Here is a 55,733-nt window from a genome sequence, read left to right on the forward strand (position 1 = left end):
ACATCCGTGACGTAATTGCATTCCCGAAAACTACGGCAGCGGCGTGTCTGCTGACTGACGCACCAAGTGCAGCGAACCCGGCGGCTCTCGAAGAGCTGGCGATCGCAGTGACGGCAGCGAAAGAAAAAGCGGAATAAGCAATAAATAAATCAGGGTGGCTAAGCCGCCCTTTTTTTTTGTCTGGTGCCTTGGTATGTTTGCCAGGGCACGTTTGTGTAGTGCTTTGCGTGCCCCGAGCTCCGCATTGAGGGGCGGGTAGATGCAGAGCACCTGTTTCTGGCTTTACACAGCCAATTTTTGCACAGGAATCAGCTCTCTTGGCTCAGATGTATTTTTATTACTCGGCAATGAACGCGGGTAAATCAACCACACTGCTTCAATCTTCGTTTAACTATCAGGAACGCGGCATGACTCCGGTGATTTTCACCGCGGCTATCGATGATCGTTTTGGGGTCGGTAAAGTCAGTTCACGCATTGGTCTAGAAGCCGATGCACACCTGTTTACCGCAGAAACCAATCTGTTTGATGCCATCAAGCAGCTGCACCAGAATGAAAAGCGTCACTGTGTCCTGGTTGATGAGTGTCAGTTCCTGACTAAAGAGCAGGTATATCATCTGACCGAAGTGGTGGATAAACTGGATATCCCGGTATTGTGCTACGGCCTGCGTACCGACTTCCTGGGAGAGTTGTTTGAGGGCAGCAAATACCTGCTGTCCTGGGCGGATAAACTGATTGAGCTGAAAACCATCTGTCATTGCGGCCGTAAGGCCAACATGGTGATTCGTACTGATGAACATGGCAACGCCATCTCAGAGGGGGATCAGGTTGCGATTGGCGGCAATGATAAATATGTATCAGTGTGTCGTCAGCACTATAAAGAAGCGTTGGGTCGCTGATTAAAAGTGCGTTGAGAAAAGAAAAGGATGGGCTAGCCCATCCTTTTCTATTGGTTACCTAGCGCTTCTTATCGGTTACCTAACGGCAAACACGTGCCTATTATGCGGCCAAAGGTTTGAGGGCAAGATAAGCCTGCTCCACATCGGCCGGGATCACCTGTTCAATCTGAAAACCTTTCTGAGGGTAGTGCTGAATACGCTCAAAGTCACCGATGACGGCTTGCATAACGAAGTCCAGGGTCAATTCTTCGGTCAGGTAGTCGAAAATACCACAGCCGGTTGAGGTCACTTGTAGCGATTCGATTTCACCCGGCCACTGTTTGATGAAAGTCGCATAGGCACGACGCTCCATATACGGTTTTTGTACCAGCAGAATACGCTTGGCTTCAATCCCTTTCGCTTGCAACATGTCATAAGTAAAGCGCACATTTTCGCCGCTGTTGCTCGAGCGTGGTTCTAGTAACAGGGCTTCTGCGGGCACGCCGCAATCTTTGGCGACGGTGGCAAAAGTAACCGCTTCACTGTGCTCAAAAATACCATCGGTAAAACGCCCGTGACCACCAGAAAAAACAATCAGCGGGGCGAGTCCTTTGTGATACAGCGACGCCGCATATTCCGCGACACGAGTATCATTGCTGCCAGGGACAAAAATCACATCGGCCGGCGTCAAATCATGACCCAGCTGCATGTATTGCCACAGTGTTTCCAGATGTTGATAAAGGTGTTTATCCATCGGCATTTAAAGCCTCCAATGTATTCAAATAATGGAACTGATAACCGGCGCAAACCAGTTTATCAGCCACAATGAGTTTGTCGGCGACATCCACCACCGCTGGCAGCGGGTCGGTTGATGCAACCGCATCCAGTGCCGCCTGATAGAATTCCGCTTTGCTGACCGTGTTCGGCGTGGTGGCATTGACCACGTCACTCTGCAGGTGCTCGACGGCAAATGTTACTGCGCCGATGGCATCATCAAGATGCAGCATGTTGGCCGGTGCCAGCGTACTGACTTGTTTCAGCCTGGCCGCAAAGCGCGACGGGTGGCGGTCAGGGCCAATCAGGCCGCTGCAGCGTACAACGGCGTAATCCAGTCCTGAGTCTAAAACGCTCTGTTCCGCTTGCAACATCACTTTTGCATTGGCTGAGAAATCGGCATCAGATTGAGCCAGCGCCAATGAGGCTTGTTGCTCGGTCATGGCTTCAGCGCGGCTCGGATAGACGGTCGTCGAGCTGATCATGATGATTTTTTTACACTGCGCGCGTTGTGCTGCTGAAACTAAATCCTGCCATTGCTGGGCATATTCGTCGCCCTGACCACGGCGGAACCCGGGCGGAAAACTACCGACTACCGTATCGCAGCCTAATGACGCTAATGTGTCAGCCAGATGAAGGGGATTGTTCAGGTCGCAGACAAACCCCGGAATCTCCTGTGCTGCCAGTTGCTCGATACCGGCCTGGCTGGTGCGGCTTGCGCTGACCTGGTAGCCAAGTGTCTGTAAATGTTTTGCCAGTGGTAAACCTAACCAGCCGGCTCCGATAATAGCAATGTGCTTCATGAGGCAGATCCTGTAAACAGTTGTCGCAAAAGTTGGCGAGTGCGTTGATGAAGTGTGTCGGACGAGGTGTGGTGATGTTGAATCACATCCACATTGGTGTACCAGGCCAGTTGCTCAAAAGCAACCGGGACACGAACCAGTTCACCGTTATCCACATGGGGCCTGGCAAGGTGAGCAGGTAAAAAGCACCAGCCACAGCCGTGCAGCGCCATATCCAACAACAAATAATAATGATCAGCGTACCATACATCCGGGCTGTGCGGTTGATGAAAGCTGCTGGATGAGTGGTTTCTGGAACGTATTACCAGTTGGCGGTGCAGACGTAGGGTATCGACATGTGGTGCCACCGATTGTGCCAGGGTATGTTGCGCCGCGACGTAGACGTCAAACTTAATTGAGCCGATCGATTCGAAGTCCAGACTGTGCGGCAGGATCTGTTCACCGAATATCAGGCCGCAGCTTGCGCGCCCGGTTTCGACCATCTCGATGATATCTGTACTTGATGCGCTCAAGCATTCTAGCTCAAGGCGGGGAAATTCGTGTTCCAGGCGGGTGATAAGCGGGGCAAGACCCGACAGCAGAATACCCTCATCCATCGCTAGAGTCAGAAGCTGGTTTTGTGGTGCATGCAGACTCTCTGCCAGAGACTGAAAACGTTGATGTTGCTGTAAAGCCGCTTTGGCGTAGGGCAAGAGTTTATGTCCGGCAGCTGTTAATACCGGGTAGCGGCCACTGCGTTCAAATAAGCGCATATCGCAGTCGATTTCCAGGTTAATAACATGCTGGCTGATGGCTGACTGTACTTTACCCAGTTTACGCGCTGCGGCTGAAAACGAACCTTGTTCGGCGGTCGCTATAAATGCAGCCAGTTGTTCAATGCTGTACATGTATCGTTATTAGTGATGGCATCTAATTATTTAATATCTAACTATTAGATGATAATCGCCGTGTGTTCAACGTTAAAATGAAGATCTGCTATGCAAAAACATATGATGTCCGGTTGGGAGCGAGTATTCCATGCCGTCAGTTTCGAACTGCTGGCATTAATGTGCCTGGTGCCAGTCGGCGCTCTGTTTTCCGGCCAGCAAGCGACGCATCTGGCGTTGGTTGGTCTGGGACTGAGCTTGTTTACCGTGGTATGGAACTTCTTATATAACCTGATGTTTGATCGCATCATGCAGGATGTTCGCAGTCTGCGGACTCTACGCCTGAGAGTTGTGCATGCGTTGGGCTTTGAAGGTAGCCTGGTGTTTGTCACTGTGCCTGTTTTGGCCTGGGTATTGAGAATTTCTCTGCTTGAGGCGCTGGTGGTTGAAGCGGGCTTTTTACTGTTTTTCTTTGTTTACACCATTGTGTTTAACTGGCTGTATGACAAGTACCAGCCTTACCAGCGCTGGTTTGTGACCGGATAACGGATTTATTCGGCCGAAAAGATATGTGACGGAATAACGAATGGGTTAGCACACAGAGCAACCTGATGCCCTGAACAAAAAAGAGCGTCGAAGGACGCTCTTTTGGTGTGTCTGGATTATTCGCTCAGAACGCGCAGTAGGCGATCCGCCTGCTCGGCCATTTCAATGCCTTCGTTAGTCAGATAGCCACCATCAGGCAAAGTGCATAAGCCTTTGTCATGCAGTCGCTGTACGGCACTTATCAGTGAATCGGATGCATCTTGGTGGACTTTAATCCCGGTCGCCGCACTGCCGATATCAAACTGAAGCAGAACGTTCAGTTCGTCGATATGCTGTTGAGAAAACTTCATCTTAAGTCCTTCTTGCAGGTTGAATAAGTTTTACAATAGGCGGGCATTGCTGTGGATGCAATCTTGCTCTGACAGATTTGTTAGGTCGAACAGCTCTGTTACTTTTTTGCGCAGTTATTAGTTCCGAAGGGAATAAAAGCAGCTAAAAATCGGCATAGGATTTATAAAGCTAACGGGTGGGGCAGCATATGGTAAATTATCATTTTAATTGATTAATATCAGTGTAATAAATATGTATTCATGATAATAACTAATACTAGTTATGGTTTATCGCTTTATTCCCAGTAATGACGTCTCGTACCATAGAATTTATCTATTACCTAATAAATTGCACTTGAATAAATATGGAAATAGAGCGATTATCCGCCACCTCTCTATGTTGTATCAAAATGTAACCGTATTATGGATCTTAATCAATTCGACTCATTACTGCCTCCTCAAATGGCAGAACGCGCCGCAGATGTTGGCGTAAATAAAGCGACCAAACCTGCCTCTAAATCTTTTCTTCTTGCTATCTCTGCTGGTATTCACATTGGTATTGCTTTCGTATTTTACACTGTAGTCACGACCGGCGCGCAAGATATGCCTTATGGCGTGACTAAACTGCTGGGTGGCCTGGCATTCAGCCTGGGTCTTATCCTGGTTGTGATTACCGGTGGTGAACTGTTTACCAGTTCAGTTCTGACTTTAGTGGCCAAAGCGAGCGGAAAAATCAGCTGGCTGCAATTAGTCAAAAACTGGGTAGTGGTATACTTCGGTAACATGGTCGGTTCGATTCTTCTGGTCGGAATCATGTTTGCGACCAAGCAGTTTATGGACAATGGCGGTAATTTGGGCCTAAACGCATTAGCGATTTCTCAGCATAAGTTACACCACAGTTTCTTCCAGGCATTTTCCCTGGGTCTGATGTGTAACATTCTGGTTTGTCTGGCGGTTTGGATGACGTTCAGTGCCCGTTCTCTGACCGACAAAGTCATGGTGATGGTATTACCTGTGGCGATGTTCGTTGCGTCTGGTTTTGAACACTGTATCGCAAACATGTTCCAGGTTCCGATGGCGATTGCGATCAAGAACTTTGCTCCGGATACGTTCTGGCAGATGACGGGGGCGGATATTGCCCAATACGCTGACCTGACGTTAAGTAATTTTTTCTACAGCAACCTGTTACCGGTGACTCTGGGTAACATCGTTGGTGGTGGCGTGTTTGTCGGTATCTGGTACTGGATGGTTTACCTGAAAGACTGATGCAGTTTATGCCAGTTCAACTTGATTGCCATAAAAAACGCCACGAAGTGGCGTTTTTTATGGGCGTGAGAAACCCCATCACCTCGAACGGAGGAAATTGCTTATCATGGTTATCCACATTTTCTGTGGATAAGTTGTTTCAAAGTGAGTGAGTAACCTTAAATCGATGATTTATGGTGCAAAAAGTGCACAATTGTCGTGCGGGGCGCAGACACTTCTTCCTTCATTCTATCCCCAAACGACTTGAAGCCGCAGCGGGGTTCGCGGCAACGCCAAGTCGTTTGGATAAAACGTGGGAGAATTGAGCATTTAATGCACATTTTCGTCGGTAAACCGGACGTTAACTTTGCCTTCTTTACTTAAAGCCGCCCGCAGCGAGAGGTGGACCGATAAAGTTAACGAGATATTCATCATCACGAAAATAGCGATCATGATCAGCAGTTGATATTTGATGGCAATGAGCGGGGATGTGCCACCTAAAATTTGACCTGTCATCATGCCTGGCAGGGTAACCAGACCCGTTGCAGCCATGGATGCCAACAAAGGAGCACTGGCCTTACGCAGCGCGTTTTGTACAAAACTGCGTGAGGCATAAAATGGCGAAGCACCCAGCGACAGGGCGGCTTCGTATTCGCTGCGTCTCTCTTTGTAGGCCGTGAACAAGTTCTGTAACGCGACAATATTACCACTCAGACTGTTACCCAGTAACATCCCTGATAACGGAATCATATATTGGGCACTAAACCAGGGGCTGGGCTGGATGATGACCAGACATAACACAAAAATCAGCGGAAATAAGCCAGCGACTAATCCTATCATTACCGGGCCGATTAAGATTTTAACCGGTAGTTTGGCTTTCGATACGATTGAACTGGCGCCGACACTTATCATGATCAACAGCCATAATAAGTTGACCCATAAGCTGTTCAGCGAAAACAGATATTCCAGATAGATACCCACCAGTAAAAGCTGTATCGCCATTCGGGCGATAGAGATGATAATTTCTTTCCCAATCTGCAACTGATGATAATGGTTGACGGCTAGCGGGATCACCAGCAGGCAACTGAACAACCCAAGTTGCCACCAAGTGATATCCAGGACACTGCTCATGATAACTCCTTCATTTTTTTCTTTATTATAGCGAATATCCGGAGCCACTCAGAGCGATTTAAAGCAGGATTTTTGAGGCGGAGCGGACTCGCTCCTTGCTGTCAGGGGGTAGAATATGATTCGTATTTAGTCATGATGGCCGCGTATTCTCCGTTGTCCCGAATTGCCTCCATGCCTTTTTCAAAGACATCCAGATACAACCCAGCCTTGGGATTATTCTTACCGACCATGATATGGACCGGTGTTCGCGAAAGCTCGGGTTCGAGCGGGATCAGGCTACCAGGTTCGATGTGGTTGGCGTGCATTGTCCATAAAGCAACTCGTCGTTCACCGGCCAGTAAATCAATCCGGCCGTTTTGCAATTTACGCAGGTTAATGAGGAGCGTCTCAGCCGGCAGCAGGGTTAATTCCGGATGAGTCATCAGGCTTGAGTCATAGGCATAATTCTGCACTAGGCCTATTCGTTGACCTTTAAAGTCGTTCAGGCTGGTGTAGTGCGCCGGGTAACCACGGCGGGCGAACAGATGAATATCACTAAACAGGTAAGGCTTTGAAAAAGCAAGGTTCTGGGTGCGCTGTTCGGAATACCAGGCGGCGAGTACAATTTGATCACGTCCGTACTGCGCTTCTTTTAATGCCCGGTTCCAGGGTTTTATTGTAAGTTGCAGAGTGTAGCCTTGCGTGGCAAAAGCACGGCTGACCAATTCGACGGCCAGTCCGGGCATTTGCGGATTATCAATAACGTAAGGGGGCCATTCAGCCTGAATGGCATGAATGATGTTGTCGCCACGCGCCGCAAAACAAAACGCTGCTAAACTGAGAAGAGCAAATGAGTAGTGATGGCGCACTGACTTTCCTTGTGAATCGTACACTGGATAAAGTGTAGTGTATGAGGTGTATTTGTGGTGTCGTATAGCGCCAAATTTTATTGGTTAACTATGATAAACAGGCATTTGCGTTAGGTTGCGTGATTCTGGTTAGGTACCGATTAACATAATAACAATATACTTAATAGATATTGAGACTGAGTGAGCGAGGATGTTATGACTCTGCTAACGCTCGATAATTTGCGCGAAGTCGAGATTTTGCAACCTCGGGATACCGAAGTATCGCGTCATTACAATGAACTGAGTTTTTCTTACCAGGGGCCGTTAACCCGGGTTATGGCAGAGGTTTTTCCACTGTGCCGGACTGTGCTTGATATCGAGCCGGGCGCCCGGATCTATGGTGATGGCTTTCAGATGCTGTCGCAGACCGCAGGGACCATAAGCGCTGTCGAAGAAGTCGGCCGATGCCCTGACAACGGGCAACTCTATCATCTTTATGCCGAGCGGTTACCAAAGCGCTTTTATAATTATTTGGTGATTGAAAGTGCCAACGGTTATCTGCTGTTTGGCTTTTCATCCTGTCGCCGTTTTGCCGGTTATTTCGAATTAAGTATGTTGAACGGCCACTATTGTGTAACTGCCTATCTGGACGGCGAAATGAGCCCGCCGCGCTATTGGGCTTTCAACGCACTGGAATCCGTGGTGATGCTGGAAGCGGAATCACTCGCCGGATTATTTAATGATTATGCACGTTATCTGCGTCTTCATCATGGTTGCCGGCCACATTGTGACGCCAACGCTCCACAAGGCTGGTGTTCCTGGCCCGCTTATGCCACCGATGCCAGCGAGCCACGTATTATTGCTAATGCAGACAGGATGACCGCCGGGTTAGACAGTCTGGAATGGGTGGTCATTGATGACGGCTATCAGAAATATATGGGGGACTGGCTTTCTCCCTCCACTCGTTACCCTGGCGGGATCCGGGCATTAACCGAAAAACTGCGCCGGCGCGGTAAACGGGTTGGTATTTGGCTGGCACCGTTTATTGCCGAGGCAGACTCCTGTCTGTTCCGCGCTCATCCTGAATGGTTTGTCCGTCATTATGACGGCACGCTGCTCAAAGCAGAGGATGTGACCTATGGCGGATGGCGGCGTACCCCCTGGTACATTCTCGACTGTTCCAATCCTTATGTCCGGCAATACCTGACCCGGGTCGTGCGCACTATGCGTGAAGAGTGGGGCATCGGGTTGTTTAAACTCGATGCCGGTTACTGGGGAGCGCTGAAGGGCAAGCGTTTCCGACCGGGTATTACAGGGGTAGAAGCCTACCGGCTCGGATTGAGGGCGATAGCTCAGGGCGCGGGTGACGCCTGGTTACTGGGATGTAACGCACCGATGTGGCCGTCACTGGGGCTGGTGGATGCGATGCGTATTGCTGATGATGTGGATCGGAATATTGACCGTTTCAGTCAGTTAGCGCGGCAAATTTTTTATCGCAGCTGGCAGCATCGCGTGCTATGGCAAATTGATCCGGACTGCCTGACGCTGACCTCGTTACCCGGGCAAGAGGTTTCAAAAGCCGCTTACCACTTTCATCGTGATGTTCTGTTGGCAAGTGGCGGATTATTGCTGTCCGGTGACCGTTTACCTGAAGCTGAGGAGTTCACGCGCCATAGTCTGGAAAAGCTGATCGCACGCCAGAGGATGTGTCAGCGCAGTGCTGCGATGAGTTGTCTGAGCCTTAACCACGCATTTTTACATCTTACCGAGGTTAGTGACCTGCACTGCCTGTTCAATTATGGCGCTGAAGCGCGCGATTTTACCCTGGTGGCTGACAGTCCGGTGTATTGGTACGATTTTTGGAGTGGAGAACGTTTGTGCAAGGAAGCACGCAAAGTCCTGCCGATCACGCTACCAGCAGGAATAGCCAGCCGGGCGATAGTGACCGCTTGCTAGACGATCGCAGCGTCGCTGCCGCTAGATTTCAAACAGCCAAAAGTAGCCGTAACCAACGACAATGGCCGGGATTGATGTATATATCGTGGCAAACAGAGCGGCTTTGGGGGCCAGTGCGATGGCAGGAAACAGCGCGTCACCATCGTTTGAAATCGCGTTCGCTAACTGGGTGGAAAGCGGCACACTACCCGCCAGATAAAAGCTGGTGATCAAAATCTGTGGGCCGCAACCGGGCAGCATACCGACAATAATGCCGACCGCCGGCATCCAGACTCCCCACTGCTGCCAGTCATTGCTCATCTCCCAGCCAGTGAAATGGCGCATTAATTCGAAGATCAGAAAAGCGATAATTACCCAGGCACTGACGAAGTTGGTGTCTTGCGCGGCTTTTTGCAGTGGATGAGCCTGCCGGACTTTCTCATTTTCACTCACCGCAGACTGATAGCTGTCTATCTCACGGGTCAGCGCCCACAATACCATCGCGGTAACGGCCAGGCTGGCACCAAGCCATTCGATACTGTGCGCAGGTAATCCCAGACGGGTATTAACATCAATCTGGAACGACTGGGCAAAAGCGACCAGTGAGGCCGGGATGATTGCCCATTGCCAGAATATGCCCTGTAAGTTAATTGCACGGTGATTCAGTGCTGTGTGGGTGTTTGCTGGTGGCTGCTGCGCGGCTTGCGTGTTTTTCGGGCGCATAAAATCATCGCCGTGCAGCGTGCTCACCACCAGCCCTGTGATACAGCCAGTCACAATACCAATCGCGATCACGCCCAGTCCGGTTAACGGACGGCTGGCCAGCAACAGGAAGGCAGCATCGCCCATGGTCGCTGTCAGTACCGCAACCAGAGAGCCGAAACCGAGTCTACCATTGACAAACTGGGTGGTGACCACAATAGCGCCGCCACAGCCCGGCAGCGCGCCGAGTAAAGAGGCGATGATGACTTGCAGGTGACGTGAGCGCTGAAAAGCCACCACGAAACGATGAGTGCTGTTAATCCAGCGTGATAAATAATGATAAATGGCCAGAGTGAGAGCCACATAAGTTGAAACGGCCCAGAAGGAGTCAGACAACGTGGTTATTGCCAGCTCACGTGTGTTCGGGCTGAGTACTAACATGGTCAGGGCGATGGGCAGCAGCAGTCGTTTGTAGCCGAGTGGGGCTGCACCGGAGCGTAACGAATCTGTCAACGCAGATGGCCATCGAATCGAAAACATAGTTACCACCGTTGAGAATGCGAATAATTATCACTATACGATAATGAGAATGATTATCAAGTGAATTATGACGATTTATTGAGTACGATAATTTTTATAAATGCGAATCTCGCGTCGGCTGTCCGCTGGCTCGTGGCAGGTCAGAAAAAGGACAGGCGCTCAGTGCTGGCGAAGTGGGTCGGCATGGTGAATTGGCGTCAGCGTATCAATCGGGTATCATTCCTGTCTAAGCAAAGCTTTAAGGGTTTACAGCCTGATTCTGTAAGCCCTTTTATTGGGAGGCCGACATGGCGACAACACTGAGTGCGGAACAAATCGCGACCATTAATCAATATGATCAGGAGCAGCGTTTTAATTACTGCATTAAAGAGATCGTAGCAAACCAGCAAGTGTGGATTCTGAAAGACGAACACGGTTGTGTGATGCTCAATACCGAAGAGGACGATTGTGTGCCGGTGTGGCCTAACCGTGAGTTTGCCGAAGCGTGGGCAACGGGGGAGTGGGCCGATTGTGAAGCGGAAGCGATTTCGTTTAACAAATGGCGCAGCCGCTGGACTCAGGGGCTGGAGCAGGATGACTTGTCTGTTGTGGTGTTTCCGAACGACAACGAAGAAGGCGTGGTACTGTTCCCAGATGAGTTTGATTTCGAACTCAACAAACAAAACGCGCGTCGCTAATCGTGACTCGGCTCGTAAAATTAAGGCCTGTTATACAGGCCTTAATTATTGTGAGTGCTTGGTTTTTTTCACGAATCACCGCGGCCTAACTATTTAAAGCTCGGCGCCTTGTTAAAGTGACTTTCCACCATGCGCTGGGTAATCGGGTGCTGAGGCTCGGCCAGCACCGTACTGGTATCGCCAAACTCGACCACTTCCCCTTCATGCATCACCATCACTTTGTCGGTGATATGCTTTATCACGCCAAGATGCTGCGAAACATAAATAAACGAAACGCCCATCTCTTCCTGTAGTTCCAGAAACAGGTTGAGGATCTGCGAACGCATTGCCATATCCAGACCATTTAACGCTTCGTCGGCAATGATGATTGAGGGTTGCAGGATCAGCGCCCGCGCCAGACAAACCCGCTGCTTCTGACCTGTCGCCAGCATTTGCGGATAAAAGTACGCGTGCTCCGGTAGCAGACCGACTCTTAACAGGGTGTCTTTAACCCGCTTCATCCGCGCTTCCGGCTCCATGCTGGTGTTTCGTTTCAGCGGGCCTTCCAGAATTCTGCCGATCTGAATTCGCGGATTTAACGAGGTGTTCGGATCCTGAAAAATCATCCGGATGAGCTTGCAGCGCGTGGCGTAATCTTTGTGTTCGAGCAGTTCGCCATTGACCCGGATTTCTCCGCCGCTTGGTTCGACCATGCCGGCCAGCATGCGCGCCAGCGTCGATTTACCTGAACCATTCTGGCCGATAAAACCTATGGTTTGTCCCGCTTCCAGCGAGAAGCTGACCGGTTTAACGGCGCTCTGGACTTTTTTTCTGAACAGGCCTGAGCGTGTTACAAAATCTTTCGATAAGTTACTGACCTGCAGTAAGGCATCGCTCATGGTTACTGCTCCATATTCAGCGGGAAGTGACAGGCGTATTTATGGGTTTTGACCCAACGGGTTTGTGGCATTTCGACACATTGGCGCTGCGCATACGGGCAGCGTGGTCCGAGGCGACAACCGATTGGCAAATGCTGCAATGGAGGGATAGACCCCGGCAGCGACTGCAATTTTTCCTTATGAGGGATCCAATCACTGAAATCCGGCATTGCTCTGAGCAGAGCGACCGTGTACGGGTGCTTGGGCTGACTCATCAGGCTTGCAGTCTTGGCAGATTCCACCGACTGGCCGCAATACATCACCGTGATGCGGTTAGCCCATTGAGTTATGGTGGTCAGGTCATGGCCGATCAACAAGATCGAAGTGTTGTTGAGTTGGTTCATCCGACTTAGCAGACGCAGGATCTGCGACTGAGTGACCGGATCCAAATCGTTGGTCGGCTCGTCGGCAATCAGCAGCTTAGGCTTGGCGGCGATAGCCATGGCGATCATGATTTTCTGACACTCACCATCGGTGAGTTCATAAGGGTAGCTTTTCATCACCCGGCGGTGATCTTTAATGCCGACCTTGTGTAACAGAGCAATCGCTTGTTTTTTACGCCACGCAAAGCGCTGCCACCAGCGCCCATCAAAGGTACGCGAGGGGATAGATTCAATTAACTGTTTGCCCACCTCGTCTGACGGATCGAGACAGGTCGACGGTTCCTGAAAAATCATCGCCACATCACGAGCGATAACTCGGCGGCGTTCACGCGGAGTTAATTGCAGCAAATCAATATTGCCGAGCCGCATCCGGTCAGCGGTGATGCGCCAGTTCTCTTTACCCACGCCCACAATGGCTTTGGCCACCAGGCTTTTACCTGAGCCTGATTCACCCACCAGGCCACGAATTTCACCTTCATTCATGGTCATGCTCATGCGGTCAACCGCTTTCACCAGACCTTGAGGGGTATCAATCTCAATTGTCAGGTGACGAATATCAAGTAACGGCATTATTCGACTCCTGCATTCAGTGCCTGACGGATGCCTTCACCCACCAGGTTAATCATAATTACAGTATACATGATAGCGATACCCGGTAACGTGACTGTCCAGGGAGCCAGATAAAGCAGCTCGACCGAATCACCCAGAATCGCGCCCCATTCCGTGCTCGGCGCCTGAGCTCCAAGGCCTAGAAAACCAAGCGCAGTAATGTCGAGAATGGCAATCGACAGCGCCATGGTGACTTCTGCGGCGATCACCGGCAGGATGTTGGGGAAAATTGAGTGCCACAGCAGATAACTGTCATTGGCGCCATCCAGGCGTGCTGCCATCACGTAATCTTTCTCGACTTCGTTATGCACCGCGATGTAGAGCGAACGAATAAAGCGCGGAATCAGGGCCAGACACAGCGCCAGCAGAATATTAAATTCACCGAACCCGAGAAAGGCGACAAAGATAATGGCCAGCAGCAGAGTCGGGATCGACATGACCGTATCAAGCAGATGGTTGAGTACGCTCGACAGCAACCCTTTAGTCATACCGGCCATAATGCCGATACCGCATCCGATCACGGTTGCGAGCAGGGTAATCAGCACTGATGCGCCAAATGTCAGGCGCGAACCGTCAATCAGGCGTGACAGAATGTCACGGCCTAAATCATCGGTACCGAGGAAGTACTCAACACTGCCGGACGGATCCCATGACGGCGGCACCAGAAGCTCGCCGGACTGCATATTCGGGTCGTGTGGGGTGAGCCAGTAAGAAGTCAGAGTAATCAGAATGATCAGGATCAGGCACCACAAGCCGAACATCGCCAGATTGTTGGCTTTGTAACTGCGCCAGAAGCGTTCAAACTGCGTCGGGATATGCTCTTCCTGATAAACGCTATTTGTTAGCATACCATTCCTTCCTTACCAGAGGGTTGATCATTGCACCGATCAAATCGGAGAGAATGTTGGCAGTTAGCACCAGGGCACCAACGGCAATCACACCAGCCTGGATAGACACGTAGTCCTGATTAGACAACGCATCGAGCAGCCAGCGGCCGATGCCCGGCCAGTTGAAAATCGATTCGGTGATGATAGCCAGTGTCAGCATACTCGACAGCTGGACCCCGAATTTAGGAATAATCGGCGGAATCGCGTTACGCAGTACGTGCTGGATAACGATTTCGTAGTACGACAAACCCTTGATACGCGCCGCGCGGATGTAGTTCTGCGTCATGACTTCAGCCACCGATGCCCGCATCAGGCGTACAACCTGTGTGGTCGGCGCCAGAGCGAGTACCAGACACGGCAGAATCATGTGTTCAATCACACTCTGCAGCGCAAAGTTGCGGTAAGGGCCTTCGGCCAGAAACGCATCTATGATGGCAAAACCGGTCACGTGTTTAATCTGATACAGCAAATCGTAGCGGCCGGACACCGGCAGTAGCTCGTAATTGAGCGAGAACACCATGATCAGGATCAGTGCCACCCAGAATAGAGGCGCTGAGTAGCCCGACATTGAGGTGAACGAGATAACGGTATCAATCCATTTACCTTGTCGCATTCCCGCTATGGTGCCGACCGGAATACCAACCAACAGCGAAAGGGTAAATGCAATCAGGCACAGTTCCAGCGTGGCCGGAAACACCGAGGCCAGTTCGGTCACGATTGGTGTGCCGTTTTTGGTCACACCGAAATTGAGTTTGAGTAACTCACTGAGATATTGTGACCAGCCGGCCCAGAAATCGAGTTTGCCCCAGGCTGAGTCCGGCTCCAGACGCAGCAGGCTGTAGCCGACCATGGTCAGGATCAGCAGGGTAATAACAAACAGGTTGAAACGACGCAGCGTGTAGTTAAGCATTATTCAGACACCCTCTCGACGGTATTAAACGGCTCGACACTGAAGGGGCTGAGACGAAAGCCGGTCAGGGTTTTGTTGTATGCTTTAAACTGCATGCCATGCGCGATCGGGATCACCGGAAACTCCTGGTTCAAGATATTTTGTGCCTGGCGGTATAAATTCAAACGATAGCGCGGCCGCTCCACTTCCAGAGCCAGATCGAGCAAAAAGTCAAAATCGGCATTACACCACATCGCCACATTCAGCCCGGCACGGTTTGAATCACATGAGAGCAGCGGACGCAGGAAGTTATCCGGATCACCGGTATCACCGCTCCAGCCGGTCAGGAACAGATCGATATGAGAGCGCTCCGCCAGTTCGGTGCGGTCAAGGCGATCTTCCGGGACCAGATGCAGGGTGACGCCGATATCAGCCAGGTTGGACTGAATCAGCTCCGCGGTTTTTCGCGGGCTCGGGTTGTAGGCTCTTGGCTCTATCGGCACTGACATACTCAGCTCCAGTCCCGACTCAAAGCCGGCTTCACGCAGCAGTGCCAGAGCGTAGTTACGATCGTAACGCACCTGGACGTTATCTCGGTTGTAAGCCCACGATGTCGGCGGCAGGATGTTGTAAGCGATACTCCCGGTGCCGTAGTAAACAGAATCAAGAATATTCTGGCGGTTGATAGCAAAGTTAAGCGCTTTACGGACCCGAACATCACGCAGACCCGGATGAGAAGTATTTACGGCAATAAACGCCACGTTCATCGCTGGTTTGGCATCCAGAACGATGTTGGCCTGCTTTTCGATGATCGGGATCTGGCTCGAAATCGGCGAGCTCAGCACATCACACTCATCGCGCAGTAATTTGGCCAGAGTGCCGGTGCCGCGCTGGGAAATATCAAACACCACCTGCTCCATATTCGCCGGACCATTCCAGTAACCGCCATGGCGACGCAGACGGACTAAATCATGCATCTGGAATTCGTCGAGATAGAACGGCCCAGTACCGACCGGATGACTGTCGAGCATCGGTTTTTCGTCCTTCAGCTCCAGCTGATGGGCGTATTCCTCAGACAGAATCACGGCGTGCGTGGTGGCAATGTTGGACAAAAAGCTGTTATCAGCGCGGCTTAAGGTAAATTTGACCGTATGATCGTCCAGCGCCTGGACATCAACCAGCAGGTTGGAAAAATCGATACCGGCAAACCAGGGATAACCACCGCTGTGAACGTTATGGTAAGGATTGGTGGTGTCGATAATGCGGCGGAAGCTGAATACTACATCCTCGGCCGTCAGCGTACGGGTCGGGGAAAACCAGCGGGTCGTCTGGAATTGGACCCCGTCACGCAGTTTGAAGATGTACTCGGTACCACTGCTGTTGACATCCCATTCGGTGGCAATGTTAGGGACAGGCAGGTGAGTTTCAGGATCGAGTTTAATCAGCGTATCGTAGATCTGAGGGCTGAGGGCTTCAGATGTAATGCCGCTGTCGACCAGTTGCGGGTTAAATGTGCTCGGGCTGCCCTGACCACAGTAAACAAATCCGCTCTCGCGGATTTTACTATGATCGATTTCCTCGCCACATCCTGCCAGCAGGCTGATGCCGCATAATCCCAGAGTAAGTCGTAATAAAGTTTTCATAATGAAACTGAGTTGAGAACCGAGGCGGATTCTTGCGCATGAACGCCTCAAAATCCCGCTAATTTACCATTGTTTGTAGGCTGAAACCATGCCTAGTGTTGATGAAAAGCGTGCCCTGTCAGTGAAAACTCAGCTTTAGCCGAGTTAAGCCGCGCAAAGATTGATCGGACGGGCCAGTTGGTCGGCAAGCGCCTGTTTATTCAGGGTTGTCTTGCAGTAATTGATATTTACGCACCATGCCCCTAAATTGATGATAGCTCAAGCCAAGCAGCTCCGCGGCCTGACGCTGGTTAAACTTAGCCGCCTGCAGAGCCTGGTTGAGAATCGCTTTGTCCTGATCCTGCTGCCACTGCTTATAATCCATCGGAAAGCTCGCCACAGTGTTGGAGGCCGAAGGTGCTGCGGCCGGAGATGCTAAGGCTGAAGAGGCCTTGTGCGGCGGCGGATTATCCCAGGGCTGGCTGAACGGGTCGAAAACCAGATTGTCGATCGGCGCTTCGTGCTGACCATGTTGATAGACGGCACGCTCAATGACATTTTTGAGTTCACGCACGTTGCCGGGCCAGGCGTAATCGAGCAGAGCCTGAAGGGCGCGGTCTGTAAAACCGACAAACAGTGGCAGAGCCAGTTCGCGGCACATGCGGATAGCAAAGTGCTGCGCTAACAACTGAATGTCTTCACGCCGCTCGCGCAGCGGAGGCAGGGCAATGACGTCGAAGGCTAGCCGGTCGAGCAGGTCAGCGCGAAAAGAACCTTGCTGTGCCAATTGTGGCAGGTCGGCGTTGGTGGCGCAGATCAGACGTACGTTAGCGGTCAGAGCCTGGTGGCCGCCAACCCGTTCGTACTGGCCATATTCGATAACCCGCAGCAGCTTTTCCTGCACTGACAAGGGGGCCGTCGCCAGTTCATCGAGAAACAGGGTGCCGCCTTCAGCTCGTTCAAAGCGTCCCTGATGACGGCCTTTCGACCCGGTAAATGAGCCGGATTCATGGCCGAATAGCTCTGAATCAATCAAGCCTTCACTCAGAGTTGAGCAGTTGAGCGCGACCAGAGGTTGATCCCAGCGGCGTGATAAGTAGTGCACGCGCTGGGCGATCAACTCTTTGCCGGTACCGCGTTCTCCGGTGATCAGCACTGGGCGCTCAATCGGCGCAAGGCGAGAAACCTTATCGAGTACGGCCAGAAACGATGGCGATTCACCGATCAAATTATGGGGCATATCCTTTCCTCAACAATCCTGTGCTCAACACGGCTTGGTGAATTTAACCAACTGTTAGCGAATTCTTTCACAGCATAGTGAAGAACGTGTCAATATTCAAACTAAGCGACTGAAAAATAAAGGTCTGATTATTGGCACGCTTTTTGGAACTCTGAGATTGAGGCGGTCATGAGGTCATGACCGGCACCACATGCAGAGTTCATCATAAGGAGTGACATTATGGGCATCTTTTCGCGTTTCGCAGACATTGTGAATTCCAATATCAGCGCACTATTAGATAAAGCTGAAGATCCGGAAAAAATGATTCGTCTCATTATTCAGGAAATGGAAGATACTCTGGTTGAGGTCCGCACCAACTCGGCCAAAGCCATAGCAGATAAAAAAGAGCTGGCGCGCAAAGTCGAGGCGCTGGAGCAGCAGATTGAAGACTGGCAAGCAAAAGCAACCCTGGCACTCAATAAACAGCGTGAGGATCTGGCACGTGGCGCACTGATTGAGAAACAGAAATTGCACAATGTATTGAAAGGATTGCATACTGAGCAGACGCTGGTGGAAGAGACGATTGATAAGCTGACCGGTGAAATCACCAAGCTGGAAAGTAAGATCACCGAAACCCGGGCTAAACAGCAGGCGTTAGCGATTCGCAGCCAGGCCGCCGGCAACCGCCGTGACGTGCAGCGTCATCTGCATACCAGCCGCACCGATGAGGCGATGGCTAAATTCGCACAGTACTCGCGTAAAGTCGATGAACTGGAAGCCGAAGCGGACCTTTATGCTCAGTCAGGAAAGTCGCTTGATCAGGAATTTGCCGAGCTGCAGGCTCAGGATGAAATTGAACAAGAGCTGGCAAAGCTCAAACAAGATATGAATAAACACCAATAATCTCAGTGGATTAATCAGGAGCGAACTATGGCCACATTTTTTTTAGCAGGACCGCTGGTCGTCTTTTTGATTTTTGTGGCACCGTTGTGGCTGCTGCTGCATTACCGCAGCAAGCGTAAAGCGGCCAACGGTTTGTCGCAGGAAGATTATGAAGCACTGCAGGGGTTGTCCGATAAGGCAAAAGGGCTGCAAGATCGCATCAATACACTGGAGCGAATTCTGGATGCCGAATCGCCAAACTGGAGAGGTCAGTATGACAGGTCGTGAACTGTATCGTGATCCGGTCAACGGTAAGATATCCGGTGTGTGTGCCGGCCTGGCTGACTATTTTGGCCTTGAAGTCTGGGTGGTCAGGATTTTAGTGATCACGGTATCCTTGCTGGGCGCGTTTGCATTAGTGCTGATTGCCTATATCGCGCTGACTCTGATGCTGGAGAAACAGCCGCAGCAGTACCGGGATACTTTGCGCAGCCAACAGTCACATACACTGAAAAGCTCACCCTGGGAGCAGGGCAAAACAGCGCAGGAGCTGCTGCAGACACTGCAAGATGATCTCAGTGACGCAGAATTGCGGGTACGCAGGTTGGAAGCCTACGTCACTTCTGATGCCTTTAAAGTGAACCGCGAATTCCGGAATTTATAAGCCACTTACATTTAGCCAATGAACAAGGCAGGAAGCATGACCTTAGCTGAACATATCCTTCAAAGCGACACCACCTGTGCCTGGGCGATGAAACATCCGCTTGAGCGAGAATATCATGATGCTGAATGGGGCAAACCGGTGCATGATGATAAGACGCTGTTTGAATTTCTTACCCTGGAAGGGGCGCAGGCCGGACTCAGCTGGATCACCATCCTGCGCAAACGCGAAGGCTACCGGCAGGCATTTGAAGATTACGATATTAAGCGGCTGGCGCAGTACGATGAAGCTCGGGTCGAGCCGATCATCAGCCAGTTTGATGTGGTAAAACATCGTGGCAAAATTGCATCGGTGTTTTCCAACGCGCGCGCTGCATTAGCTTTGCAGCAAGAATTTGGTTCGCTGGATAAAGCGTTGTGGCAATTTGTTGACCATCAGCCGCTGATGAATCACTGGACTACGATGGATGACGTGCCGGTTTCCACCGATCAGTCGCGCGCCATGAGTCACTTTCTGAAAAAGCGCGGTTTTAAATTCGTCGGTGAAACGATCTGTTACTCGTTTATGCAGGCAATGGGCATGGTTAATGATCACCTGCAAGGATGTCCGTGCAAGTAGTTGCCTGAATGGCGTTTAAATGACTCATTGTTTGTGCTAGCAAAAAGCCCTGCGGTCGCAGGGCTTTGCTGTCTGTCTCTGGCACTTATCACGTACCAACGCTCAAGCCATCAGGTTTAACTCTGTTCAGGCAGTGGCTTCCTGCTCCAGAATAACCGCGTTGTAACGAGCCAGGCCTTGCTCCAGATCGGCAATCAAGTCGTCGACGTCTTCCAGACCGATATGAATACGAATCAGCGTGCCGCTGAAGTTAGGATTTGCCACCGTACGCAGGCTGTTAAAGCTCTTTGGCTCATTGGCCAGGATCAGGCTTTCGAAACCGCCCCAGGAATAACCCATGCTGAAGTGCTGCATACTGTCCAGCAGGGCAGTCGTTGCACGCGGGTTACTGGTTTTCAGCACAAACGAAAACAGGCCGTTACCGCCGGTAAAGTCGCGTTTGAAGAATTCATGCCCCGGGCAGCTTTCCAGTGCCGGGTGACGGACGTGGTCCACTTCCGGACGCTGCTCCAACCATTTCGCTACTTTCAGGCTGCTTTCCGCGTGCTGACGCAGACGCACATCCAAAGTACGAATGCCACGCAGGCCTAAGTAAGCGTCATCCGGCGAGACACACTGACCCATCAGATAGCTCTGCTCGCGCAGTTGATCCCAGTATTTTTCACTGGCAACCGCAGTGCCCAGCATCACATCTGAGTGACCGACGATATACTTGGTTGCCGCCTGAATCGAAATGTCGACGCCGTGCTCAAATGGCGAGAAGTTAACGCCGGCACCCCAGGTGTTGTCGAGCATGACAATGATATCCTGCTCGTGGGCGATACGAGCCAGAGTCGGGACGTCCTGCACTTCCATGGTGATCGAACCTGGTGATTCGGTAAACAGAATCTTGGTGTTTGGTTGAATCAGGTCACGGATGCCTTCACCAATCGTTGGTTCGTAGTAGGTGGTTTCTACGCCGAATTTCTTCAGGATCTTGTCACAAAAATCACGTGTCGGCTCGTAACAGGTATCCACCATCAACAGATGATCGCCAGATTCTACGAACGAAAGAATCGTGTTACTGATGGCGGCGGTCCCGCACGGGTATAGCGCACAACCGGCGCCGCCTTCCACTTCCACCATGGCTTCCTGAAACGCAAAGTGGGTGGTGGTCCCGCGACGTCCGTAAAACAGCGTTTTATTGGCGCGGTTGATCGTGGCGTGATTTTTTTCAGCTACCGTATCGAATACGACTGTCGAAGCACGTTGTACGGGTGGGTTGACCACACCTTGGGTCCATTTTTTATTGCGGCCGGCGGTGATGAGTTTGGTCTTGTTGCCTTCTGACATTTACGATCCTTGTCTGGAAATTTGAATGCTCTATTTAAAACATGGAGCTGTAGGTCAATGCAAGCCAAAGTACAATAAAAAACTCATCCCGGCCCGGGCAGGGCGCTGAGGTCTTTTCCCGGCCCTGTCGCTTATAACAGCGGGTTGAATAGATAGAAAAGACGTTCTAAAAAGCGATGGCCGAGTGAGCGCTGTTCCCATACCTCATAATCCACTTGGGTGGATTGTTCAATGTAACTCTGCTGTTGCCAGTAAAGCTGTTGGGTGAATTCCTCATCATCCACGGCCAGGGTTACTTCAAAATTGAGCCATAAGCTGCGCATGTCGAGGTTAACCGTTCCGACCAGGCAAAACTGGCGATCAATGACGACCGATTTGGTGTGCAGCAGGCCACCGGAAAACTCGTGAATAACCACACCGGCCTCAAGTAACTCGCCGTAAAACGCGCGCGAGGCCCACTTGACCATCACAGAGTCATTCTTGTGCGGGATAACCAGATCCACCTTAATGCCACGTTGAGCTGTCATCTTCAGCATCGCGAGCAGATCGGCACTCGGGACAAAATAGGGCGTGGTAATACACACAGATTCGTTGGCCTGGTTAATCGCCAATGTCAGCACCTGGGAAATCAAATGCTCTGGCATGCCGGGGCCGGACGGCACGACCTGAATCGGGTGATGCGGTGAGCTGCTGTCAATTCCGCATTCCGGCACATGAGGCAGGTTACGTTCACCGGTCTCGACTTCCCAGTCCCAGCAGTGGATAGCCGACAGCACGTTAACCGCAGGGCCGGTCACGCGCACCATGATATCAATCCACTGGCCGACGCCGGAATTTTGTTTGAAGTAAGCCGGATCGACCATATTCATTGAGCCGGTATAGGCGACTGCATCATCGATCACGATGATCTTGCGATGCTGGCGCAGATCGAGACGGCGCAGAAAAATACGCCACGGGCTCACTTCCAGCGCCTGGACGACGTGAATACCGGCATCCTCCATCATGGTCAGCCAGTGGCTGCGGAAAAAACGCGGGCTGCCAGCTGAATCGAGCAGTAACTTGACGTCGACACCACGTTTGGCCGCCTGAATCAGTGCCGACGCGACTGAATCGGCCAGCCCGCCTGGATGCCAGATATAAAACACCATGCGAATACTGTGCTGCGCTTGCTTGATATCATCAATGATGGAGTGAAGAATCTCGTTGGGTGAATTCTGCAGCGACAAGGTGTTACCACTCAAGGCCGGTATGCCCATACGGTGATTACATAACTCGTCAATTTTATAGATGTGCGCACCCATGCCGTCCGGCCGATGCGCCTGGCAATCATTCAGTGAGCGGAACCAACTGCCAAACGGCTTAAACATCTCTTTGGCGCGCTCAGCACGTTTGCGGCCCAGGTTCAGTTCACCGAACAGGAAATAGCACAGCACTCCGACGATCGGGAGAATGTAGATCACCATCAGCCAGGAAAGAGAGACACTGACGGCGCGTCTTTTTAAAACCACTCTGAGTGAGACACCCGCGACCAGAAACCAGTACAGCGCGATGCTTGCCAGAGTTAAGAAGTGATAAACCTTATCCATGCACTAAGTATACTCAAATTCAGTTGTTCGAATAGTAAATTGAAAGCATAAGCGTGAAAAGAAAACCAGCAAAAACAATATGAAACCAAGATAACAGAAAAGTTTGTTAATTGAGTGTAATTCTAGTGTTATATAAGGAAGGGTAGGTTAAAAACGCATCAGATAGTCTGACAAATGCGGGTGGAGTCCGAAAAATATACTGTTCGGGCTTCCAATTTTATTCCTAAACTGTTCTACTTGCCACAACCTTGGTGTCACTCTATTTTTAAATGTGTGTAAATAAATTTATACACCTACTTTTGGACACCGCACTGACAAACACAACATATTGGTACAGAAACAATGGCGAGTAGTTCTCGAGGTCAATTTACATCGCGGTTCGGCTTTATTATGGCCGCCGCGGGCTCGGCCGTGGGCCTGGGTAACGTTTGGGGTTTCCCGACCCAGGCAGCGAGTAATGGTGGCGCGGTCTTTTTGATCGTATACCTGTTGATGGTCTTTTTGCTGGCATTCCCGATGCTGGTGGCGGAACTGACCATTGGTCGTTATGGCCAGTCCAACCCGATTCGCTCGTTTCGTGCTGCGTGGCCGAAAGGCAAACTGGGTGCCATTTTACTAGGTATCGGCGGGATGATCGTCGTCTCCCTGATCCTGAGCTTCTACGCGATCGTGGCTGGCTGGCTGGTCGGCTCTTTCTTCAGCAGTGGCCTGGATTTTATCGGCATGCAGAGTGCTGGTCACTGGCTGACCACTTTCGGCACGGAGCGCAATCTGGTACTGATGGTGCTGTTTATGGCGCTGACCATGTTTGTGGTACGCAACGGTGTGGCGGACGGGATTGAAAAATGGTCAACTCGCCTGATGCCACTGTTGTTCGTTCTGTTTGGTCTGCTGACTATCTACATCTTCACTCAGGATGGTGCGGTTGAAGGTCTGAAAATGTACCTGGTACCGGACTTCTCTCACCTGACACCGCAACTGGTTGTGAGCGCAATGGGGCAGGCGTTCTTCTCACTGTCGCTAGGGGTGTGTGTAATGACGACGTACGGCTCTTACCTGAAAAAAGACACGAACCTGCCGAAAACCGCAGCGCAGGTCGCCCTGATTGATACCGGTGTTGCCTTTATTGCCGGCCTGATGATTCTGCCAGCGATGTTTGTTGCCAAACACAACGGGGTTGAAATTTTCTCTGAGTCGGGTGAACTGCTCAACTCAGATACACTGGTCTTTACTGTACTGCCGGCGATGTTTGATACCATGGGTTCCGTTGGTGCCCTGATTGGCTTGGTCTTTTTCCTGCTGATGATCATCGCGGCCCTGACGTCTTCAATTTCCATGCTGGAAGTACCGGTTGCCTGTGCGACCGAAGAGCTGAAGCAGAGCCGCCGCACTGCGGTATTGTGGATTGGCGGTCTGGTCACGGTGATTTCTGCGGTGATTGTGATGAACTTCTCCAGCCTGTTTGGCCTGGTGATTCAGTTCACCACAGTGTACTCGCAGCCTATCATTGCCCTATTGATCACCCTGATTGTTGGCTGGATCTGGAACCGTAACCAGATTCTGACTGAGCTGAAGCAGGGTTGCCCGGAGATTGAAAACAGCTGGTTCTGGAAAATCTGGCCACTGTACGTGCGCCTGGTTTGCCCGGTACTGATGCTGCTGGTCTTTTTTGCCTGATCCGCGCCGAGCCAAGCTCAGTTATCGGCGACGGCTTAGATAACTCTTTAATAAAAAAGCCACCTGCGTCAGCCGGTGGCTTTTTTGTATCTGCTATTCTCAAGGCGTAGGTTGGCACTGACCTGCCAGCAGTAAACAGAATAAGGAGCCTGAAATGGATACTACGTATCGGATTGAACAAGACAGTATGGGCGAAATTAAGGTACCCCAAGACGCCTTATACCAGGCTCAGACTCAGCGAGCAGTGAACAACTTTGCTATCAGTCGTCATCAGATGCCGAAAGCGTTTATTCAGGCGCTGGCGCGGATAAAGCAGGCGGCAGCGATGACCAACGCCCAACTCGATTTACTTGATCAGGATATAGCGGATGCGGTGCAGCAGGCCACCAAGCAAATCATTGAAGGACACTACCTTGACCAGTTTCCGATTGATGTGTTCCAGACCGGTTCCGGCACCAGTTCGAACATGAACATGAACGAAGTGCTGGCTACACTGGCGTCCAGAATCACCAACAAGACAGTCAGCCCTAATGACCATGTCAATATGGGACAGAGCAGTAATGATGTGGTCCCGACCGCGATTCAGCTCAGCTGTGCGATTCAGATTGAGCATCATTTGTTGCCGTCACTGTCCCATCTTAGCTCGGTGCTGGCCAATAAGAAGCAGCAACTGGCGCATGTGGTCAAAACCGGGCGTACTCACCTGATGGATGCGATGCCGATAACCTTCGAGCAGGAACTGGGCGGCTGGCAGGCACAGATAGAACACGCCAGTCATGCGATTGAGCAGACCCTGCCTGCGTTGACGGCTCTGGCTCAGGGCGGCACAGCGGTGGGCACCGGGATTAATGCCGACCCGCAGTTCGCTGAGGCGTTTGCGGAAAATCTGTCGCGTATGACCCGGATTGATTTTGTGCCCAGTGACAACTTCTTCTTTAATCTCAGCAGTCAGGATGCAACCGTGGCTTTGTCCGGCCAGTTAAAAACCACGGCCGTCGCTTTAATGAAAATGGCCAATGACCTTCGCTGGATGAACTCCGGCCCGCTGGCCGGACTGGGTGAGATTGAGCTGCCGGCGTTGCAGCCCGGCTCTTCCATCATGCCGGGCAAAGTCAACCCGGTGATCCCGGAGGCGGTGGCAATGGCCTGCGCTCAGGTCATCGGCAACGACACCACCATTACCGTGGCGGGGCAGGCGGGTAACTTTCAGCTCAATGTGATGCTACCGGTGATTGCGCACAATATTCTGGAGAGCATTGAATTACTGGCTAATTCGGCCATCGCGCTGGCGGATAAAGCGCTAGTGGGCTTTACGGTGCGGGAAGACCATCTGGAAGCGGCACTAGCTAAAAATCCGATTCTGGTCACCGCGCTCAATCCTGTGATTGGTTATCTCAAAGCGGCCGAGATCGCGAAACAGGCCTACCGCCAGGGCAGGCCGGTGATTGATGTGGCTGAAGAGCTGACAGAGATAAGCCGTGACGAACTGGAACACTTGCTTGAACCGGCACTGCTGGTGAAGGGAGGGATCGTCGAATAGGGCTCTGACTGCCTGGATCGCTGGCAATGGACAAATATCGGTCAGCCAACATCGCGTAAGCGAGAGTTTGCTGACCTTTGGCGTCACTTGAGTATAATGGCGGTCCATTTTAGTGAGGCCGTATGTTCGATATTCTCTATAGTCATGCTGATTTTCTGATCATCAACAAGCATCCCAATGTGTCTGTACACAAGGATGACGGCGACACCATGTTGCTGCAGGACGTGGGTCAACAGAGCGGCGACAGCCAGCTTTATCTGGTGCATCGTCTCGACAAAATGACTTCGGGTATTTTGCTGTTGGCTCGCAATGCCAGTGCTGCGTCTGAGTTGTCCAAAGCGTTTGCCGACCGGGCAGTCGCAAAATTTTATCTGGCGCTGGGCAGCAAAAAGCCGAAGAAGAAACAGGGCCTGGTGAGCGGTGATATGGAACGCTCACGTCGCTCGGCGTGGAAACTGATGCCGAGCCAGCATAACCCGGCCGTGACCCAGTTTTTTTCCGCCGCTGCAGAGCCGGGTGAGCGCTTGTTTTTATGTAAACCGCATACCGGTAAAACCCACCAGATTCGGGTGGCGCTAAAATCGGTCGGCTCGGCGATTGTCGGTGACCCGATTTACAACCCGGGCAGCAGTGCCGATCGTGGTTACCTGCATGCCTTTGCGCTGCGCTTTCCATATCAGGGGAAAATCTACAGCTGGGTGTGCGATCCGCGTCAATATAACGCGCTGGGCGAGAAATGGCACAGCGTTATCGTCAGCCAGGGCATTGATGCCTGGCTTGAACCCTGGTCACTAAGCTGGCCAAGCGTGAAAAAGTAATTATATATATGCAAACAACTGCTTTATCTCAATTTTTTTCAGAAATCACGGCTCAACTGGCCGACGTTCCCAATGAAGTCCGCCGCCTGTTTCATGGCCGTGGTCAGCGCTTCGCCGGATTAGAGCAACTGACCGGTGACTGGCTGCAGGGACAGTTGATCATCAGCCTGTTCAAACCGGTTGAAGATGAGTTTCTTGATGCACTGGTAAAGGGCCTAACTGAACTGGCTGCTTCGCCACTGTGGGCGCACAAGGGCGGGCGTTGTATTGTATTGCAACACCGCTATGCCGATGGCGCGCCATCGCAGGTGCTGGTGGGGGAACTCGATGACCGTCCGGTGGTGGAAGAAAACGGCCTTAAGTTTCAGCTTGATATCGGCCGCAATCAGAATTCCGGCCTGTTTCTCGATATGCGTTTAGGCCGTGACTGGGTGCGTGAGCACGCCAAACACAAAAACGTGCTCAACTTGTTTGCCTACACCTGCGGTTTTTCTGTCGCGGCGATTGCCGGTGGTGCAGATAATGTAGTAAACGTGGATATGGCCAAGGGCTCGCTGTCGAAAGGGCGCGAAAATCACAAGCTCAATGATCATAACCTGAATCAGGTCAGTTTCCTGGGTCATGATATTTTCAGAAGCTGGGGCAAGATTAAGAAATACGGCCCGTACGATCTGGTGATTATCGATCCGCCGTCGTTCCAGAAGGGCAGTTTCGCCCTGACCAAGGATTACGCCAAAATCCTGCGCCGCCTGCCTGATTTGCTCAACCCGAATGGCGAAGTACTGGCCTGCGTTAACTCGCCGATGGTGAGCAGTGAGTTCCTGATTGAAAGCATGCAGGCAGAAGCGCCGCAACTGACCTTCCAGTACCGCCTGGATAACCCGCCGGAGTTTGCTGATATTGATGATGAGTCAGCGTTGAAGGCGTTGGTATTCAGTTAAGTTCGGAAGATAGCACAGCTCAGGCTGTGCTTTTTTTCGCATTTGTCTGCCGGGCCGCGTGGCGATTCTTTCCGGTCTCGGCTCGTGCTAAAATCTAGCTTATCACCACTGTTAAGGATTACGACATGGCCTCAGATTATTACGGCACCAGTGCCGGTTACGCGCGCAAAGAAGCCGGCTACCGGGAAAAAGCACTCAAACTGTATCCTTGGGTATGCGGTCGTTGTGCACGCGAATTTGTCTACTCTAATCTGCGTGAATTAACCGTTCACCACAAAGATCACGACCACACCAACAACCCGGAAGACGGCAGTAACTGGGAATTGCTGTGCCTTTATTGCCACGACCACGAGCACAGCAAATATCTGGATCATGAGCGTTACGGCAGCGAAATCAAACCCGGTGATGATGAGCATCAGGGTGCCACGTACAATCCGTTTGCGGATTTAGCCAAGATGATGAAGAAGTAGGGATTAGGGCGCAGCGGATAAGATTGCTGTCAGAGGCTTAATGCTGCACCGAGCGGGTGGAAGTAGGCCTGCAGCGCAGCGTGAATAACATCTCTGTGCCCAATATCCGGATAAACCGCGATGCTGTCAGGTTTCGTGGTGCCTGAGACTAAATACGGATTTTCAATTCCGGAACATGACTCTACCACCGCCTCAAAAGCGCGCGCCATCATCTCAGTTGGCTGAGAAAAGTAATTTGACCCCATCGCTTTATCCGCTTTGACGCTGCGCAGGACATAATCGTGCATGTCCTGGCCGTTATTAATCAGAAGTGTTGCATCGAAAATACGGAGTAAACGCTGATTCAGCGGATGCGGATAATGGTCGAGATTTTTTAACCAGCAATCACTGGCGAACAGGATACTTCTTTGCGGCCCGGAGCGGTCGCCGATGGCAAACGCCTTCTCTGCAATATAGTGATCAAACGCGTGCCAGAACTCATGTGCCAGCGCACCGGCACCGGCATTTTTCGCCAATGCCAGTTCACGTTGATTGGGAGCATAATGGGCCTGAACACCTTGGCGGCCACCAGTGCCGAATGCCAGATTCAGATTACCGCGCAGGCCAATTGCCTCCGGCGGCAGAGCCAGGATATAGGCCAGATCGGCCAGTGAATCAAAAATCAGATTAGCCGCGAGATCCTTTTCTTCCGCGTTCACCCATTTACCGACACGAATACTGCCGATGCCAAACGTCTCTTTGATATCAAGAAATGACATCTGCTCGCCGTGGCGATAGTCGGGGCCTTTACGCGTCTTGTATTTAAAGCTGGTTAACTGCAAGCGATTCCTCGGAGATGGTATGCCACGGGCCGTCATTCGACACGGCCTTAACTTCGCAGGCCAATTGTACATGAATCCGTGACTCAGGGAGAGGGCGACTTCAGCTATCTGCGTTGAAAATGCGTTGAGCTAATAAGGCAGCACAGAGCCAGTAAGTTAGAGTAAAGATAGCAATTTAGCATAAAAAGCGCATAATCTGCTTTTACGACACTGACAAAAGACATTCCCTATGGCTGACTTTCAATATTACTTTGAGCAACTTCCTTGTTTTAACTGTAAAAAGACCACGGTAAGCACCGATCTTGGCTGGTTAACGGCTGCCATGAAAGCAGATGTACAGGCGCAAGTGGCTGAGATTACCGCGCAAGATGGCCTTGACGCCGATATCGCGGTCAACGTGACCTGCACCAAAGACGAAGCGCGCGATTATTTGCTGCTGAACTTCTACGGTTACTTTGACGAAGAACTTGCGGATCAGGTGGAAGCTGACGACGAAAAAGAAGTCGCAGATGAAATCGCAGAGCTACTAGAAGCAGGCAGCAGCACCATCGTGTTTGAACACGAAATCGCGCTGCAAAGCTGCACCGCGTGCGATGTTGATGCTGAGTAACAGCAACCGTCAACACCACCGCTAAACCGGTATGAATATGGAAGGCGTGAGCGGAACAAATCTGCTCACGCTTTTTTGTTTTGTGCTGCTGGTTTGGAGCCAGCGGCACGAATTTGATGCGCATTTTATGGATGGTCTGGACTGATTGCAGGCGGGCCGCAATCTAACCTCATTAAGCTTCCGCCACGGCTAGTTATTCCATGTGGCTTTGTCACCGCACACCGACAGCGGCTGTAACGGCTGGTCGGGTTTGGCGTACTGCAAACGATACAGCCTCTGCGTTACGTGGTAACTATCCAATCCACTGATCGTCACCCAATCGAGTGATTCAATATCAAGATAGCCGTCCGGTTTGATGATTTCATCCGGCAGGTGGATTTGTTCTATTTGACCAATCACCATCTCCGTATTGTTGGCCTTGATGGTGTGGTGTTCTACCAGACGCAAGGCGACTTTTACCCGGCTTTCTTGTACAAACGGCGCGGCAAAGCCATGTTCAAATTGCGCGGTTAAGCCAACCGCTTCGAATTCACTTTGTTGCTTTGGATAGCGTGCCGAAGTCTGATGGGCGAGGCTTGTGAAAGCGGCTTCAACCGAATTGAGACTGAATACGCCGGTCTGGAGAATATTTTCTAAGGTGTGGCGCTGCACCGAGTTCGGACGGCTGATAAAACTCAGCAAAGGCGGATTGGAGCCAAGATGAGTGACTGAGCTGACAATCGCCAGGTTTGGTTGCCCTTTGGCATCAATAGTGCCCACCAAATTGGCACTTTTGAAACCGCTTAAACTGCTGACCAGGCGCGCGCGATAGCGGCTTTCCATCTCAGCGATTTGTTTACTATTCAATGTACGTTGCAGCATGTCGGGTCCTATTGGGTTCAAGGTAAGGGCGGTGGTTAGTGTGCCTCAATGACGCGGATTTGTTGTTAAGTGGTTGTTTTGTGTTGTGGGGATGGTACGAGAATGGGGGAAGGTTAGATCATTGTGTGGCTTATCCCGTTTGGTCTGGCCCGGCGCCACAAATTTTCAAATCGTATCGTGTCAGAGCGGGTATATAACGGTTTCGTTGCTTTGTACTTCAAGCTTTGCTTACGCCAAAGAGTAACCAGCAAGGCGTTTTGTTGTTTTATGTGGAAAAGGCCGGTTTTAGGCGTACCCGACGCCGAAAACCTAAAAACCGGCCTGATAGATTACCTTCGTGTCGTGATTTCTGGGAAAACGCTCAAACGGTTTTAGCCCAAAATCATTTAGTATCAACTTCCTGACCACTTTCTTATGTCAGTTCTTGACCTAAATACTCTAATTGAAGATTATGAGCCTAGTTGAGCACTTGCGTTTATACAGACATGTTCTGCAATTTGTGAGTGGAAGGAAGTATAAGACCCATAGAACAGCATGTTACTGCTATGGCGTCTGTAGTTCCTGAAAATATTATAGAGACAATGTCTGCTGAAAAAGCACTGTTATAACGCAGTAGAGTTCATCACACATATTAAGGATTGTATGGAAGAATATTGGAATCCAATGGTGCCAGAGTTATCGGTATCAGACTTCTCAAAATCACTGAATTTTTACTGTGAAATCTTAGGGTTCAAGGTTAGAAGTCAAAGAACAAAACCAGATTTTGCTTACATCGAACTTGAACAAGTACAAATCATGTTGGAGCAAATTCATGATAGCGGCTGGGTGACAGGAAGCTTAGAAGCGCCGTTCGGGCGTGGTGTAAATTTTCAAATTGAACTATCGAATATCGAGCCTGTTTATGAACGTCTCAAGTTAGCTGGAATATCATTGTTCAAAGAACAGAAAGATACATGGTATGACGTTGGTCATTGCCTTTCTGGGCAGCGCGAGTTTTTAGTGCAAGACCCAGATGGTTACCTTTTGAGGTTTTCGCAATATCTTGGTGAACAGTCTAAGTCATGAAAACAGCGTTATAACAAATACTTTAAGACGGATTTGTAACGCTTGGCAATTTTAGTTTGATTTGGCTTTTGTGTTTACGGTGCAATAATTGAGTATCGTGGTAGCGTTGCTCACCACTTAAGCGGGCGCTATGTGCTTGGAGATATATGGAAAAATTAGCGCACGAAATATGGATATTTGACGGGAACTCTGTGCAGTTCTTGGGACTCCCTTTTTCTACACGGATGACGGTTGTCCGACTATCAAATGGAGATCTTTGGGTTCATAGTCCGATCAAATTGTCAGAAAAAATCATAGAACAAATCGGATATTTAGGTCGGGTTAAGTATTTGATAGCACCGAATCATCTTCATCACCTTTTCTTGCCTGAGTGGATTTCTGCTTACCCCAGTGCTGAAATATATGGTACCGACGAAGTTATCAAAAAACGAAATGACCTAGCTTTTAATGGCTCTTTGAATAACCATCAAAGCTGGGCTTGGAGTTCAGACATTGATCAAGAATTGTTTTCAGGCTCTCCATTAATGGAAGAATGTGTGTTTTATCATAAAGGCTCTAGCACACTCATTGTTACCGACTTGGTCGAAAATTTCCCTGGTCAAGACTTTAACTATTGGCAAAGGGTTATTGCGAAAGGCGCAGGTATTCTAGCTCCCAACGGGAAAATGCCTTTGGATTGGCGTTTAAGCTTCATGTTTGGCAAAACAGATGCACGTACACACATCAATCGTCTATTAACGTGGGATCCTAAAATTCTGGTCATGTCTCATGGCGAAATAGTCAAAGAAAATGCAAATAAGTTTTTAGCTCGCTCATTCGAATGGCTTATATGATCAAGTAGCGAGAAAATCCCATACAAACGGCTCAACGGGACAAAAACACGTGCCACTTTTGGTTCGGTTTGCTTTTGGGGTTCCGGCTGGTTAAATTGAATGCATATGATATTGGTTTTTTCCCATTAGCCGGGCGTTAAGTTTCTATAGAAGTGATCGGGGAGAAAGGAGACGTAATGAAAAAGATGTTTTTAACTTCATCTTTCGTGGATGTGGCTGATTTATTCGTGGAGTTCGCCGAGGAAAAATGTACAGGTAAAACTGTTACATTCATACCCACGGCGAGTCTTGTCGAAGATATTACATTTTATGTGGATGCTGGCAAAAAGGCCCTTGAAGAACGCGGGCTAATTGTTGACGAACTTGAAATTTCAACGGCAACCAAAGAAACAATAGATAGTACGCTCCAAAAGAATGATTATATCTATGTTACTGGTGGTAATACCTTCTATCTGCTTCAAGAGCTGAAAAGAACAGGCGCGGATAAAATCATATCTGAACAAGTAAGTTCAGGGAAGATGTATATTGGTGAGTCTGCCGGTTCCATTGTGCTTTCACACAATATTGAGTATGTAAAAGACATGGATGATTTCACTGCCGCGCCGAACATTGGCACGTTTTCATCATTAGGCATGATTGATTTTTATCCGGTTCCTCACCACACAAACTTTCCATTCAAAGAGTCAGTCGAGAAAATCATCTCTAGTTATGAAGAGGAAATAGAGCTTTGTCCCATTAGCAACACACAAGCGATTGTCATACATGACAATCAATTTGAAGTCTGGGGACTGTCCTGATTTCAGTGTTTATTCGTTTGACTCAAACCTGTACTCAATACGGCTTCTGACATCGCAGTATTCATCATGCAGCGTTTCGGTTTAACCGCCACACTCACTTTCGTTGGTATGGCGCAAAGCATAGTTATCCGATGTGTAAGTTGGGTAATCGATGTAACCTACGTCAGTACCACCGTACATAGTGGTAGGATCGACAGGGTTGAGTGGCCAATCGTTACGAATACGTTCTGGTAGATCCGGGTTGGCGATAAACGGACGACCAAACGCGAACAAATCACCATACTCTTTATCCAAGATGCGCTGCGCTTTTTCTACGGTATAACGGCCTGCATAAATGATGCGGCCGCTGAACGTGGCGCGAGCAGCCTGATAGAACGCATCAGGCAGATCGGGGGCGTTATCCCAATCCGCTTCAGCAATAGAGAGATAGGCAATGCCCGCGTTTTCTAGCACTTTGATTGCTTCTACATAGGTTTCCAGCGGATTGCTTTCCACCAAACCAAGGTAAACACGATCTTCATCGGTGCTTTCAAACAGAGGGGCAAAACGCACGCCCAGTTTTTCCGGGCCGACCACGGCAGAAACGGCTTCAACCACTTCCTTCAAAAAGCGCAGACGATTTTCTAAGCTGCCACCGTATTGGTCGTTGCGCTGGTTACTGTGCTCAGAAATAAATTGGTTCACCAAGTAGCCATTCGCACAGTGTAATTCCACTCCATCGAAGCCTGCTTCCAGAGCGTTGCGTGCCGCTTGTGCATACAGTTCGACAATTTCTTGTACTTCGTCGGTTTCCAGTGCGCGAGGCATACTCGGGTCGGTCAAAATACCTTCGCCAGGACCTGTTTCAATAAACACTTTGACCGAATCGGTCGCGATGGCAGACGGTGCCACAGGCGCGTCGTTATTAGGTTGAAGGTTGTTATGCGATACTCGCCCGACATGCCATAGTTGACAGAAAATCACGCCATCATTGTCATGCACCGCTTGAGTGACCGATTTCCAGCCTTCAATCTGCTGTTGAGAGTGAATGCCCGGAGTCCAGGCGTAGCCTTGGCCGCGAGGCTCAATTTGCGTGCCTTCTGTCACCATAAAGCCCGCACCAGAACGTTGCTGGTAATATTCTGTCATCAGCGCATTGGGAATGTTGCCCGGCTGTGAGCTGCGAGAGCGGGTGAGGGGCGGAAGTACGATACGGTTTTTTAATGTGTTTTGACCAAGCGTAATGGCATCGAATAGTGTTTTTTCACTCATAAGATTTAAGAATGTCCTGCTTAGCATGATTTACCGCTGTCCTTGGTTAAATCATCTAGATAAAAAGAATGGCCTTGCTACCTTGCGAGGTGGGCAGATTAGATGAGGTTGGGTACAATGTGAAACAAGACTTTTTGGTAATTGCTACAATTATAAATGGTAAATAACATGAGCGGGATACAACGACTCGATATTAAACAGCTGCGTGTGTTAGATGCCTTGCTGGTAGAAAGAAACCTATCCCGGGTGGCTGAACAAATGGGTTTAACTCAACAGGCTATTAGCGAGCAACTGCGCAAATTGCGTGATTTGTTTGCTGATCCTTTATTGCTGCGCCAAGGCAATACCATGGTGCCGACCCCTTTAGCACTAGAGCTTGGTAAGCGTATTCGTTCTATTTTAGATAATGTGGAAGGGTTGTTAACGCTGCATGAGTTCTCGCCCGGCAGCTATCAAGGTGTGCTGACCATCAGTGCGACCGATTACGCCATTGACGCACTTTTGCCGCTGTTTTTGAAAAAGGTACGCCAAGAAGCCCCGCTGCTAAAAATCATTGTGACCGATTTTGAATCCGATGATGTTGGGCCATTGCTCACCTCTGGAGAGTTGGATCTTGCATTAACGTTTCCGCCGTTTATTCCCGATTACATTCAGTCCGAACGGTTATTTGACGAGCAACACATCTGTATCGCCAGTATCGATTCCCCTCTGCATCACCAAACCTTGGCGCTGGCGGACATTGCTGCTTTACCACAATTGGTGATTTCGCCATCGAAAGCGAACTTAAAAGGCTCGCACGACGATTGGTTCGCGCAGCAAGGGTTACAACGCAATATCGTGATGTCGATCCCTAGCTTCAAAGCCGCCCCCGATGTGCTTTACACCACAGATATGATTGCCTTTTATCCCTCGCGCTTATTACCTCATCCCAAGGTCAAACCGCTCAATATCGCCATCAAGCCACCGAAGTTTGATGTGATCGTGGCTTGGCACGAAAGAACCGCACAAAGCCGAATCCATCAGTGGCTAAGAGAGAAACTCAAAGAGGTGTGCGGGGAGGTGTAGCGCAGTAATGAAGTGCACAATGTACGTTGCAGTATGGCGGATCCTATTGGGTTCAAGGTAAGGGCGATGGTTAGTGTGCCTCAATGACGCGGATTTGTTGTTAAGTGGTTGTTTTGTGTTGTGGGGATGGTACGAGAATGGGGGAAGGTTGGAGCATAGTGTGGCTTAACCCGTTTGGTCTGGCCCTGCGCCGAAAACCTAAAAACCGGCCTGATAGATTACCTTCGTGTCGTGATTTCTGGGAAAACGCTAAAACGGTTTTGCCCCATTGTTTGTTTCGAAGAGATTGGTAATCTACAAGTAAGCGTCCGACTGTATCCAAATTTTAGGAATGATACGAAGTATATGCTGACTCGGTGGCTATTTAGTTTCTAATTACACACTTTGCTTTACGAATAGTCTATGTAAGTGATAGTAATACCCTAATGTAGTGTTATGCCCTTGGATTTATATGGAAATAGAAAAAGCTAACCTCTGTCATCTTGATGCGTTCCGAGATTATGTTGAGAAGTGTGTACAAGATGGAATTGAGTTATATGATGGTGCAAACCGTGACAGTGATGCTTATTTGAAAAAGCGAATTGGATATGCTGAAGGCGTTGGATTGCCAGAAGGTTGGCCTCCCATATCAATGTATTTTTATGTTGATTCAGGAAAAATTCTTGGTGCTATTAGAATCCGTCACGGTTTCAATGAGTACATCAACAATGTTATTGGTCATATAGGATATGAGACCTTACCGCAGGCCAGAGGTAAAGGTATAGCAACTTCCATGCTACATTGGACTTTGAGAAATTTAGTTGATGAGAGTGTTATTATTTCTTGTGATATTAATAACATCGGTTCTAGAAAGGTTATAGAAAAGTGTGGTGGTAAGTACTTAAGCACTTTCTATTGTGACGAAAAAAAGAATCATATAATGCGATATCAGTTAAAAGCTGTCTAACTCAGTTTTACTGAGTTATCTGCCAAAATCGAAATGCCCCAAAACAATTCAGAGCAAAAAGTTGTTGCCCACTTCACATCTATACTTTTCCCTATCAGAAGTTATCCGAAGAAGTTTGGAAATCAACCTTTCAGAAATTATAAGGCATTCTGCAATCTAATATCCGTTAACTTTCATTAACCTATTGATTACAAGTTGAAGTGATATAAAAAAGGCTGCACTATAAGAGGATGAAATATGGCTTTTAGCTGGCTAATAAGCGTTATATTTATGATACTCACTCAGTCACCACTGTAGGTACTGCAATCTCGTACATAATGCAAGAGGCCCTCGCTTTCATTAATGCGTTTCTACGGTTTTCGAATGTTTGAGAGCCATCCGCAGCAATTTCAATTTGCTCTGTTACTTTGTTCACAATTTCGTTACGGGTAGAGGCTACAGCTGATCCGCTCAATCCTGATTCTTTAAGATTTTGGCTAGCAAAGTTTGTTGCACCCGCCCAGCCGCCAAGGCCTGCTATCCATGCCGCATTTGATGCGGCCGATGCAGCGGTGAGCGCTGGGACTGCTATCGACCCAGCGACTAAGCCTGACATTGATAGCCAGTATGCTTGTTTTGCTTGTCTTTCGGACTTAGCCTCATAACCAGATAATCTTGGTAAGCAAAAAGATAAAACTTCTGACAGTTTTTTTTCTAGTAAATCTTGATTTTTCTGGTCTGCTTGAGCTTGTGTTGTATTTTTGTCAACAGTAATTTGAGTTATAGAAAATGATTTTGAAGAGTCGGCCCCAATTTCATGTTGGGGAGCTGTGCTACAGCCAGCTATAGACAATAATAGGAACGACTTAAAAATGTTGCTATCCATTGTGAGACTTCCTTTTGCTTTATTGTACATCAATATCGTATTAAATAAGTCTAGGTGTTTATTGTTGAAGTGCAACTTAGAGCTTATAAATATAACAAGCGTCTAAGTGATCACCATACTTTTCCTAATCTGGCAGAAACGTTTTTGAGCAATAGGCCTAAGTCATTTATATCCATAGGTGTGGTGCTGGCGGATCCCCTCATAATTCACCTAAGCCACAAGTGTGTGTGAGACGTTGATATTCCACCATAGCCCAATGATATTGCGACCCTTTTATTTGGTATCTTCGATGACAACGTACCTCTTTACCCAATCTAGGGATGGATAGTACTCGGCGATGTTTGATAGTGTTGGCTTGGAAGTCATAATGCCATTGAGCTTGCATGGCGATTAAGCCATTCCACCACATGATGATTTCTGCCATTAGCGCCATGAGCAGGAGAATATCGATACGATTCGTACAGCGAGTTCGATTGTGGCGCAGTGCCAATCCGTAAGCGGGGCTTTTTAGATCTCGAAACGACTCTTCAATCTGCATTCTTTTGGCGTATAAGCGAGTGATTTTAACGCCATTCAATACCTGATTGGGGATGTTTGTTACTAGAAGCCAAGGCTCTTTTGCACCTCTGTGGAATACTTTTCCTGCTGAATGCTTTTGGCAGGTTCGGCTGTGTCGATGGGGGTTTCTGCCTTTAGGTTGGCTCTTGTATAAATAGGCAAAGCATGTGAGCGGCGAACGCCGTGCTAATTGGCTTTCCCCTAAAAACTGCGGTTTGTCAGTTGCCTGAGGATAGAAGGTCTTGTTCCATAGCCAAGGGGCATCACCACATTTGATCGAGACTTCGCCACGTACGCGTCCCAACCAGAACCAACCTTTGTTGGCGACTTGCCGAAACCATGTATTTCTAAATCCAGCATCCGAGACAATGATGGGAGTGCAGCCTTCGGGCAGGAGCGTTTGAAGCTTATCGAGAAAGTATTGATGGCTCTTTGGAGAGTTGTAGTTTTTGTATTCAAACGCCTGCTCATAAAGCGTGGCGGCTCGACCTTTAACGGCAACTGAAGCGCGCAATGTCATATAACGTAGCTGCTCGCGAACATCTGACCAATCAACGAGCACCACAGGAAAAGGGTTGGCACGGGTAATAAAGGACGCATGCCACTTATAAATGGTGTCTTTTTCACGGTGTAGGTTGCGATTACCGAGCAATCGGTCGATGCGTTTAATCGCATGCTTTACGGTGGTATCGGTGTCGAGTGCGCGCCCAATTTTGGTCAATGTGAGATCAGAGCCGTCGAGTACAGTTTTGGTTGCAAGCATCAGAGATCTCAGTCGTTTTTTGTGAATGTCGGGGCATTGATTCTCGAGAGTTTGCTGTAGAATTTGAATGTCGCGCATCGTTAGGGCTCCCTATTAAATCCATTTAATCAGGTGTGTTTTTGGCGAAATTCATTAGATCAGAATGAGCGATGCGCGTCTACTCATTGTTTTATATAGAAATTATGAGGGGATTCGTAAGGGTGTGGTGAAGGGGCGTGCAACACAGAAATGCCCCAAAGTGAATTTCGTCTCAGGTAGTGCATGAGAGATGGTTCTTGATTTTGCTATATTAAAATAATCCCAAAAGTAGTGTAATCCGTGTATTAGAGAGTCTGAACTCGTTTATAGGTTTGCAGTGCGGTATTTTCTTGGTGTCTGATTGAACAGCTTTTTAAAAGCCTGTACATAGGATGAATCAGATGCGTACCCCAACTCCATAGCAATTTCCTGTATGCTCATTTTCGAGCTTAATAATGGCAGAGATAAAACCAGCCTTATATTTTGTCGCCACAGAGCAAATGATTGAGAGAACTCTTTCGCACATAATCTGGATAATGTGCGCTCAGATGCTCCGACTTTTTTTGCCCATTCTTTTAACGTAAACGGTAAGTCAGGTTGCTGTTTAAGCTGCAGAAAAATAGATAAAAGGCGTTTGTCCGTAGGGATGAGAAGTGGTATTTCATAACTTTTTGCTGCCTCGATTTGATCTCGTAAGACCGTTAACAAATGTGCCAAGTTGTATTCCGGCTGTGAGAGCGTATCACTTTCAAATAAAAGCAATATCAACTCTTGAGGAAGGAGCTTACCTGACAGGATTTCGGCTCACTTCCATACTGCACATGTTTGTTAGGGTTGAGGTAAATCGCTAAAAATTCTGTGTCTGTAATTGCAACAGATTTATGAATGGTATTGGCGGGGATAAAGAGCATACCATTGTGAGGGACTATTCCACTTTTATCACTAATGTCTGATTGTAACAAACCTTGGCGTGGGAAGACGATTTGGTGCCATGGATGTGAATGGAAATCATCAATATAACCAGAGGCCATGATAGTCGTTTTCGTTATAAATTGTTTATCTGGAAAATCTCTGATTAAATCGTTAGCTTGCATAAATGGCGGCTTATCTACATTAATTGTCAGTCATTATAAATTACGCCAGTTTTTTTTGATATAACATCATCAGTCAATTGTTATCAAAAAACAAAAGGGCTAAATGATGCACATTCACTTTATCATCCATGAACATTTTGAAGCTCCGGGAGCTTATGAGTCTTGGGCTAAAAATCGCGGCTATACAACGACTTATTCTCGGGTTTATGACGGCGACTCTCTTCCGGAAAAAGTAGATGATATCGATTTTCTGATTGTCATGGGCGGTCCACAAGATCCTGTGACCACTATCGAGCAATGTGCTCATTTCGATGCCAAAGGTGAACAGGCGGTAATTACAAAAGCGATTGATGCAGGAAAAGTCGTACTTGGTATTTGTTTGGGAGCTCAACTCATTGGTGAAGCATTAGGTGCCCACTATGCGCATAGCCCTGAACGCGAAATTGGTAAGTTCCCTATCACGCTAACTAAAGACGGCAGTACCCATCCACTGTTTGACCATTTTGGCACCGTTCTAGAAGTGGGTCATTGGCACAACGACATGCCAGGACTGACTCCAGACGCCAAAATCATTGCGTACAGTGAAGGCTGTCCTCGACAAATCGTTGCTTATAGCGATTTGGTGTTTGGTTTTCAGTGTCATATGGAATTGACTAAAGATGTTGTAGCGTTGCTGATAGAAAATGATGATCTCAGCGAGGCAGCAAACTATCGTTTCGTTGATGAGCCTGAAGTACTAATGAATCATGACTATGATGAGATGAACCAAAAGCTACACGAATTTTTGGATAAACTAGCGAAAGCCTATCAAGCATAAAGTTAAGTTTCTGGTTGCTTTTTATTTTATCGCCGGCTCATTGAGCTGGTATTTTATAGATAGTTAGTGAAGAAACACATGGACATTAATTTGCAAACATATATGCCAATATTGGCAATCACTGGAGCGCTTACTCTCGGCGCTATGAGTCCGGGTCCCAGCTTTATCTTTGTTGCCAGACGAGCAATTTCACTTTCAAGACGGCATGGGATTTTTACCACGTTAGGTATGGGGACAGGTGCTTTAGTTCTATCGGTTGCCGCCTTACTGGGATTACAAACAATTTTTAGCCTAATTCCGGTAAGCTATTTAAAATTGCAGGCGTATGCTATCTCTTGTTTTTGGCATTTGGAATTGTGAGATCAGCTCGAATCCCGTTACAGACCATAGATGCTACTCGATGCCAAGATGTTCCCTTATTTCGTTCGTACTTATTAGGTTTAGGAGTCCAACTCAGCAATCCAAAAACAGCCATCGTATTTGCCAGCGTATTTACAACACTGCTTCCGCAAAACATACCTATGTATTTCTTTATTGCGGTTCCAATCTGTACATTTTTGAGTAATGCAGGATGGTATCTTATTGTTGCTTTAGTTTTATCTGCTTCACGCCTTCGTCAAGCATACTTAAAATTTATTGATTATTTGTCTGGGTTAGTGATGGGAGGATTAGGATTGAAATTAATCATCAGTCGCTAATGAGCACTTTACTATACTTCAAGTAATGCATGAAGTGCTAATTTAGTAAAGCCGACAACTCACTTCTGTCCAAACTCTGTGCTGCAGGAGGTAATGCCACTTTTGTCAGTCTTCAACTCAGACTAAGTTCAGCGTCAGGAAACCCCAAATCCGAAAAGTCAGCGTCTTGCAAGCACTGGTCTGCTGACCGTTCAGTAAGTGATGCGTACCTGGCCGCTCATTCAAGCGCTTGAATGAGCGGCCAGAAATCTTGCTGAAAGGTCGTAAACACAAAGCCGCCAGGTTTAGCAGCATTGAACCTAATCCGTAAAAGTGCGTAGAACCATTCAGTTACCCCAACACCAACCCGATTACGGAGCAAAAATGAACCCAATTAACCCCGCCAAACTGCGCAACAGTAAATGGACCGCTGTGACACCGATGAACCGGGAAAAGCATTTTCTGGTCTCAGATATCGAGTTTAACGAAGAGGGCGTTGTGGTGTCCTGCACTCTCGAAGCGGTGTTGTCGAGAAACGAATATCCGATTGACTGGCGCGAATTGCAAGATGAGCAAAAATGGGCTCAGGGCTGGAAGTAGCGCCCGTTTATCTCTGTGTGCCCACGCGTTGACGTGTGGGCAGCAACCAAGATTAAGTGAATGATGACGTTATGGCTGCTCGGCATCCCGCAGGGTGTGATAGCCGGAATAAATACGCGTCGCGGTGGTAAACCAGCACGCAGTACCGAACAGGTAGGCTATCAGGGCAAACTGTTCGGGGAACAGGCAAAACAGCACCAACGCGCCGATGGTCTCTGTGCCTTCGGTCAGGCCGCTCATATAGTACAGTGATTTATGCTGGTAGACCGGGTTCTGAATGCCGCGCTTGCCTGCCATCACCGCAAAAGCGAGAAAGCTGCATCCGGTACCGATAAAGGAAAAAATCAGAAAGGCACCGGCCACCGCATTATACTCCGGGTTGGCCACCACAAAGCCGAACGGGATCAGCGAGTAAAACAAAAAATCGAGGCTGATATCAAGAAAGCCGCCGGCGTCGGTCAGGCCCTGAATTCTGGCCAGAGCGCCGTCTAGCCCGTCACACAAACGGTTGAGGGCGATCAACAGCAGTGCCAGCAGGTATTGCTCCAGCACCAGCGCCGGAAAGGCCAGGCAGCCAAGGAGAAAACCAAACAGGGTAACCTGATTGGCAGTGATACTGATTTTGTCGAGTACGACGGCCGATTGGTTCAGCGGCCAGCGAATCAGGGGGATAACATGGCGATCAAGCATGGGAATTCTCCGTCGGCCAGTGAATAATGCGTCCGTCGGGCAGGACGTCTTCCGGGTCGTGTGTGACCATCAGTGTCGGGATGCCTGCGGTCTGTAAGCGCTCAAAAACCCAGTCACGAAACTGGCCGCGCAGTGCTTTGTCCAGTTTATTAAACGGTTCATCAAGCAGGGCCAGTTGCGGCCGGGCAAGGAGCATGCGTATCAGGCTGATTCGCGCTCGCTGTCCGCCGGAAATCTGCTGCGGAAATGACGGCGCCAGAGAGCCCAGCTGAACATGGCCAAGCGCCTGCAGTGCCTGCTGTTTACGCTCACTGCCTTTGATATGGTCCGGCAGGGCGAACGCGAGGTTTTCCCACACGTTGAGGTGAGGGAACAGTAAATCGTCCTGGAACAGCATTCCGATATGGCGCTGATGGGGCGGCAGAGTATCAATGGTCACGCCATTCAATTGCATCTTGCCGTGATAGCGGAAATCCGCGCTCAGGTGCCCGGCGATGACATTTAACAGGGTGGATTTACCGCAGCCGCTTGGGCCCATTAGGCTGACGATTTCGCCGGCGGCAATGGTGAGGTTAAAATCTGCGAGCAGTACGGTACCACTCTGATGGCGGATAGTAAGGTGTTCGGTGCGAAACATCATGGTTTTTCACTTGTCGATACGGTCACTGCGGTGGCCATGATGCGCTGGCGATGAGGTTGCGCCCGGCTTATCAACACCGCAAGGGTAAAGAAAATAAACGGCAGCAACGCCTGCCACAGTGCATAAATTGCCATCACCCGGCGGTCAAAACCACTCGACAGGGCGACTGCTTCGGTGGTGATCGTGGTAATGCGACCGCCGCCGAGCATTAAGGTCGGTAGATATTGTGCCAGGCTGACACTGATCCCGACCGCCCAGGCATAGAGTATGGCCGGTAGCAGTAAAGGTACTTTAACGGCCCGAAATTGCTGCCAGGGGCTTTTGCCTAAGCTGAGTGCGACCCGGGTATAGCCAGGGTTAAAACTGCGCCAGGGGCCGTCCAGTGCCAGATAAACGAGCGGAAAGGCGAACAGCAGATGCGACCAGATGACCCACAGTTGATAACGGTCTGCGGCCAGCCATAAGGCCGAAATCTGGATGCCGAGCAGCAGCGATAACTGCGGCACCAGCATAGGTAGCACGATGATCCACAGCGGCACAGCCGCCCGATGGCGCAGCTTGTATTCATGGGCGAATAACGCGGCAACCAGAGCCAGGCTGCCGCTCAGCAGGGCTATCCAGATACTTTGCCACAAGGTCGGCAGCATAGTTGGCCACTCGCTGAGCCAGAAACGGCTGCTGAACTGGCTAGGCAGCAGATCCGGAAAGCGCCAGCGCTGGGCAAAGCTCCAGACCAGCATTAATGGCACGATCAGCGCGGCAATCGTGCTCACCAGCCACAAACTGCTGCGGCCGGGCAGGGGAAAGCGGCTTTTGCCGGACCACTGCCAGCTACGATAACAGTGCAGCAGTGCTTTTTCGATCAGCACTACGGTCAGCAACATCAGTCCGGTCACGAGCAGCAGTACGATCGCTCCGGCAGCCGCGCGTGGCAACTGTTGCAGATCCGGGTCGTTAAACCACTGCCAAACCAGCACCGCAAAAGTGGGTGGTGTATTGGGGCCGAGGATCAGGCTGACATCGACAACCGCCACCGCATAGGCAATCACAGCAAACAGAGCGAAACGCAGTGCACGCAACCATTGCGGAAACAAAACTTTAAACCAGGTTTGCGCTGCGGAATAGCCGAGAGAGGCTCCGACCTGAAGTTGGCGCGATACGTTCAGCTGCTGCAACACCGGAATGCTCATCAGCAACAGAAATGGTGTCTCTTTCAGCGCCAAAGCCAGCGTCAGCCCCAGCGCGTGGTTGTCCTGAACCAGCCAGGTACCAGCCTGAGTGGAAACCTGATAATCCAGCAGCGCACTGGCAAGACGCGCTGTGATTCCGGTCGGGGCAAACAGAAAAGCGAACCCGATTGCAAAGGCAACATGAGGTAGAGCCAGCAGGCCGGAAAGCAGGTGCTCAACCCGGTGCCAGTGCCGGCTTTGCCACAGGGTCTGGACGATACTGAAACAAAGCAGCAGGGCCAGGTAGGTACTCAGCAGAGCCGAGGTCACTGACAGCAGAAGAGAACGGCCGACTCCCTGCCATTGCGCCACGCTAATAAACGCTTCCAGATTAAAACGCTGTAACCCGACCGCTGGGATGTAACCGAGCGCAGAAAGCACTGCCCCTGCCAATCCGGGCAGCAGCGGGGCGACACAGGTCAGCAGCAGCAGGCTGTATGCGATGCGCATCATGAAGTCAGTTCGCCCGGTTTACTGGCTGGTTCCGTAACGCTTTTGCCATTCGGCTTCCAGCGCTGTCTGCCAGCTCGGATGCGGCTCGGCGATCGCTTTAAACAGTTGTGTTTGGGCTGCACTGCCACTGAGTGACGAGGCTTTTAGCACCGACGGGTCGCCCCAGGTATTAATGTCACCTTTGAGCGACTGAGCCTGCGGGCTGAGCAGAAAGTTAATCGCCACCTGAGCACCAGCTTTGGCTTTGGCATTCCAAGGAATAGCCAGGAAATGAATATTGGTTAACGCACCCGCTTGCATTGCGTAACTGCGAGTACTTGGTGCCAGTTTGCCGGACACCTGAGCAGAATAGACGGCATTAGGATTGAAGGTAATAGCCAGATCAATCTGTCCGTCATCAAGTAACTGCATCATCTGCGCCGAGCCATTGGGAAACTGCTTGCCCGCGCGCCAGGTCAGGGGATGCAACTGATCAAGATAGTGCCACAATGGTGCGGTCACGGCTTGAAAGCTTTGCTCGTCGACGGGTTGATGCAGAGCAGGATCGCTGTTGGTCAGTTCAATCAAAGCCGCTTTGAGAAAGCTGGTGCCGTGAAACTCCGGCGGGCGCGGGTAGGTAATACGGTTCGGAAATGCTTTGGCATAACTGAGTAATTCTGTAAAAGATTGCGGTGGATTATTGAGGGTTTTAACATCGTGAATAAACACCAGCTGACCCACGCCCCACGGAGCTTCCAGTCCTTCGGTGGGTTCAGAGAAGTCGGTCTCTACCGGTAGTGCTTGATTCACATGCTGCCAGTTAGGCAGGGAAGCAGCGAACGGCCCATATAAAAGGCCATTGCTTTTCATTGACTTAAAGTTCTCGCCATTAATCCACACCATGTCCACGCTGCCGTCCTGATCCTTGCCGGCGGCTTTTTCTGCCAGCAGACGAGTGGCGGTTTCTGCGATATCGGTGACTTTAACCTGCTTCAGCTCTACCCCGTATTGCGACTGCAACTGTTCACCGGCCCAGCGGATATAATTATTGATCTCCTGGCTGCCTCCCCAGGCATGAAAATAGACGGTTTGACCACGTGCCTGCTCGGTAATCTCCTGCCAGGATTGGCTCCATCCCGGGAGTGAGAACAGGCAAGCACAGACGAAGGTAAGCAGTTTTTTCATGAGAATCCTTTGCAATACGAGATGAAAATGAGGTTATGGCGTCATCCTGAGCCGAAACGGCGTTACCGCATACAGAGACAGACCGGGCCGCAGGACGTTATCATTCATTATGAATGATAAATCGCAAAAGATCTGATTAGTAAGGAAATAGTTCGCGTCACGCTTCACGATCTCAACATCCTCACCAGCGGACAGCGGCAGGGTTTCGCGCTGGCTATAAAAAAGGCAGCCAACTGGCTGCCTCATAAAACTGGAACCTAAAGGTTACTGTTTCCAGTCACTCAGGGTAAAGGTCAGGGTATGAACATCGTTTTTCAGGATCATGCTCTGTTTGGTCAGCGTGATGTCGTTCCACTCTTGTAAAGACTGGGACACGGCCTGTTCGGTATCCATAATGTCGCCGATACACATCTTCATCGTCATGCCCATTTTTTCAATGCGCAGACGGTTGTCTTTCAACTCGGCTTTACCGAAAAAGTTGTTACAGCCGGCGTTGCCGCTTGCCATCATTTTTTCGCCAATTTCGAGACGCGGTACCTGATGACGATCACCCTGTTTGACCGCCTGGCCATCAATTTGGGTTAGTTGCCAGTTATGATGTTGCAAATCTTGTTCGCTGATTTGCGCATCATCACCATTGCTTGCACACGCTGCGAGCAGGGCGGGCAGTGTGATTGCGGCAAGTAATGATTTTGAACTAAGCTTCATAATATTCACTCCAAATGTGGAAAACGCCGACAGTATAGACAATAAAACACTGTTTTTGTCAGTAAAAGGTTATAGTTTAATATGCAACACGATCGAAAAATAGAACGAATGTCTCTATTTTACAGAGTGTTACACGCACATTAGAGGATATTTGCGTCGCTTATGGAGCAGCTAGAATTTTTCCAGGTTCCCAGCCCGTGCGTCGGGGTGTGCAGTTTAGACGATAAAGGCTACTGCCGCGGCTGCATGCGCAAGCGCGAAGAACGCTTTCGCTGGCTGGAGATGACTGCCGCAGAACAATTGCACGTGATTAAGCTGTGCCAGCAGCGCTATCGCCGCAAAATGGCGGCCGGAAAACAGGGCGCGCAAAGCCATGAAGAACCAGACAGCCCGCAACAAGAGTTGTTTTGATCCGCGCGATCGGCTTTGATCGCTATGTCGCCGTTCGGCGACCTTTATCGGGTATCTGGTGCCAAAAGATTTAGGTCTATAGCGCAGCGAGCCCGACAAAGCCGTGCGACAGATAGCGAGTGCCGCAAGACGTCTGAATGCGGATGAGCGATAGGAACTCAGTGTTTGGAAGCGCGTGTTCCTCGCTGATAGTAAAAGATGTTCGCGATGATTTTATTATTTTTATCAGATACTTAAGTTGTATTTATCAGATACTAATTTATTGTTATTAAACACTTAGGCTAATGTTGGCACTAGCCTAAGTGACATTCTGTTCGTTGCGGTCGGGCTTGTATTATTTATTGAGTTGCCAGCGATCACTGACCCAGCCACCGGCATGCTCATCAAAGTGTGCACCGCTGAAACTTCGTGTCGATTCTTTTTGGGATTTGCTGTCGGATTTTTTAGAAAGTAACGTTCGTATATAGTTCGCCATCGGATCGAGAGTAGAGGATTGCTTTCGTAAGGCGACTTCTTTAATGAGCTGAAGACGGTAACTTGGGTTGGCACGTTTCATTGGTGGGACCTCCGTTATGATGACGACTAATGTACAAACTTAGAGCCTGGTTACTTTTTAGTCAACGAAGTAGGTGCCCTATATTTTCTAATGGATTTAGCACATCAATCACGCGCCCAAGCGTGATATAGAAAGGCTTTATATATTAATAAAGGCTGATTATCTAATCACAAACCTACCAACTGTATGGCTCAGTTTACTGTCTTTTGTGTCACTTTAAGGCATTGAACTTAATCGAGAGATTTTTTGAAGCGTAATGAAGCCACCACCAGGCCAAGCAGGGTGAAACCCGCCAGCCATAAGCTGTCGCGCCATAGATCGGCCAGATCCGCGCCACGCAGCACAATGCCACGAATCAGGCGCATAAAATGGGTCGCGGGCAGGGCTTCAGAAATCCACTGCGCTGCCAGCGGCATACCTTCATAGGGAAACATAAAACCAGACAGCAGAATCGAGGGCAGCAGAATAAACACCGTCATCTGCATTGCCTGCAGTTGCGTGGTGGCAATGGTCGAGATCATTAGTCCGAGAGTCAGGCTGGCGGAAATAAACAGCAGGGTGCCGAACAAGATCTGACTGACAGCGCCATTAATCGGCACGGCAAAAATTACATGACCAAGGCCGAGAATAATGAACACCTGAATCAGGCCAACAAAAATATACGGGATGATTTTGGCGATCATCAGCTCCATCGAGTGGACCGGTGTGGTGATCAGCAATTCCAGATTGCCTCTTTCCCGTTCACGTACAATCGCCGCGCTGGTAAACATAATCATGGTCATGGTCAGAATGACGCCCAGTAAGCCGGGAACAATATTGACGGCCGCGCGTTTGCTCGGATTGTAAAACAGGGTGATGGCGAAGGTCGCAGCCGCTTCGGGATGCGGGTGAAAGGCAATGTCTGCAGTGGGCATGTGCTGCAGACCCGATATAGCGCTGGCAATCATGGTATCAGACCCGTCTATCAGCCACTGCCCGAGTTCACGTCCATCCAAAATGCGCCGGTTGAGATCGGGCGGAATGATCAGCGCGGCACGGACTTCGCCGCTGGCGATGGCTTGTTGGGCCTGTTCTGCGGTGCTATACACCTGTTTAATCTCAACCACCTGACTGACCCGGACCGATTCGGTCAGCCAGCGCCCGGTTACAGATTGGCTGTTGTCGACGACGGCAATTGGAATACTGCGAACATCGGTATTGATAGCAAAACCAAACAGCAATAACTGAATCAGCGGGATCATGATCACCATGCCAAAGGTGATACGGTCACGCGATAACTGGCGAAACTCCTTAATCATCACCGCTTTAATCCGAAACAGGCTGTTCATTGGCGGTTCTTCCCGGTCACAGTGACAAATACATCTTCCAGGCTGGGCCGTGCCAGACCGATGTTGGCTTGCGCTAATTGCGGGAGCGTGCTGCGCAGCCACTGTACCGGATCTTGAATATGACGGTAGATAAGTACCCGTAATCGTACGCCCAACTGCGCCGCAGAGCGGACTTCAGGCCGTTGTAACAGTGTCTCTTTTAAGCAGCGCAAGTCCGGTGCGGTGACCTCAACCACGTGCACGCCCATCTGCTGCATTAGTTTTTCCGGTTCGTCATCGGCACGAATTTCGCCCGCATCCATGATGGCGAGACGATGGCAGCGCTCCGCTTCGTCCATGTAGTGGGTCGCCACCAGTATGGTAGTACCCTGTGATGAGAGATCGAAAAGCTGCTCCCAAAATTCACGCCGGTTTTCCGGATCCACCGCCGAGGTGGGTTCATCAAGAAACAGCAGTTGCGGGCGGTGCATGGTGGCGCTTGCCAGTGCCAGGCGCTGCTTTTGCCCGCCGCTCATGCTGCCGACCCGTTGCTTGCGCCGTTGATCGAGGCCGTAAGTGGCTAATTGCTGATTGGTCCTCTGTTTCAGGGCCTGACGATTCATGCCAAAGATCTGACCGATAAACTGCAGGTTTTCTTCCACGCTCAGATCGTCATACAGGGAAAATTTCTGCGTCATATAGCCGATATTGAGCCGCAGGACTTCCGACTGACGCGGGATATCAAGGCCAAGTACATTCACGCTGCCCCGGGTTGGCGTCAGTAGGCCGGTCAGAACCCGGATGGTGGTCGACTTGCCACATCCGTTGGGGCCGAGAAAGCCGTAGATGCTGCCGGTCGGCACATTGAGGTTGATGTCATGAATCGCGGTAAAATCGCCAAATAACTTGCTGACGCCGCGTGCCTCGATAGCCAGTTCACTCATTTTGCCTCCTGCGGAAAATCAACCTGGGCCGGTACGCCGGACGGCAGATCGCGTGCGGCGGCAGGTAAGTCAATTTCAGCCAGAAACATCAGCCGCGCCCGTTCATTTTCAGTCAGTGCATAGTAAGGAGTAAAAGAGGGCTCAGTCGCCACCCAGCGCACTGTGCCCTGATAGCTGTTTGGTGTGCCGTCGACATGCACCGTCACACTGCGGCCCGGAGTAAAATGTGCGCGCACCCTCTCCGGCACGTAAACGCGTGCAAACGGTGCGCTGTCTGACTGCAACACGGCAACGACGGCGCCGTTTGGTACCCGTTCGCCGAGATGATAGGGCAGGTTATCAAGAATGCCGGCACGGGTCGCGGTAACGGTGAGCCGGGTGAGTTTTTGCTGCTGCAATGCCACTTCTGCCTGTGCCGCGGCCAGTTGCGCCCGAGCCTGATCAATATCTTCGATTCGCGCGCCGGCGGTCAGTTTCGTCAGTTGCTCAGTGGCAGAGGCCCACTCTGCCTGTGCGGTATCACGGCTGGCCTTGGCCTGGTCTAGCTCGGCCTGGCTGAGCAGGCTTTTGCTGACCAGCTCTGCTACGCGGCGGTAAGTCTGCTGTGCTTCGGTCAGTTGTGCTCTGGTGCTGTCTAGCTGCGCTCTGGCGACCGCAATGTCTTCGGCTCTTTCACCATGGGTCAGTTTCGCCAGTGCGGCCTGAGCCTGAGCCTGACGGGCGAGGGCCTGGTCGAGCAGGGCCTGTTGCTCTGCCGTATCCAGTACAACCAGTACATCACCGACACGCACGCTGCTGCCTTCGGTTACGGGTAACTGACGGATTATTTCGTTACTGGTGGCTGAGAGTGTCACCCGATCACGTTCAAGCGTGCCTAAAGCCTGTGACGCGTCCTGGCGGTCACCACAGGCCGACAGCAGCGGGATAGCCAGTAACAAAAACCAAGTGCGCAGCATCCATTTTTCCTTTTCCGACCGAATCAACACCATCCAATAATCGTGGCCAGAGCGGCAACAATCGTATGATTATCATCAGTGTATGACAGAGAAGGCCTGCTATCCGCCGGACAGCCCGCATAATTGAAGTTATTCGCAACGGATGCCGAGCACAAGGTGTGGCGCAGGATGGGGCGTACCTGGTAAAACGGCCCGCATCCGCGGACCGTTGGTCGTTATCGCGCTGAATCAGCCCAGCAGGCTGAACAACAGTGCCGAGACCGCCAGCATTCCGACCAGGAGCACGAAGTAAGTACCGAGATGTTTACGATAGTTCCGTAGGGCATCCACTTTAAACACCGCCAGCATTGGCATAATAAACAGGATCATGGCGATGACCGGCCCGGACAGGGCTTCCATCATGCCGAGAATGCTTGGGTTCATCACTGCAGCAAACCAGATAGCGATAAACATCAGTGCGATGCCCAGCTTATCTGCCACGGCAAGCGGTAGTTTAGTGTACTTGGTCAGCAAGCCATTCAGGCTCTCACGCGCACCGAGGAAATGGCCCAGGAATGATGAAGTGATAGCAACAAACGCAACCAAAGGTCCCAGGGTCGCGATAAACGGGTTATTGGTGGCGTTGGCGAGGTACGACAGCACGGATACATTTTGCGCTTTGGCCTCCAGCAGTTGCTGTGGCGACAGTGCGAGTATGCAGGAGAACACGAACATCAGCACAAACGCAATCAGCATCACGCTGGTACGCTTGAGGATTTGCTCGGATTTCACCACCGCTTGCTTGCGGTAGTGACGGCGCTGAATATTGGCAAAGCTGGAAATCGCCGCGGCGTGACTGAATGAAAACACCACGACAGGAACAGCCAGCCATACGGTTTGCAGGAAATCGCCAGCGGCTGGGATGGCCAGTGATGGCATGCTCCAGTAAGGGATCAGATACAGCGACAGTGCCGCCAGAATCGCCGCCAGCGGGTAGACCATCACGGCAAAGGCGCGCAGCATGATTTTTTCACCGCCCAGCATGATGGCAATCAGGCTAAAGACCAGAACGCCGGACAGCAGTGTCCGTGGCGGGGAAACCATTTGCGCCTGGTTGACCAGAAAACTGTCCACCGTGTTGGTGATGCCTACGCCGTAAATCAGCAGGATCGGAAAAATCGACAGGAAGTATAGCAGCGAGATCAGACGGCCGCCGCGCGTGCCGAAATGCTCTTCTACCACATCGGTAAAGTCTGCATCAGACCGTTTGGAAGAGAGGACAAAGCGGGCCAGGCCACGGTGGGCAAGGTAAGTCATCGGAAAAGCGAGCAGTGCCATCAGTACCAGTGGCCAAAAACCGCCCAGGCCAATGTTGATTGGCAGGAATAAAATCCCGGCACCAACGGCAGTGCCAAATAAACTGAGTAACCAATGTGTGTCGTGTTTGTTCCAGCCGGTTTGAGTAGTGGATACTCCAAAATCGACGGTTTCTTGAGTTTCTTTCACTGAAATATTGCCATGGTGTGAATTATAATATTGCAAATCCTACTACCATTGGTAGATATGATCACATTGTGATACTGGTCAAATTGACTGACAGATTTATAACTCTCTGATGAATGAAACTAGGTTTTTCGCAATATAACCGAATATTATTCTACTTTTATGGTAATATAACGGAATTAAACACTAAAAAATATCTATTTTTTAGTGTTGGTATGTGTTAACAAACGGTTGTTGGCCTTTAGAAAACTGGTGTGGGAAGCTTTGGCTAAGCTACAGAAATAGAAGCGTTTTATAGTGGAGTTGTGTTTGGATATGCCTCACAATTAACATCTGCCTGTTTAACAATAATAACAACTGCTCATGTTTGCTAACCTGCGTGCTGAATTCATTCTGATTATCACAACTTTACTGGCCGCGGCCGGTTGGGTGTTTTCTAAACAAGCCATTGAAGGACTTCCGCCGATAGGGTTTATCGGCTTACGTTTTGTTACGGCGTCCTTACTGTTACTGCCGTTTTGTCTGCCGGCGCTGCGCAAAGCGCCGCGTGACGAAATTTTGCGTTCGATGGGCGTTGGCGTCTTTCTGGGCGGCTCTATTTTCTGTTGGATTTATGCCATTTCGATCAGTGAAACACTGGGCGAGGGGGCGTTTATTATGAGTTTGTCGATGCTGTTTGTGCCCTTGGTCGCCTGGGTTCTGTTTAAACGCCGGCCCAGTCGCCCGTTCTGGCTGTCACTGCCAATAGCCGTGATCGGACTGTTTTTACTGGCCTGGAGTGGTGAATGGAATATTGCCGCCAATCAGATGTGGTTCTTGGTCGCGGCGGTGGGGCTGGCGGTACATTTCAACTTTAACAGCCAGTATTCGGCACGTTTTTCACCGATGTTGCTCACCACGCTGCAGCTGTTCGCCACTGGCTGTCTGGGGTTGGTACTCTCTTACAGTATTGAAACCTGGCCGGACAATGTCAGCATCATCACCTGGCAGTGGTTCGCGCTCAGCGTATTGCTGGCAACGAGTTTGCGTTATCTGATGCAGACGCTGGGGCAAAAACACGCCAATCCGACCAATGCGGCACTGCTGATGCTGCTTGAACCGGTCTGGACCATGATATTGAGTGTCTGGATCTACGATGAGTCGATGCCGCTGAATAAAATAATCGGCTGCGCTTTGTTGCTTGGCTCTTTAGTGCTTTATCGCCTCACTAGCATGAGAGCTTAGGCAGCACCCACTGATTCAGAGTGCTGGCTCATCAAAGACAAAGGGCGCCGCGGCGCCCTTTGTCTTTTCCGTTACGATGATGCGGTTACCATCGGCACTGCACCATTAAGACCAGATCTGTTTCTCGATTTCAGTCAGGAAGCGGATCTTATCCCACTGCTGTTCGACAGTCAGTTTGTTGCCTTCTTCGGTCGAAGCAAAGCCACATTGCGGGCTGATGCACAGGTTTTCTAACGGTACGTACTGAGTGGCTTCCCGGATGCGCGCTTTCACTTGCTCTGCATCTTCCAGTTCCGGGAACTTAGAGGTGATCAGACCCAGTACAATTTGGCTACCGTTGTTTGACCAGTGACGCAGCGGCGCGAAATCGCCAGAACGCTCGGAATCATACTCCAGGAAGAAACCATCGTACTTGGTCGCAAACAGAGCTTCTGCCACCGGCTCGTAGCCGCCCGAAAACAGCCATGAAGAAGCGTGGTTTCCGCGACAGATGTGAGTCGTCACAATCAGGTCTTCCGGCTTGTCACGCAGTGACTCGTTAATGATTTGCGTACAGACGTCGGCAATCTCATCCGGGTTGATGCCTTTTTCGATCAGGCTTTCGCGCTTGCTTGAATCGATTAGGAACGCCCAGTTGGTATCATCAAATTGCAGGTAGCGACAGCCACGTGCGTAGAAGGCCGCAATGGCATCACGGTAAGTCTGCGCCAGATCTTGGTAGAACTCTTCAATTTGCGGGTAAAGCTGGTGGATTTTTGACGAACCATCGTTAGCCAGAATTTCCTGACGCAGAATCATGGTCGGGCTAGGAATCGTCGCTTTCGCCACGAATTCACTGTCTGTGCCTACAGCGTTAAGCAGAAATTCAAAGTGGTCCAGGAATGGGTGTTCCGGATTGAATGCAATTTTTCCGGTTGCACGGATGTTATATGCCGGCGCTGCTTTGCCGTGGAATTTCTGGTTGTAACTGTCAGCGGTGTAACCTTCGATACCGGTCAGATTTTCGAGAAAGTCGATATGCCAGAAGCCGCGGCGGAATTCACCATCGGTAATGGCCTTGATACCAACTGCTTTTTGTTGGTCGATCAATTCAAGAATTGCTTTATCTTCAACTTCGGTCAGCTGAGCACGATTGATGGTTCCCTCTGCAAATTCGCGGCGAGCCTGATGAAGATAAGCTGGACGAAGAAAGCTGCCGACGGAGTCAGTGCGGAAAGGAGGGCGATTAGCCATGACAGATACCTCTTGTTATTTATTCTGCGTTGTTAAGGCTAGAGTAATGGATGGCTAGACGTCCTGTTAATCCGTATTTTTTCATACATAACATGAAGAAAATTCATGTTGCTATTTAATTACACGCAAGTAACAGAAGACATAATAAAAGAACCGGAAAACGCTAAAGGTTTTCCGGTTCTGAGGTTAGAGGGGTGATTAAAAATAACTGTCGGCTTGGTGGTCATTGCCACAATTAACACAGATCACGCATTAGTGTTTCATACTCTTCTTTCGCTTCTTCAATCAGAGTCACGAGTTCTCTTGCATCCTGACCCTGCAGAGCAATACGCCAGTCGTGCTCGGCGTCTTGACAAGTCAGCTCAGTTTTCCTGTCCTGAGTTTTGAAACTCAGGCTTTCAAACTCACCGTCAAGTTCGTCGCTTTCCTCCATGATGTCGATGTGTAAATAACCTGTCGGATCGACCATGACCCGTGCATGGTAGTGTTCCTTTCCAGCCAAAGTGTAAGAACGATGTTTAGTGTACATAGTAAGCTCAATTGAAACGTATGAATTTACGCAGCCGTATACAGCAAGGATGCCCCAACTACATTGTAAGTATAGCGAAGCAGGCACAGAGCTCTTGTCGCGGGCAGGATTTTTTTAGACCGAATCTTTGTAACACGGCGCAGATTATTAACTAAACGGAATGACGCCTGAACTGGTTTTGATCCGAATCAAATTCATGTTGATTGAGTGAAAATATCGCTCGATACGGTGTGAACTTTGCTTAGCCAATTTGACGTTGGGGCAT

General features: G+C 50.0%; 59 protein-coding genes and 1 pseudogene (1 of these 60 cut by a window edge). 27 read left to right on the forward strand and 33 right to left on the reverse strand.

All coding sequences use genetic code 11. The annotated features are described in order from the left end of the window. Both aspS and E6C74_RS09585 read left to right on the forward strand, forming a co-directional pair. Nucleotides 1–137, forward strand: partial view of an aspartate--tRNA ligase gene (gene aspS, locus E6C74_RS09580; RefSeq protein ID WP_136484491.1) — the end only. Its footprint begins 1,639 nt before the window's first position; 137 of the gene's 1,776 nt are visible here — the last part of the coding sequence; its start codon lies off the left edge, out of view; the stop codon is at nt 135–137. Nucleotides 138–317: 180 nt separating this feature from the next. After that, nucleotides 318–896, forward strand: coding sequence for a thymidine kinase (locus E6C74_RS09585; protein ID WP_136484492.1), 579 nt, complete (start codon nt 318–320; stop codon nt 894–896). 100 nt (nt 897–996) lie between these two features. Here the strand turns inward: E6C74_RS09585 and E6C74_RS09590 are convergent, their stop codons facing one another. From E6C74_RS09590 to E6C74_RS09600, 3 genes are read right to left on the reverse strand one after another with little or no spacing between them, the layout of a single operon-like run. After that, a complete protein-coding gene (locus E6C74_RS09590) occupies nt 997–1,629 on the reverse strand; it encodes a YdcF family protein (protein ID WP_168797015.1) in 633 nt (210 codons plus the stop codon). After that, entirely contained in the window at nt 1,622–2,452 is an 831-nt protein-coding gene (locus E6C74_RS09595; protein ID WP_136484494.1) for an NAD(P)H-binding protein, read from the reverse strand. Before E6C74_RS09595 ends, E6C74_RS09590 begins: the two co-directional genes overlap by 8 nt. Next, entirely contained in the window at nt 2,449–3,339 is an 891-nt protein-coding gene (locus E6C74_RS09600) for a LysR family transcriptional regulator (protein ID WP_136484495.1), read from the reverse strand. The genes E6C74_RS09595 and E6C74_RS09600 overlap by 4 nt, the downstream gene beginning before the upstream one ends. Nucleotides 3,340–3,444: 105 nt before the next feature. Between E6C74_RS09600 and E6C74_RS09605 the strand changes: the two genes are divergently transcribed. Continuing rightward, entirely contained in the window at nt 3,445–3,864 is a 420-nt protein-coding gene (locus E6C74_RS09605) for a PACE efflux transporter (RefSeq protein ID WP_136484984.1), read from the forward strand. A 116-nt stretch (nt 3,865–3,980) separates the two neighbouring features. Here E6C74_RS09605 and E6C74_RS09610 read toward each other — a convergent pair whose 3' ends face one another. Continuing rightward, nucleotides 3,981–4,214, reverse strand: coding sequence for a TIGR02647 family protein (locus tag E6C74_RS09610; RefSeq protein ID WP_136484496.1), 234 nt, complete (start codon nt 4,212–4,214; stop codon nt 3,981–3,983). A gap of 402 nt (nt 4,215–4,616) precedes the next feature. Here E6C74_RS09610 and focA point away from each other — a divergent pair, with 402 nt between their 5' ends. Then, complete coding sequence (focA, locus tag E6C74_RS09615; protein ID WP_136484497.1) at nt 4,617–5,459, forward strand: formate transporter FocA; 843 nt, start codon at nt 4,617–4,619, stop codon at nt 5,457–5,459. Nucleotides 5,460–5,768: 309 nt separating this feature from the next. Here focA and E6C74_RS09620 read toward each other — a convergent pair whose 3' ends face one another. After that, the gene (locus E6C74_RS09620) at nt 5,769–6,569 is read right to left on the reverse strand and encodes an ABC transporter permease (protein ID WP_136484498.1); all 801 of its coding nucleotides are present in this window, start codon (nt 6,567–6,569) and stop codon (nt 5,769–5,771) included. Between the two features lie 101 nt (nt 6,570–6,670). After that, complete coding sequence (locus tag E6C74_RS09625; RefSeq protein WP_168797004.1) at nt 6,671–7,417, reverse strand: transporter substrate-binding domain-containing protein; 747 nt, start codon at nt 7,415–7,417, stop codon at nt 6,671–6,673. A gap of 195 nt (nt 7,418–7,612) precedes the next feature. Between E6C74_RS09625 and E6C74_RS09630 the strand changes: the two genes are divergently transcribed. Then, nucleotides 7,613–9,352 (forward strand): alpha-galactosidase, encoded by a 1,740-nt coding sequence (locus E6C74_RS09630; RefSeq protein WP_136484500.1) that lies wholly within the window; start codon nt 7,613–7,615, stop codon nt 9,350–9,352. Nucleotides 9,353–9,373: 21 nt separating this feature from the next. Here E6C74_RS09630 and E6C74_RS09635 read toward each other — a convergent pair whose 3' ends face one another. Then, nucleotides 9,374–10,573 carry a putative manganese transporter gene (locus tag E6C74_RS09635; protein WP_136484501.1) on the reverse strand — a complete coding sequence of 400 codons (1,200 nt, stop codon included), beginning with the start codon at nt 10,571–10,573 and terminating at the stop codon, nt 9,374–9,376. Nucleotides 10,574–10,860: 287 nt separating this feature from the next. Between E6C74_RS09635 and E6C74_RS09640 the strand changes: the two genes are divergently transcribed. Continuing rightward, nucleotides 10,861–11,250 carry a DUF2750 domain-containing protein gene (locus tag E6C74_RS09640; RefSeq protein WP_136484502.1) on the forward strand — a complete coding sequence of 130 codons (390 nt, stop codon included), beginning with the start codon at nt 10,861–10,863 and terminating at the stop codon, nt 11,248–11,250. 89 nt (nt 11,251–11,339) lie between these two features. On the opposite strand, the gene E6C74_RS09645 is transcribed toward E6C74_RS09640, so the two are convergent. The 6 genes from E6C74_RS09645 to pspF form a co-directional block, all read right to left on the reverse strand. Beyond that, nucleotides 11,340–12,128 (reverse strand): ATP-binding cassette domain-containing protein, encoded by a 789-nt coding sequence (locus E6C74_RS09645; protein ID WP_136484503.1) that lies wholly within the window; start codon nt 12,126–12,128, stop codon nt 11,340–11,342. A gap of 2 nt (nt 12,129–12,130) precedes the next feature. Then, complete coding sequence (locus E6C74_RS09650) at nt 12,131–13,120, reverse strand: oligopeptide/dipeptide ABC transporter ATP-binding protein (RefSeq protein ID WP_136484504.1); 990 nt, start codon at nt 13,118–13,120, stop codon at nt 12,131–12,133. Continuing rightward, a complete protein-coding gene (locus E6C74_RS09655) occupies nt 13,120–14,007 on the reverse strand; it encodes an ABC transporter permease subunit (RefSeq protein ID WP_136484505.1) in 888 nt (295 codons plus the stop codon). Before E6C74_RS09655 ends, E6C74_RS09650 begins: the two co-directional genes overlap by 1 nt. Then, entirely contained in the window at nt 13,994–14,956 is a 963-nt protein-coding gene (locus E6C74_RS09660) for an ABC transporter permease subunit (protein WP_136484506.1), read from the reverse strand. The genes E6C74_RS09655 and E6C74_RS09660 overlap by 14 nt, the downstream gene beginning before the upstream one ends. Further along, entirely contained in the window at nt 14,956–16,578 is a 1,623-nt protein-coding gene (gene sapA, locus E6C74_RS09665) for an ABC transporter substrate-binding protein SapA (RefSeq protein ID WP_136484507.1), read from the reverse strand. The genes E6C74_RS09660 and sapA overlap by 1 nt, the downstream gene beginning before the upstream one ends. Nucleotides 16,579–16,774: 196 nt before the next feature. Beyond that, nucleotides 16,775–17,797: a phage shock protein operon transcriptional activator gene (pspF, locus tag E6C74_RS09670; RefSeq protein WP_136484508.1), complete on the reverse strand. Its 1,023-nt coding sequence runs from the start codon at nt 17,795–17,797 to the stop codon at nt 16,775–16,777. Nucleotides 17,798–18,016: 219 nt separating this feature from the next. On the opposite strand from pspF, the gene pspA reads away from it, so the two are divergent. Genes pspA through E6C74_RS09690 form a run of 4 tightly spaced genes read left to right on the forward strand, consistent with a single transcriptional unit; the run spans nt 18,017 to nt 19,937 of the window. Continuing rightward, the gene (pspA, locus tag E6C74_RS09675) at nt 18,017–18,679 is read left to right on the forward strand and encodes a phage shock protein PspA (RefSeq protein ID WP_136484509.1); all 663 of its coding nucleotides are present in this window, start codon (nt 18,017–18,019) and stop codon (nt 18,677–18,679) included. Nucleotides 18,680–18,706: 27 nt separating this feature from the next. Next, nucleotides 18,707–18,946 carry an envelope stress response membrane protein PspB gene (pspB, locus tag E6C74_RS09680; RefSeq protein WP_136484510.1) on the forward strand — a complete coding sequence of 80 codons (240 nt, stop codon included), beginning with the start codon at nt 18,707–18,709 and terminating at the stop codon, nt 18,944–18,946. Beyond that, nucleotides 18,933–19,322: an envelope stress response membrane protein PspC gene (gene pspC / locus E6C74_RS09685; protein ID WP_136484513.1), complete on the forward strand. Its 390-nt coding sequence runs from the start codon at nt 18,933–18,935 to the stop codon at nt 19,320–19,322. The genes pspB and pspC overlap by 14 nt, the downstream gene beginning before the upstream one ends. A gap of 36 nt (nt 19,323–19,358) precedes the next feature. Next, the gene (locus E6C74_RS09690) at nt 19,359–19,937 is read left to right on the forward strand and encodes a DNA-3-methyladenine glycosylase I (RefSeq protein WP_206208400.1); all 579 of its coding nucleotides are present in this window, start codon (nt 19,359–19,361) and stop codon (nt 19,935–19,937) included. A gap of 126 nt (nt 19,938–20,063) precedes the next feature. Here E6C74_RS09690 and E6C74_RS09695 read toward each other — a convergent pair whose 3' ends face one another. Beyond that, the gene (locus tag E6C74_RS09695) at nt 20,064–21,269 is read right to left on the reverse strand and encodes a cystathionine beta-lyase (protein ID WP_136484515.1); all 1,206 of its coding nucleotides are present in this window, start codon (nt 21,267–21,269) and stop codon (nt 20,064–20,066) included. Between the two features lie 131 nt (nt 21,270–21,400). Next, the gene (cls, locus tag E6C74_RS09700; protein WP_136484518.1) at nt 21,401–22,855 is read right to left on the reverse strand and encodes a cardiolipin synthase; all 1,455 of its coding nucleotides are present in this window, start codon (nt 22,853–22,855) and stop codon (nt 21,401–21,403) included. Nucleotides 22,856–23,197: 342 nt separating this feature from the next. On the opposite strand from cls, the gene E6C74_RS09705 reads away from it, so the two are divergent. The 5 genes from E6C74_RS09705 to E6C74_RS09725 all read left to right on the forward strand — a co-directional run bounded on the left by E6C74_RS09705 (nt 23,198) and on the right by E6C74_RS09725 (nt 28,301). Beyond that, a complete protein-coding gene (locus E6C74_RS09705) occupies nt 23,198–24,532 on the forward strand; it encodes a sodium-dependent transporter (protein ID WP_136484520.1) in 1,335 nt (444 codons plus the stop codon). Nucleotides 24,533–24,686: 154 nt separating this feature from the next. Further along, complete coding sequence (locus E6C74_RS09710; RefSeq protein WP_136484522.1) at nt 24,687–26,072, forward strand: class II fumarate hydratase; 1,386 nt, start codon at nt 24,687–24,689, stop codon at nt 26,070–26,072. A 122-nt stretch (nt 26,073–26,194) separates the two neighbouring features. Further along, nucleotides 26,195–26,890: a TIGR01621 family pseudouridine synthase gene (locus E6C74_RS09715; RefSeq protein ID WP_136484525.1), complete on the forward strand. Its 696-nt coding sequence runs from the start codon at nt 26,195–26,197 to the stop codon at nt 26,888–26,890. An 8-nt stretch (nt 26,891–26,898) separates the two neighbouring features. Next, the gene (locus tag E6C74_RS09720; RefSeq protein ID WP_136484527.1) at nt 26,899–27,831 is read left to right on the forward strand and encodes a class I SAM-dependent methyltransferase; all 933 of its coding nucleotides are present in this window, start codon (nt 26,899–26,901) and stop codon (nt 27,829–27,831) included. Nucleotides 27,832–27,956: 125 nt separating this feature from the next. Then, complete coding sequence (locus E6C74_RS09725; RefSeq protein ID WP_136484529.1) at nt 27,957–28,301, forward strand: YajD family HNH nuclease; 345 nt, start codon at nt 27,957–27,959, stop codon at nt 28,299–28,301. A gap of 29 nt (nt 28,302–28,330) precedes the next feature. On the opposite strand, the gene E6C74_RS09730 is transcribed toward E6C74_RS09725, so the two are convergent. Continuing rightward, nucleotides 28,331–29,122, reverse strand: coding sequence for a CLCA_X family protein (locus E6C74_RS09730; protein ID WP_136484531.1), 792 nt, complete (start codon nt 29,120–29,122; stop codon nt 28,331–28,333). 229 nt (nt 29,123–29,351) lie between these two features. Here E6C74_RS09730 and E6C74_RS09735 point away from each other — a divergent pair, with 229 nt between their 5' ends. Continuing rightward, a complete protein-coding gene (locus E6C74_RS09735) occupies nt 29,352–29,732 on the forward strand; it encodes a hypothetical protein (RefSeq protein ID WP_136484535.1) in 381 nt (126 codons plus the stop codon). Between the two features lie 189 nt (nt 29,733–29,921). Here E6C74_RS09735 and E6C74_RS09740 read toward each other — a convergent pair whose 3' ends face one another. Then, a complete protein-coding gene (locus E6C74_RS09740; protein WP_136484537.1) occupies nt 29,922–30,593 on the reverse strand; it encodes a flavin reductase family protein in 672 nt (223 codons plus the stop codon). A gap of 642 nt (nt 30,594–31,235) precedes the next feature. On the opposite strand from E6C74_RS09740, the gene E6C74_RS09745 reads away from it, so the two are divergent. The 3 genes from E6C74_RS09745 (at nt 31,236) to E6C74_RS09755 (ending at nt 33,288) form a co-directional block, all read left to right on the forward strand. Then, on the forward strand, nt 31,236–31,658 hold the full coding sequence (locus tag E6C74_RS09745; RefSeq protein WP_136484539.1) for a VOC family protein: 423 nt from the start codon (nt 31,236–31,238) through the stop codon (nt 31,656–31,658). A 146-nt stretch (nt 31,659–31,804) separates the two neighbouring features. Further along, nucleotides 31,805–32,491, forward strand: coding sequence for a DUF4336 domain-containing protein (locus E6C74_RS09750; RefSeq protein ID WP_136484541.1), 687 nt, complete (start codon nt 31,805–31,807; stop codon nt 32,489–32,491). Nucleotides 32,492–32,667: 176 nt separating this feature from the next. Then, nucleotides 32,668–33,288, forward strand: coding sequence for a Type 1 glutamine amidotransferase-like domain-containing protein (locus E6C74_RS09755; protein WP_136484543.1), 621 nt, complete (start codon nt 32,668–32,670; stop codon nt 33,286–33,288). A gap of 81 nt (nt 33,289–33,369) precedes the next feature. On the opposite strand, the gene E6C74_RS09760 is transcribed toward E6C74_RS09755, so the two are convergent. Then, nucleotides 33,370–34,539: an alkene reductase gene (locus tag E6C74_RS09760; RefSeq protein ID WP_206208401.1), complete on the reverse strand. Its 1,170-nt coding sequence runs from the start codon at nt 34,537–34,539 to the stop codon at nt 33,370–33,372. Between the two features lie 168 nt (nt 34,540–34,707). Between E6C74_RS09760 and E6C74_RS09765 the strand changes: the two genes are divergently transcribed. Both E6C74_RS09765 and E6C74_RS09770 read left to right on the forward strand, forming a co-directional pair. After that, complete coding sequence (locus E6C74_RS09765; RefSeq protein WP_136484547.1) at nt 34,708–35,604, forward strand: LysR family transcriptional regulator; 897 nt, start codon at nt 34,708–34,710, stop codon at nt 35,602–35,604. Nucleotides 35,605–36,055: 451 nt separating this feature from the next. Beyond that, nucleotides 36,056–36,550: a GNAT family N-acetyltransferase gene (locus tag E6C74_RS09770; protein WP_136484549.1), complete on the forward strand. Its 495-nt coding sequence runs from the start codon at nt 36,056–36,058 to the stop codon at nt 36,548–36,550. A 277-nt stretch (nt 36,551–36,827) separates the two neighbouring features. Here the strand turns inward: E6C74_RS09770 and E6C74_RS09775 are convergent, their stop codons facing one another. From E6C74_RS09775 to E6C74_RS09785, 3 genes and pseudogenes are all read right to left on the reverse strand, one after another. Then, the gene (locus E6C74_RS09775; RefSeq protein ID WP_136484551.1) at nt 36,828–37,415 is read right to left on the reverse strand and encodes a hypothetical protein; all 588 of its coding nucleotides are present in this window, start codon (nt 37,413–37,415) and stop codon (nt 36,828–36,830) included. 199 nt (nt 37,416–37,614) lie between these two features. After that, complete coding sequence (locus tag E6C74_RS09780) at nt 37,615–38,814, reverse strand: IS4 family transposase (protein ID WP_136484553.1); 1,200 nt, start codon at nt 38,812–38,814, stop codon at nt 37,615–37,617. Nucleotides 38,815–39,078: 264 nt separating this feature from the next. Continuing rightward, nucleotides 39,079–39,848: pseudogene (locus tag E6C74_RS09785) on the reverse strand (AraC family transcriptional regulator). Between the two features lie 106 nt (nt 39,849–39,954). On the opposite strand from E6C74_RS09785, the gene E6C74_RS09790 reads away from it, so the two are divergent. The 4 genes from E6C74_RS09790 (at nt 39,955) to E6C74_RS09800 (ending at nt 41,942) form a co-directional block, all read left to right on the forward strand. Then, nucleotides 39,955–40,665, forward strand: coding sequence for a type 1 glutamine amidotransferase (locus E6C74_RS09790; protein ID WP_136484988.1), 711 nt, complete (start codon nt 39,955–39,957; stop codon nt 40,663–40,665). Between the two features lie 144 nt (nt 40,666–40,809). Then, nucleotides 40,810–41,025, forward strand: coding sequence for a LysE family transporter (locus E6C74_RS21220; protein WP_276605443.1), 216 nt, complete (start codon nt 40,810–40,812; stop codon nt 41,023–41,025). Further along, a complete protein-coding gene (locus tag E6C74_RS21225) occupies nt 41,022–41,363 on the forward strand; it encodes a LysE family transporter (RefSeq protein WP_276605444.1) in 342 nt (113 codons plus the stop codon). The genes E6C74_RS21220 and E6C74_RS21225 overlap by 4 nt, the downstream gene beginning before the upstream one ends. Nucleotides 41,364–41,726: 363 nt before the next feature. Continuing rightward, a complete protein-coding gene (locus tag E6C74_RS09800; protein WP_136484555.1) occupies nt 41,727–41,942 on the forward strand; it encodes a TIGR02450 family Trp-rich protein in 216 nt (71 codons plus the stop codon). Nucleotides 41,943–42,011: 69 nt separating this feature from the next. Here E6C74_RS09800 and E6C74_RS09805 read toward each other — a convergent pair whose 3' ends face one another. From E6C74_RS09805 to E6C74_RS09825, 5 genes are all read right to left on the reverse strand, one after another. Beyond that, a complete protein-coding gene (locus E6C74_RS09805) occupies nt 42,012–42,632 on the reverse strand; it encodes a CDP-alcohol phosphatidyltransferase family protein (RefSeq protein WP_136484557.1) in 621 nt (206 codons plus the stop codon). Next, nucleotides 42,625–43,272 (reverse strand): ATP-binding cassette domain-containing protein, encoded by a 648-nt coding sequence (locus tag E6C74_RS09810; protein WP_136484559.1) that lies wholly within the window; start codon nt 43,270–43,272, stop codon nt 42,625–42,627. Before E6C74_RS09810 ends, E6C74_RS09805 begins: the two co-directional genes overlap by 8 nt. Next, entirely contained in the window at nt 43,269–44,954 is a 1,686-nt protein-coding gene (locus tag E6C74_RS09815) for a thiamine ABC transporter permease (RefSeq protein ID WP_136484561.1), read from the reverse strand. The genes E6C74_RS09810 and E6C74_RS09815 overlap by 4 nt, the downstream gene beginning before the upstream one ends. 18 nt (nt 44,955–44,972) lie before the next feature. Further along, nucleotides 44,973–46,118, reverse strand: coding sequence for an ABC transporter substrate-binding protein (locus E6C74_RS09820; protein ID WP_136484563.1), 1,146 nt, complete (start codon nt 46,116–46,118; stop codon nt 44,973–44,975). A 264-nt stretch (nt 46,119–46,382) separates the two neighbouring features. Beyond that, nucleotides 46,383–46,826, reverse strand: coding sequence for an META domain-containing protein (locus tag E6C74_RS09825; RefSeq protein ID WP_136484565.1), 444 nt, complete (start codon nt 46,824–46,826; stop codon nt 46,383–46,385). Nucleotides 46,827–46,988: 162 nt separating this feature from the next. Between E6C74_RS09825 and E6C74_RS09830 the strand changes: the two genes are divergently transcribed. Continuing rightward, nucleotides 46,989–47,237: a DUF1289 domain-containing protein gene (locus tag E6C74_RS09830; protein ID WP_136484568.1), complete on the forward strand. Its 249-nt coding sequence runs from the start codon at nt 46,989–46,991 to the stop codon at nt 47,235–47,237. Between the two features lie 334 nt (nt 47,238–47,571). On the opposite strand, the gene E6C74_RS09835 is transcribed toward E6C74_RS09830, so the two are convergent. The 5 genes from E6C74_RS09835 to E6C74_RS09855 all read right to left on the reverse strand — a co-directional run bounded on the left by E6C74_RS09835 (nt 47,572) and on the right by E6C74_RS09855 (nt 52,485). Continuing rightward, nucleotides 47,572–47,793: a hypothetical protein gene (locus tag E6C74_RS09835; protein ID WP_136484570.1), complete on the reverse strand. Its 222-nt coding sequence runs from the start codon at nt 47,791–47,793 to the stop codon at nt 47,572–47,574. 230 nt (nt 47,794–48,023) lie between these two features. Continuing rightward, on the reverse strand, nt 48,024–49,121 hold the full coding sequence (locus tag E6C74_RS09840; RefSeq protein ID WP_136484572.1) for an ABC transporter permease: 1,098 nt from the start codon (nt 49,119–49,121) through the stop codon (nt 48,024–48,026). After that, nucleotides 49,118–50,044, reverse strand: a complete 927-nt coding sequence (locus E6C74_RS09845) for an ABC transporter ATP-binding protein (RefSeq protein WP_136484574.1) — start codon at nt 50,042–50,044, stop codon at nt 49,118–49,120. Before E6C74_RS09845 ends, E6C74_RS09840 begins: the two co-directional genes overlap by 4 nt. Continuing rightward, on the reverse strand, nt 50,041–51,000 hold the full coding sequence (locus tag E6C74_RS09850) for an HlyD family efflux transporter periplasmic adaptor subunit (RefSeq protein WP_136484577.1): 960 nt from the start codon (nt 50,998–51,000) through the stop codon (nt 50,041–50,043). The genes E6C74_RS09845 and E6C74_RS09850 overlap by 4 nt, the downstream gene beginning before the upstream one ends. Nucleotides 51,001–51,228: 228 nt before the next feature. Continuing rightward, a complete protein-coding gene (locus tag E6C74_RS09855) occupies nt 51,229–52,485 on the reverse strand; it encodes an aromatic amino acid transport family protein (RefSeq protein WP_136484579.1) in 1,257 nt (418 codons plus the stop codon). A 360-nt stretch (nt 52,486–52,845) separates the two neighbouring features. Between E6C74_RS09855 and E6C74_RS09860 the strand changes: the two genes are divergently transcribed. Then, entirely contained in the window at nt 52,846–53,706 is an 861-nt protein-coding gene (locus E6C74_RS09860; protein WP_136484581.1) for a DMT family transporter, read from the forward strand. A 105-nt stretch (nt 53,707–53,811) separates the two neighbouring features. On the opposite strand, the gene E6C74_RS09865 is transcribed toward E6C74_RS09860, so the two are convergent. After that, nucleotides 53,812–54,939 carry a 5-methyltetrahydropteroyltriglutamate--homocysteine S-methyltransferase gene (locus tag E6C74_RS09865; protein WP_136484584.1) on the reverse strand — a complete coding sequence of 376 codons (1,128 nt, stop codon included), beginning with the start codon at nt 54,937–54,939 and terminating at the stop codon, nt 53,812–53,814. A gap of 235 nt (nt 54,940–55,174) precedes the next feature. After that, complete coding sequence (locus E6C74_RS09870) at nt 55,175–55,468, reverse strand: hypothetical protein (RefSeq protein ID WP_136484586.1); 294 nt, start codon at nt 55,466–55,468, stop codon at nt 55,175–55,177. Between the last annotated feature and the right edge of the window lie 265 nt (nt 55,469–55,733).

Origin of the sequence: Vibrio sp. H11 (assembly GCF_004804295.1) — a bacterium.
Lineage (GTDB): Bacteria > Pseudomonadota > Gammaproteobacteria > Enterobacterales > Vibrionaceae > Vibrio > Vibrio ostreae.

Excerpts from the sequence above, each read along its gene's own strand:
- E6C74_RS09850 (WP_136484577.1), bottom strand. The coding sequence starts at position 51,000 with ATGCTGCGCACTTGGTTTTTGTTACTGGCTATCCCGCTGCTGTCGGCC.
- E6C74_RS09640 (WP_136484502.1), top strand. The coding sequence starts at position 10,861 with ATGGCGACAACACTGAGTGCGGAACAAATCGCGACCATTAATCAATAT.
- E6C74_RS09745 (WP_136484539.1), top strand. The coding sequence starts at position 31,236 with ATGGAAGAATATTGGAATCCAATGGTGCCAGAGTTATCGGTATCAGAC.
- E6C74_RS09840 (WP_136484572.1), bottom strand. The coding sequence starts at position 49,121 with ATGAACAGCCTGTTTCGGATTAAAGCGGTGATGATTAAGGAGTTTCGC.
- pspA (WP_136484509.1), top strand. The coding sequence starts at position 18,017 with ATGGGCATCTTTTCGCGTTTCGCAGACATTGTGAATTCCAATATCAGC.
- E6C74_RS09620 (WP_136484498.1), bottom strand. The coding sequence starts at position 6,569 with ATGAGCAGTGTCCTGGATATCACTTGGTGGCAACTTGGGTTGTTCAGT.
- E6C74_RS09610 (WP_136484496.1), bottom strand. The coding sequence starts at position 4,214 with ATGAAGTTTTCTCAACAGCATATCGACGAACTGAACGTTCTGCTTCAG.
- E6C74_RS09805 (WP_136484557.1), bottom strand. The coding sequence starts at position 42,632 with ATGCTTGATCGCCATGTTATCCCCCTGATTCGCTGGCCGCTGAACCAA.
- E6C74_RS09815 (WP_136484561.1), bottom strand. The coding sequence starts at position 44,954 with ATGATGCGCATCGCATACAGCCTGCTGCTGCTGACCTGTGTCGCCCCG.
- E6C74_RS09695 (WP_136484515.1), bottom strand. The coding sequence starts at position 21,269 with ATGTCAGAAGGCAACAAGACCAAACTCATCACCGCCGGCCGCAATAAA.
- E6C74_RS09830 (WP_136484568.1), top strand. The coding sequence starts at position 46,989 with ATGGAGCAGCTAGAATTTTTCCAGGTTCCCAGCCCGTGCGTCGGGGTG.
- E6C74_RS09705 (WP_136484520.1), top strand. The coding sequence starts at position 23,198 with ATGGCGAGTAGTTCTCGAGGTCAATTTACATCGCGGTTCGGCTTTATT.
- pspF (WP_136484508.1), bottom strand. The coding sequence starts at position 17,797 with ATGCCCCATAATTTGATCGGTGAATCGCCATCGTTTCTGGCCGTACTC.
- E6C74_RS09605 (WP_136484984.1), top strand. The coding sequence starts at position 3,445 with ATGTCCGGTTGGGAGCGAGTATTCCATGCCGTCAGTTTCGAACTGCTG.
- E6C74_RS21220 (WP_276605443.1), top strand. The coding sequence starts at position 40,810 with ATGAGTCCGGGTCCCAGCTTTATCTTTGTTGCCAGACGAGCAATTTCA.
- E6C74_RS09740 (WP_136484537.1), bottom strand. The coding sequence starts at position 30,593 with ATGCTGCAACGTACATTGAATAGTAAACAAATCGCTGAGATGGAAAGC.
- E6C74_RS09845 (WP_136484574.1), bottom strand. The coding sequence starts at position 50,044 with ATGAGTGAACTGGCTATCGAGGCACGCGGCGTCAGCAAGTTATTTGGC.
- E6C74_RS09710 (WP_136484522.1), top strand. The coding sequence starts at position 24,687 with ATGGATACTACGTATCGGATTGAACAAGACAGTATGGGCGAAATTAAG.
- E6C74_RS09650 (WP_136484504.1), bottom strand. The coding sequence starts at position 13,120 with ATGCCGTTACTTGATATTCGTCACCTGACAATTGAGATTGATACCCCT.
- E6C74_RS09750 (WP_136484541.1), top strand. The coding sequence starts at position 31,805 with ATGGAAAAATTAGCGCACGAAATATGGATATTTGACGGGAACTCTGTG.
- E6C74_RS09660 (WP_136484506.1), bottom strand. The coding sequence starts at position 14,956 with ATGCTTAACTACACGCTGCGTCGTTTCAACCTGTTTGTTATTACCCTG.
- focA (WP_136484497.1), top strand. The coding sequence starts at position 4,617 with ATGGATCTTAATCAATTCGACTCATTACTGCCTCCTCAAATGGCAGAA.
- E6C74_RS09800 (WP_136484555.1), top strand. The coding sequence starts at position 41,727 with ATGAACCCAATTAACCCCGCCAAACTGCGCAACAGTAAATGGACCGCT.
- cls (WP_136484518.1), bottom strand. The coding sequence starts at position 22,855 with ATGGATAAGGTTTATCACTTCTTAACTCTGGCAAGCATCGCGCTGTAC.
- E6C74_RS09655 (WP_136484505.1), bottom strand. The coding sequence starts at position 14,007 with ATGCTAACAAATAGCGTTTATCAGGAAGAGCATATCCCGACGCAGTTT.
- E6C74_RS09735 (WP_136484535.1), top strand. The coding sequence starts at position 29,352 with ATGGCTGACTTTCAATATTACTTTGAGCAACTTCCTTGTTTTAACTGT.
- E6C74_RS09860 (WP_136484581.1), top strand. The coding sequence starts at position 52,846 with ATGTTTGCTAACCTGCGTGCTGAATTCATTCTGATTATCACAACTTTA.
- E6C74_RS09725 (WP_136484529.1), top strand. The coding sequence starts at position 27,957 with ATGGCCTCAGATTATTACGGCACCAGTGCCGGTTACGCGCGCAAAGAA.
- E6C74_RS09595 (WP_136484494.1), bottom strand. The coding sequence starts at position 2,452 with ATGAAGCACATTGCTATTATCGGAGCCGGCTGGTTAGGTTTACCACTG.
- E6C74_RS09590 (WP_168797015.1), bottom strand. The coding sequence starts at position 1,629 with ATGGATAAACACCTTTATCAACATCTGGAAACACTGTGGCAATACATG.
- E6C74_RS09770 (WP_136484549.1), top strand. The coding sequence starts at position 36,056 with ATGGAAATAGAAAAAGCTAACCTCTGTCATCTTGATGCGTTCCGAGAT.
- E6C74_RS09635 (WP_136484501.1), bottom strand. The coding sequence starts at position 10,573 with ATGTTTTCGATTCGATGGCCATCTGCGTTGACAGATTCGTTACGCTCC.
- E6C74_RS09715 (WP_136484525.1), top strand. The coding sequence starts at position 26,195 with ATGTTCGATATTCTCTATAGTCATGCTGATTTTCTGATCATCAACAAG.
- E6C74_RS09600 (WP_136484495.1), bottom strand. The coding sequence starts at position 3,339 with ATGTACAGCATTGAACAACTGGCTGCATTTATAGCGACCGCCGAACAA.
- E6C74_RS09645 (WP_136484503.1), bottom strand. The coding sequence starts at position 12,128 with ATGAGCGATGCCTTACTGCAGGTCAGTAACTTATCGAAAGATTTTGTA.
- E6C74_RS09690 (WP_206208400.1), top strand. The coding sequence starts at position 19,359 with ATGACCTTAGCTGAACATATCCTTCAAAGCGACACCACCTGTGCCTGG.
- E6C74_RS09630 (WP_136484500.1), top strand. The coding sequence starts at position 7,613 with ATGACTCTGCTAACGCTCGATAATTTGCGCGAAGTCGAGATTTTGCAA.
- E6C74_RS09825 (WP_136484565.1), bottom strand. The coding sequence starts at position 46,826 with ATGAAGCTTAGTTCAAAATCATTACTTGCCGCAATCACACTGCCCGCC.
- E6C74_RS09780 (WP_136484553.1), bottom strand. The coding sequence starts at position 38,814 with ATGCGCGACATTCAAATTCTACAGCAAACTCTCGAGAATCAATGCCCC.
- E6C74_RS09765 (WP_136484547.1), top strand. The coding sequence starts at position 34,708 with ATGAGCGGGATACAACGACTCGATATTAAACAGCTGCGTGTGTTAGAT.
- E6C74_RS09810 (WP_136484559.1), bottom strand. The coding sequence starts at position 43,272 with ATGATGTTTCGCACCGAACACCTTACTATCCGCCATCAGAGTGGTACC.
- E6C74_RS09835 (WP_136484570.1), bottom strand. The coding sequence starts at position 47,793 with ATGAAACGTGCCAACCCAAGTTACCGTCTTCAGCTCATTAAAGAAGTC.
- E6C74_RS09865 (WP_136484584.1), bottom strand. The coding sequence starts at position 54,939 with ATGGCTAATCGCCCTCCTTTCCGCACTGACTCCGTCGGCAGCTTTCTT.
- E6C74_RS09820 (WP_136484563.1), bottom strand. The coding sequence starts at position 46,118 with ATGAAAAAACTGCTTACCTTCGTCTGTGCTTGCCTGTTCTCACTCCCG.
- E6C74_RS09775 (WP_136484551.1), bottom strand. The coding sequence starts at position 37,415 with ATGGATAGCAACATTTTTAAGTCGTTCCTATTATTGTCTATAGCTGGC.
- E6C74_RS09870 (WP_136484586.1), bottom strand. The coding sequence starts at position 55,468 with ATGTACACTAAACATCGTTCTTACACTTTGGCTGGAAAGGAACACTAC.
- E6C74_RS09720 (WP_136484527.1), top strand. The coding sequence starts at position 26,899 with ATGCAAACAACTGCTTTATCTCAATTTTTTTCAGAAATCACGGCTCAA.
- pspB (WP_136484510.1), top strand. The coding sequence starts at position 18,707 with ATGGCCACATTTTTTTTAGCAGGACCGCTGGTCGTCTTTTTGATTTTT.
- E6C74_RS09790 (WP_136484988.1), top strand. The coding sequence starts at position 39,955 with ATGCACATTCACTTTATCATCCATGAACATTTTGAAGCTCCGGGAGCT.
- pspC (WP_136484513.1), top strand. The coding sequence starts at position 18,933 with ATGACAGGTCGTGAACTGTATCGTGATCCGGTCAACGGTAAGATATCC.
- E6C74_RS09760 (WP_206208401.1), bottom strand. The coding sequence starts at position 34,539 with ATGAGTGAAAAAACACTATTCGATGCCATTACGCTTGGTCAAAACACA.
- E6C74_RS09755 (WP_136484543.1), top strand. The coding sequence starts at position 32,668 with ATGAAAAAGATGTTTTTAACTTCATCTTTCGTGGATGTGGCTGATTTA.
- sapA (WP_136484507.1), bottom strand. The coding sequence starts at position 16,578 with ATGAAAACTTTATTACGACTTACTCTGGGATTATGCGGCATCAGCCTG.